This is a genomic window from Neisseria sp. 20925_1_37, from assembly GCF_041433255.1.
Taxonomy (GTDB): Bacteria; Pseudomonadota; Gammaproteobacteria; order Burkholderiales; family Neisseriaceae; genus Neisseria; species Neisseria flavescens_D.
This window is the reverse complement of record NZ_JAPWBC010000012.1, coordinates 1-54,821: the sequence shown is the minus strand read 5'-3', so window position 1 is coordinate 54,821 and position 54,821 is coordinate 1. Positions and strand designations below refer to the sequence as shown.

Annotated in this window: 46 protein-coding genes, 4 tRNA genes and 1 pseudogene; 26 read left to right on the top strand and 25 right to left on the bottom strand. The window is 49.0% G+C overall.

Features of this window, described 5'->3' with window-relative positions; genetic code table 11:
- Both serS and O3661_RS09255 read right to left on the bottom strand, forming a co-directional pair.
- A partial coding sequence (gene serS, locus O3661_RS09260) for a serine--tRNA ligase (protein WP_371493186.1) occupies positions 1–1,294 on the bottom strand: 1,294 nt, incomplete at its 3' end.
- Between the two features lie 125 nt (positions 1,295–1,419).
- A tRNA-Glu gene (locus O3661_RS09255) sits at positions 1,420–1,495 on the bottom strand.
- A gap of 133 nt (positions 1,496–1,628) precedes the next feature.
- Between O3661_RS09255 and O3661_RS09250 the strand changes: the two genes are divergently transcribed.
- From O3661_RS09250 to dcd, 4 genes are all read left to right on the top strand, one after another.
- A complete protein-coding gene (locus tag O3661_RS09250) occupies positions 1,629–2,528 on the top strand; it encodes a recombination-associated protein RdgC (RefSeq protein ID WP_003747432.1) in 900 nt (299 codons plus the stop codon).
- A gap of 78 nt (positions 2,529–2,606) precedes the next feature.
- Positions 2,607–3,389 (top strand): ADP-ribosylglycohydrolase family protein, encoded by a 783-nt coding sequence (locus O3661_RS09245; RefSeq protein WP_371493184.1) that lies wholly within the window; start codon positions 2,607–2,609, stop codon positions 3,387–3,389.
- 22 nt (positions 3,390–3,411) lie between these two features.
- Positions 3,412–3,843 (top strand): hypothetical protein, encoded by a 432-nt coding sequence (locus tag O3661_RS09240; RefSeq protein ID WP_371493182.1) that lies wholly within the window; start codon positions 3,412–3,414, stop codon positions 3,841–3,843.
- 125 nt (positions 3,844–3,968) lie between these two features.
- Entirely contained in the window at positions 3,969–4,535 is a 567-nt protein-coding gene (dcd, locus tag O3661_RS09235) for a dCTP deaminase (RefSeq protein ID WP_003680541.1), read from the top strand.
- 57 nt (positions 4,536–4,592) lie between these two features.
- On the opposite strand, the gene O3661_RS09230 is transcribed toward dcd, so the two are convergent.
- Positions 4,593–5,414, bottom strand: coding sequence for a pyruvate, water dikinase regulatory protein (locus O3661_RS09230; protein WP_070588146.1), 822 nt, complete (start codon positions 5,412–5,414; stop codon positions 4,593–4,595).
- 417 nt (positions 5,415–5,831) lie between these two features.
- On the opposite strand from O3661_RS09230, the gene ppsA reads away from it, so the two are divergent.
- Together ppsA and O3661_RS09220 are read left to right on the top strand one after the other, a co-directional pair.
- Complete coding sequence (gene ppsA, locus O3661_RS09225) at positions 5,832–8,216, top strand: phosphoenolpyruvate synthase (RefSeq protein WP_263337484.1); 2,385 nt, start codon at positions 5,832–5,834, stop codon at positions 8,214–8,216.
- 270 nt (positions 8,217–8,486) lie between these two features.
- Positions 8,487–9,191 (top strand): peptidoglycan DD-metalloendopeptidase family protein, encoded by a 705-nt coding sequence (locus O3661_RS09220; RefSeq protein WP_371493180.1) that lies wholly within the window; start codon positions 8,487–8,489, stop codon positions 9,189–9,191.
- 84 nt (positions 9,192–9,275) lie between these two features.
- On the opposite strand, the gene O3661_RS09215 is transcribed toward O3661_RS09220, so the two are convergent.
- A complete protein-coding gene (locus O3661_RS09215) occupies positions 9,276–9,440 on the bottom strand; it encodes a hypothetical protein (RefSeq protein WP_371493179.1) in 165 nt (54 codons plus the stop codon).
- Between the two features lie 564 nt (positions 9,441–10,004).
- Here O3661_RS09215 and O3661_RS09210 point away from each other — a divergent pair.
- The 3 genes from O3661_RS09210 to O3661_RS09200 all read left to right on the top strand — a co-directional run bounded on the left by O3661_RS09210 (position 10,005) and on the right by O3661_RS09200 (position 11,925).
- The gene (locus O3661_RS09210; protein ID WP_371493178.1) at positions 10,005–10,454 is read left to right on the top strand and encodes a hypothetical protein; all 450 of its coding nucleotides are present in this window, start codon (positions 10,005–10,007) and stop codon (positions 10,452–10,454) included.
- A gap of 205 nt (positions 10,455–10,659) precedes the next feature.
- Positions 10,660–11,619, top strand: coding sequence for a DnaJ C-terminal domain-containing protein (locus O3661_RS09205; protein ID WP_063068882.1), 960 nt, complete (start codon positions 10,660–10,662; stop codon positions 11,617–11,619).
- A gap of 15 nt (positions 11,620–11,634) precedes the next feature.
- Positions 11,635–11,925 carry a chaperone modulator CbpM gene (locus O3661_RS09200; RefSeq protein ID WP_222571480.1) on the top strand — a complete coding sequence of 97 codons (291 nt, stop codon included), beginning with the start codon at positions 11,635–11,637 and terminating at the stop codon, positions 11,923–11,925.
- Between the two features lie 119 nt (positions 11,926–12,044).
- On the opposite strand, the gene O3661_RS09195 is transcribed toward O3661_RS09200, so the two are convergent.
- Positions 12,045–12,239 (bottom strand): YbdD/YjiX family protein, encoded by a 195-nt coding sequence (locus O3661_RS09195; RefSeq protein ID WP_070584009.1) that lies wholly within the window; start codon positions 12,237–12,239, stop codon positions 12,045–12,047.
- Positions 12,229–14,310, bottom strand: coding sequence for a carbon starvation CstA family protein (locus O3661_RS09190; RefSeq protein WP_371493177.1), 2,082 nt, complete (start codon positions 14,308–14,310; stop codon positions 12,229–12,231). The genes O3661_RS09195 and O3661_RS09190 overlap by 11 nt, the downstream gene beginning before the upstream one ends.
- A 330-nt stretch (positions 14,311–14,640) precedes the next feature.
- Here O3661_RS09190 and O3661_RS09185 point away from each other — a divergent pair, with 330 nt between their 5' ends.
- Positions 14,641–15,384: a pseudouridine synthase gene (locus O3661_RS09185; RefSeq protein WP_371493175.1), complete on the top strand. Its 744-nt coding sequence runs from the start codon at positions 14,641–14,643 to the stop codon at positions 15,382–15,384.
- A gap of 59 nt (positions 15,385–15,443) precedes the next feature.
- Here the strand turns inward: O3661_RS09185 and alr are convergent, their stop codons facing one another.
- Positions 15,444–16,502, bottom strand: coding sequence for an alanine racemase (alr, locus tag O3661_RS09180; RefSeq protein ID WP_371493174.1), 1,059 nt, complete (start codon positions 16,500–16,502; stop codon positions 15,444–15,446).
- A gap of 216 nt (positions 16,503–16,718) precedes the next feature.
- On the opposite strand from alr, the gene O3661_RS09175 reads away from it, so the two are divergent.
- Both O3661_RS09175 and O3661_RS09170 read left to right on the top strand, forming a co-directional pair.
- Positions 16,719–17,180, top strand: a complete 462-nt coding sequence (locus O3661_RS09175) for a winged helix-turn-helix transcriptional regulator (RefSeq protein ID WP_003747450.1) — start codon at positions 16,719–16,721, stop codon at positions 17,178–17,180.
- Between the two features lie 572 nt (positions 17,181–17,752).
- A complete protein-coding gene (locus O3661_RS09170; protein ID WP_371493172.1) occupies positions 17,753–19,090 on the top strand; it encodes a GTPase/DUF3482 domain-containing protein in 1,338 nt (445 codons plus the stop codon).
- A gap of 70 nt (positions 19,091–19,160) precedes the next feature.
- Here the strand turns inward: O3661_RS09170 and O3661_RS09165 are convergent, their stop codons facing one another.
- The 3 genes from O3661_RS09165 to O3661_RS09155 are packed head-to-tail and all read right to left on the bottom strand — an operon-like array spanning position 19,161 to position 25,115.
- The gene (locus O3661_RS09165; RefSeq protein ID WP_371493170.1) at positions 19,161–20,567 is read right to left on the bottom strand and encodes an efflux transporter outer membrane subunit; all 1,407 of its coding nucleotides are present in this window, start codon (positions 20,565–20,567) and stop codon (positions 19,161–19,163) included.
- 55 nt (positions 20,568–20,622) lie between these two features.
- Positions 20,623–23,835, bottom strand: a complete 3,213-nt coding sequence (locus O3661_RS09160; protein WP_371493169.1) for an efflux RND transporter permease subunit — start codon at positions 23,833–23,835, stop codon at positions 20,623–20,625.
- An 11-nt stretch (positions 23,836–23,846) separates the two neighbouring features.
- Positions 23,847–25,115: an efflux RND transporter periplasmic adaptor subunit gene (locus O3661_RS09155; protein ID WP_107849054.1), complete on the bottom strand. Its 1,269-nt coding sequence runs from the start codon at positions 25,113–25,115 to the stop codon at positions 23,847–23,849.
- Between the two features lie 226 nt (positions 25,116–25,341).
- Between O3661_RS09155 and O3661_RS09150 the strand changes: the two genes are divergently transcribed.
- Positions 25,342–25,977 carry a TetR family transcriptional regulator gene (locus tag O3661_RS09150; protein ID WP_371493167.1) on the top strand — a complete coding sequence of 212 codons (636 nt, stop codon included), beginning with the start codon at positions 25,342–25,344 and terminating at the stop codon, positions 25,975–25,977.
- A gap of 65 nt (positions 25,978–26,042) precedes the next feature.
- Here O3661_RS09150 and ettA read toward each other — a convergent pair whose 3' ends face one another.
- The gene (gene ettA, locus O3661_RS09145; RefSeq protein WP_371493166.1) at positions 26,043–27,719 is read right to left on the bottom strand and encodes an energy-dependent translational throttle protein EttA; all 1,677 of its coding nucleotides are present in this window, start codon (positions 27,717–27,719) and stop codon (positions 26,043–26,045) included.
- Between the two features lie 341 nt (positions 27,720–28,060).
- Here ettA and O3661_RS09140 point away from each other — a divergent pair, with 341 nt between their 5' ends.
- From O3661_RS09140 to O3661_RS09115, 6 genes and pseudogenes are all read left to right on the top strand, one after another.
- Positions 28,061–29,413 carry an SLC45 family MFS transporter gene (locus tag O3661_RS09140; protein ID WP_371493165.1) on the top strand — a complete coding sequence of 451 codons (1,353 nt, stop codon included), beginning with the start codon at positions 28,061–28,063 and terminating at the stop codon, positions 29,411–29,413.
- 74 nt (positions 29,414–29,487) lie between these two features.
- Complete coding sequence (locus O3661_RS09135; RefSeq protein ID WP_371493163.1) at positions 29,488–31,746, top strand: glycoside hydrolase family 65 protein; 2,259 nt, start codon at positions 29,488–29,490, stop codon at positions 31,744–31,746.
- 12 nt (positions 31,747–31,758) lie between these two features.
- Positions 31,759–32,424, top strand: coding sequence for a beta-phosphoglucomutase (pgmB, locus tag O3661_RS09130; RefSeq protein ID WP_371493162.1), 666 nt, complete (start codon positions 31,759–31,761; stop codon positions 32,422–32,424).
- Between the two features lie 206 nt (positions 32,425–32,630).
- Positions 32,631–32,894, top strand: a complete 264-nt coding sequence (locus O3661_RS09125) for a hypothetical protein (protein WP_371493160.1) — start codon at positions 32,631–32,633, stop codon at positions 32,892–32,894.
- A gap of 86 nt (positions 32,895–32,980) precedes the next feature.
- Positions 32,981–34,021 carry an ACR3 family arsenite efflux transporter gene (arsB, locus tag O3661_RS09120; RefSeq protein ID WP_101130384.1) on the top strand — a complete coding sequence of 347 codons (1,041 nt, stop codon included), beginning with the start codon at positions 32,981–32,983 and terminating at the stop codon, positions 34,019–34,021.
- A gap of 63 nt (positions 34,022–34,084) precedes the next feature.
- Positions 34,085–34,192: pseudogene (locus O3661_RS09115) on the top strand (glycosyl hydrolase family 65 protein); the annotation flags it as partial.
- Positions 34,193–34,292: 100 nt separating this feature from the next.
- Here the strand turns inward: O3661_RS09115 and murI are convergent.
- Both murI and O3661_RS09105 read right to left on the bottom strand, forming a co-directional pair.
- On the bottom strand, positions 34,293–35,102 hold the full coding sequence (gene murI, locus O3661_RS09110) for a glutamate racemase (protein WP_003747483.1): 810 nt from the start codon (positions 35,100–35,102) through the stop codon (positions 34,293–34,295).
- 61 nt (positions 35,103–35,163) lie between these two features.
- Positions 35,164–36,393, bottom strand: coding sequence for a multidrug effflux MFS transporter (locus tag O3661_RS09105; RefSeq protein ID WP_371493159.1), 1,230 nt, complete (start codon positions 36,391–36,393; stop codon positions 35,164–35,166).
- A gap of 241 nt (positions 36,394–36,634) precedes the next feature.
- On the opposite strand from O3661_RS09105, the gene O3661_RS09100 reads away from it, so the two are divergent.
- Positions 36,635–38,164, top strand: coding sequence for a helicase HerA-like domain-containing protein (locus O3661_RS09100; protein ID WP_371493157.1), 1,530 nt, complete (start codon positions 36,635–36,637; stop codon positions 38,162–38,164).
- A 67-nt stretch (positions 38,165–38,231) separates the two neighbouring features.
- On the opposite strand, the gene O3661_RS09095 is transcribed toward O3661_RS09100, so the two are convergent.
- The 3 genes from O3661_RS09095 to O3661_RS09085 all read right to left on the bottom strand — a co-directional run bounded on the left by O3661_RS09095 (position 38,232) and on the right by O3661_RS09085 (position 41,127).
- Positions 38,232–39,587, bottom strand: a complete 1,356-nt coding sequence (locus tag O3661_RS09095) for a PFL family protein (protein WP_371493156.1) — start codon at positions 39,585–39,587, stop codon at positions 38,232–38,234.
- A 15-nt stretch (positions 39,588–39,602) separates the two neighbouring features.
- Positions 39,603–39,875 carry an ACT domain-containing protein gene (locus O3661_RS09090; RefSeq protein ID WP_003680574.1) on the bottom strand — a complete coding sequence of 91 codons (273 nt, stop codon included), beginning with the start codon at positions 39,873–39,875 and terminating at the stop codon, positions 39,603–39,605.
- 106 nt (positions 39,876–39,981) lie between these two features.
- Positions 39,982–41,127 carry a polyamine ABC transporter substrate-binding protein gene (locus O3661_RS09085; RefSeq protein ID WP_371493154.1) on the bottom strand — a complete coding sequence of 382 codons (1,146 nt, stop codon included), beginning with the start codon at positions 41,125–41,127 and terminating at the stop codon, positions 39,982–39,984.
- Positions 41,128–41,455: 328 nt separating this feature from the next.
- Here O3661_RS09085 and O3661_RS09080 point away from each other — a divergent pair, with 328 nt between their 5' ends.
- Both O3661_RS09080 and parE read left to right on the top strand, forming a co-directional pair.
- A complete protein-coding gene (locus tag O3661_RS09080) occupies positions 41,456–41,992 on the top strand; it encodes an RNA pyrophosphohydrolase (protein WP_049336237.1) in 537 nt (178 codons plus the stop codon).
- 68 nt (positions 41,993–42,060) lie between these two features.
- Positions 42,061–44,046, top strand: a complete 1,986-nt coding sequence (parE, locus tag O3661_RS09075) for a DNA topoisomerase IV subunit B (protein WP_371493152.1) — start codon at positions 42,061–42,063, stop codon at positions 44,044–44,046.
- 185 nt (positions 44,047–44,231) lie between these two features.
- Here the strand turns inward: parE and O3661_RS09070 are convergent.
- From O3661_RS09070 to O3661_RS09055, 4 genes are all read right to left on the bottom strand, one after another.
- Positions 44,232–44,308 (bottom strand) — tRNA-Asp (locus O3661_RS09070).
- A gap of 32 nt (positions 44,309–44,340) precedes the next feature.
- Positions 44,341–44,416: transfer RNA gene (locus O3661_RS09065), tRNA-Val, on the bottom strand.
- Between the two features lie 125 nt (positions 44,417–44,541).
- On the bottom strand, positions 44,542–45,135 hold the full coding sequence (gene ribA, locus O3661_RS09060; protein ID WP_070843162.1) for a GTP cyclohydrolase II: 594 nt from the start codon (positions 45,133–45,135) through the stop codon (positions 44,542–44,544).
- Positions 45,128–45,793, bottom strand: coding sequence for a hypothetical protein (locus tag O3661_RS09055; RefSeq protein ID WP_371493150.1), 666 nt, complete (start codon positions 45,791–45,793; stop codon positions 45,128–45,130). Before O3661_RS09055 ends, ribA begins: the two co-directional genes overlap by 8 nt.
- Before the next feature lie 161 nt (positions 45,794–45,954).
- On the opposite strand from O3661_RS09055, the gene O3661_RS09050 reads away from it, so the two are divergent.
- Positions 45,955–46,039: transfer RNA gene (locus tag O3661_RS09050), tRNA-Leu, on the top strand.
- A 163-nt stretch (positions 46,040–46,202) separates the two neighbouring features.
- Positions 46,203–47,543: a DUF2868 domain-containing protein gene (locus O3661_RS09045; RefSeq protein WP_371493148.1), complete on the top strand. Its 1,341-nt coding sequence runs from the start codon at positions 46,203–46,205 to the stop codon at positions 47,541–47,543.
- 73 nt (positions 47,544–47,616) lie between these two features.
- Here the strand turns inward: O3661_RS09045 and O3661_RS09040 are convergent, their stop codons facing one another.
- From O3661_RS09040 to grpE, 3 genes are all read right to left on the bottom strand, one after another.
- Positions 47,617–47,835, bottom strand: coding sequence for a hypothetical protein (locus tag O3661_RS09040; protein ID WP_371493147.1), 219 nt, complete (start codon positions 47,833–47,835; stop codon positions 47,617–47,619).
- Positions 47,836–48,102: 267 nt separating this feature from the next.
- Complete coding sequence (gene dnaK, locus O3661_RS09035; protein ID WP_254324618.1) at positions 48,103–50,031, bottom strand: molecular chaperone DnaK; 1,929 nt, start codon at positions 50,029–50,031, stop codon at positions 48,103–48,105.
- A 300-nt stretch (positions 50,032–50,331) separates the two neighbouring features.
- A complete protein-coding gene (grpE, locus tag O3661_RS09030; protein WP_371493146.1) occupies positions 50,332–50,892 on the bottom strand; it encodes a nucleotide exchange factor GrpE in 561 nt (186 codons plus the stop codon).
- A 150-nt stretch (positions 50,893–51,042) separates the two neighbouring features.
- On the opposite strand from grpE, the gene cysE reads away from it, so the two are divergent.
- Positions 51,043–51,861, top strand: a complete 819-nt coding sequence (cysE, locus tag O3661_RS09025; protein WP_371493144.1) for a serine O-acetyltransferase — start codon at positions 51,043–51,045, stop codon at positions 51,859–51,861.
- 73 nt (positions 51,862–51,934) lie between these two features.
- Here the strand turns inward: cysE and O3661_RS09020 are convergent, their stop codons facing one another.
- Positions 51,935–52,525 carry a tyrosine-protein phosphatase gene (locus tag O3661_RS09020; RefSeq protein WP_371493143.1) on the bottom strand — a complete coding sequence of 197 codons (591 nt, stop codon included), beginning with the start codon at positions 52,523–52,525 and terminating at the stop codon, positions 51,935–51,937.
- A 125-nt stretch (positions 52,526–52,650) separates the two neighbouring features.
- Between O3661_RS09020 and mnmC the strand changes: the two genes are divergently transcribed.
- Positions 52,651–54,261, top strand: coding sequence for an FAD-dependent 5-carboxymethylaminomethyl-2-thiouridine(34) oxidoreductase MnmC (mnmC, locus tag O3661_RS09015; RefSeq protein WP_371493142.1), 1,611 nt, complete (start codon positions 52,651–52,653; stop codon positions 54,259–54,261).
- 152 nt (positions 54,262–54,413) lie between these two features.
- Here mnmC and O3661_RS09010 read toward each other — a convergent pair.
- A partial coding sequence (locus tag O3661_RS09010) for a transposase (RefSeq protein ID WP_371493140.1) occupies positions 54,414–54,821 on the bottom strand: 408 nt, incomplete at its 5' end.

Below are 54,821 nucleotides of genomic sequence, written 5' to 3'. Positions count from 1 at the left end.
ATTTTACTTCCAATTTGGTCACGCCGCCCATATACGGTTGCAACGCAGCAGGGACATTAATGCTGCCGTCGGCATTTTGATGGTTTTCCAAAACCGCCACCAAAGTACGGCCGACTGCCAAGCCTGAGCCGTTCAAAGTATGTACCAAACGGTTTTTACCGTTTTCATCTTTGAAACGCGCCTTCATGCGGCGAGCTTGAAAATCTTCACAGTTGGAGCAGCTGGAAATTTCGCGGTAAGTGTTTTGCGCAGGAACCCAAACTTCCAAGTCGTAGGTTTTGGTCGCGCCGAAGCCCATGTCGCCGGTACACAAAGTGATCACGCGGTATGGCAGTTCCAACGCTTTCAAAATATTTTCAGCGTGTCCGACCATTTCTTCCAGCGCTTCGTATGATTTTTCCGGATGAACGATTTGCACCATTTCCACTTTGTCGAATTGGTGTTGGCGAATCAAACCGCGCACGTCTTTACCGTATGCGCCCGCTTCGGAACGGAAACATGGGGAATGCGCAGTCAATTTCAACGGCAAATCACTGCCGGCCACGATGCTGTCGGCAACAGTATTGGTCAGCGTCACTTCGGCGGTCGGAATCAGATATTGCGTTTTCTTACTCTCATCGCCGCCGCGGGTAACGTGGAACAAATCTTCTGCAAATTTAGGCAGTTGGCCCGTACCTTGCAGGGTCAGATCATCCACAATGTAAGGCGTGTAATGTTCGGTATAGCCATGTTTCAACGTGTGCGTGTCCAGCATGAACTGAGCCAAAGCGCGATGCAGACGGGCGATTTGGCCTTTCATCACGGTAAAGCGCGCGCCGGAAAGTTTCGCACCGCCTTCAAAATCCAAGCCCAAAGGCTCACCCAAATCAACATGGTCTTTGATTTCAAAATCAAATTCGCGCGGTGTGCCGACTTTGCGGACTTCAACGTTTTCCGTTTCATCTTTACCGACAGGCACGCTTTCGTGCGGCAGGTTCGGAATGCTCAGCAGCCAAGCATCCAATTCTTTCTGAACGGCATCCAAATCAGCGGCAGCCTGCTCCAAATCCGCTTTGATTTGGGCAACCTGATCCATTGCAGCTTGAGCCTCTTCGTGTTTGCCTTGACCTTTCAACGCGCCGATTTGTTTGGAAATACTGTTGCGCGAAGCCTGCAACTCTTCTGTTTTCACTTGAACGGCTTTGCGTTGCTCTTCCAAAGCGTTGAAACGCGCGATATCAAACTCGTAACCGCGGGCGGCCAAACGTTCGGCAACTGCGGCGGTATTGCTGCGGAGCAATTGGATGTCTAACATTGTTTTCTCTCGTTAAGATTCAGAATGGCATTATTGTAAACCAATTTAAAGATATTTTCACAGCGACAGGCCGTCTGAAAACAAAAAACGCCCCTGCAAAAAGCAGGAGCGTTTTCTAAAAATTTTGGCACGCCCACGGGGATTCGAACCCCGGTTGCCGCCGTGAAAGGGCAGTGTCCTAGGCCTCTAGACGATGGGCGCGTAACCGAAGCGCGAACTATACAGAAAGCCTTTTCTTCTGTCAACGCCTTTACTGCATTTTTAAAGATACTGCCGATTTCCGTATGTTATTTTCCCTGTATAATGCCGGTTTTAATAAAAAGGAAAACTCGCCATGTGGTTTAAGCAAATCAGTTTTTATCCGCTCAACAAAGACAAGTTGCCCGAATTGGAAGTCCTTGCCGACAAATTGGCGCAATCCGAATTTGCCCATTGTCAGGGTTTGGACTGGTTTAGCGAAGGCTTTGCCACGCCGGTTTCCTTTTCGCCCGAGCTGGTTTTCCCTGCTGATTACACTTGGCGCGTTGCCCTAAAAAAAGAAGAAAAAGTCCTGCCTGCCGGCGTGATCCGCGATATTTTGGATGAAAAGGTTTTGGAAATCCAAAACAACGAAGCACGCAATGTCGGCCGTAAGGAAAAACAAGAACTAAAAGAACAGATTACTGACGACCTGCTGCCCCGTGCCTTTACGCGCAGCAGCCGCACACAGGCGATTTTCGACACGCGCCACGGGTATCTTTTGGTCAACAATGCCGCATCTGCCAAAGCGGAAAATATCCTGACCAAACTGCGCGAAGCCTTGGGCGGTTTGGAAGCCGCCCTTCCCAACACCAAACAATCGCCCTCCTCCCTGATGACCAGCTGGCTGCTGCAAGGCCACTGCGAAGGCGGTTTTGAATTGGACAGCGATTGCGAACTCAAAGGCGTCGGCGATGTTGTTCCGGTCGTCAAAGTTTCCAAACAAGACCTGACCGCCGATGAAGTGGTACAACACGTCAAAAACGGCAAAACTGTTACCCAACTCGGCTTGGTATGGCGCGAACAAATCGCGTTTATCCTTACCCAAGACTTTACGCTCAAACGCATCCAGTATCTGGACGTTTTGCAAGAAGAAGCCGAAAGCAACGGCGACGATGCCGCCAGCCTCGCCTTTGCCTCGCAAATCCTGATGACCGAAGCCATCAGCACCATGTTGGAAGAGCTGGTTTCTTATTTGGGCGGCTGGCAAGAGTAATTTTTCAGACGGCCTTTTCATTGGGAAATATCAAAGGCCGTCTGAAATATAAATAGAAGTATCAGAAAGGATGTCATGATGTTGGGCGCAGTCATTGGCGATATTGCCGGATCACGATTCGAGTTTGACAACTACCGTCACACCGATTTTGACATTTTCAGCCCCGACAGCGACTTTACCGATGACACGATTTGCACTGTTGCCATCGCCGATTGGGTTTTACAAGGCTGCAACGATAATTTGGTCTCTATTTTACAAGGCTGGTGCAGGGCATATCCCTGTCCAAAAGGCGCATATGGCGGCCGCTTCTCACAATGGATAGAATGGAAAGATCCAGAATCTTATAATAGCTGGGGCAACGGCTCGGCCATGCGTGTTTCTGCCGTTGGTTGGGCATTTGCCACATTGGAAGAAACCCTGCATTTTGCTGAGCAATCCGCCATCGTAACGCACAACCACCTAGAAGGCATTAAAGGCGCGCAAGCCGTAGCCGCCGCCATCTTTTGGGCGCGTACCGGTATGGGCAAAGCGCAAATCAAAGAAAACATTACACGGCAATTCGGCTACGACTTGAGCCAAAGTTGCGACCAAATCCGCCCGCATTATCATTTCAACGAAAGCTGTCAGGAAACCGTACCTCAAGCGATTACCGCCTTTCTTGAAAGCGATGATTTTGAACACGCCATCCGACTGGCAGTATCCCTAGGCGGAGACAGCGATACCTTGGCGGCCATTACCGGCAGTATTGCCGAAGCCTACTACGGTATCCCTGCGGCCATACGCGAACACGCTTTAGCCATATTGCCACGCCGTATTGCTGAAACCCTGCTGACTTTTGAAGCCCAATATCAGGCCGTCTGAAACTGCCTGCAAAAAGGAATGAATGATGAAATACCTCGCCCTACTCCCTATCGCCTTCATGCTGGGTACGCCTGCCATTGCTGAAACCATCAATCCTTATCAGGAAAAAGGTTGCGCTTATGATGGCGATGTCGGCAAAGACGGCAAACCATCCGGTAAAGGTACATGGAAATGCCAAGACGGCCGCAGCTATGTCGGCTCATTTAAAAACGGCAAATTTGACGGCAAAGGCGTATATACCGTTTCCAACAACAGCGAAACCTTTATCGAACCTTTCTCCTCCAACAGCGCCAAATTACGCAATATGACGCTGGAAGGCATGTTCAAAAAAGGCAGGGCGCACGGAAACTTTACCGCCTCCCAAAACGGCACACCCGTCTTCATCATGAAATGCGAAGACGGTATGATTAAAGAAGTCAAACTGGCTAAGAAATCTGCGTCCAAAACCAAATAAACAGCCTTTCAGACGACCTTATCCGGCTTTTAGGCCGTCTGAAACATCAATTGACAAGCCTGTCTAAAGGCTGTTGTGTTGATTTCAAAAAATTTCCAAACAACCCTTACCCCAGGACAACCACCATGAGCATTAAATCCGACAAATGGATACGCCGCATGGCCGAAGAACACGGCATGATTGAGCCGTTCGAGCCCAACCAAATCAAAGAGGCCAACGGCCAACGCATCATCTCCTACGGCACGTCCAGCTACGGCTACGACATCCGTTGTGCCAATGAATTTAAAATCTTCACCAACATCAACAGCACCATCGTCGACCCGAAAAACTTCGACCCGAAAAACTTCGTAACCGTCGAAGACGACTGCTGCATCATTCCGCCCAACTCCTTTGCTTTGGCGCGCACAGTCGAATATTTCCGCATCCCGCGCAACGTCCTGACCGTCTGCTTAGGCAAGTCCACCTACGCACGCTGCGGCATTATCGTCAACGTTACCCCGTTTGAGCCTGAGTGGGAAGGCTACGTTACGCTTGAGTTTTCCAACACCACCCCCCTGCCTGCCAAAATCTATGCAGGCGAAGGCGTGGCCCAAGTCTTGTTCTTTGAAAGCGATGAAGTCTGCGAAACTTCATACAAAGACCGCAACGGCAAATACATGGGACAAACCGGTGTTACCCTGCCTAAGACTTAAATATACAAAATAAAAAAAAGGCCGTCTGAAATTTCAGACGGCCTTTTATCATTTCATTTAGAAACGGCGTTTCAGCTTGCAAGCCTGCAAGATATGAACGGCGAGTTCTTCCACAGATTTATCCGTTGTATTGGTAAACGGCACTCCGTGGCGTTTAAACATATTTTGCGCATCGGCAATCTCGCTGCGGCAAGTATCGATTTTGGCATAGGTCGAATTAGGACGGCGCTCATGACGGATAGCCTGCAAACGCTCAGGCTGAATGGTCAAGCCGAACAGCTTGTCTTTATAAGGCTTGACCATACGCGGCAAATCGGTCGATTCCAAATCATCGGGAATCAATGGATAGTTTGCGGCGCGGATACCGTATTGCAGGGCCAGATAGAGACAGGTCGGCGTTTTGCCCGAACGGGACACGCCCATCAAAATCACATCCGCTTCCTGCAGGTTTTTATCGCTGACACCGTCATCATGATTCAGTGAAAAATTGACCGCCTCCATACGCGCATCATAGCGTTGGGTATTGCCGATACTGTGGTGCCCCTGCCGGGCGGCAACTGCCTCCGTATTGAGTTCCTTTTCCAAAAGACCGAGAAAGGTTTCAAAGAAATTAATATGGAACGCATTGGCTTTCTTGATGATTTCACGGATTTCGTCATTGACCACACTGACAAAAGCAATCGGGCGTACACCGAATTTTTCAGCTGATTGGTTGACTTTGTCTACAACAGCACGCGCTTTTTCAGGCGTATCGATAAACGGATAGGTATGGCGTTTGAACTCAACATTGCCAAATTGGTTCAGCAAGGCTTCACCGATATTTTCAGCGGTCAGGCCGGTTCGGTCGGAAATATAGAAGACTTGGCGTGGATCAGTCATAATGAATCCTCTTGAGGGTAACGTTTCAGACGGCAATCATAGCAGTTACAGCCTTTGCAATAAAGCGATTCCCGAGAGATTACACAGGATTACAACAAATTTGAACAATTTTTAAATTAGCACAAAATTTTATTTTTTGCTATTTTGTAGAATTTTATTCTAAAATTGCAAAATAAATCTTGTTTATTAAATTTATTAACTTATTTTGTTTTCCATATTTAACAAGAAGATAACACGTAAAAACATGAATCTGATATTCACATTTCAGAAGGCTACACGCCTGAAAAGCACAATATCACAGACGAATTTGTGATTTTTAAAAAGATAAAACACATGACAGCCATCAAACGAATGGCTACAATAAGCAGGCGGATTTGTTTCTTTTTTAACATTTTTTGGATTGGATTGGACACACAAATGGCCGAAAACTACGTTATTTGGTTTGAAAACCTGCGTATGACTGACGTTGAGCGAGTGGGCGGTAAAAATGCCTCTTTGGGCGAAATGATCAGCCAACTGACTGAAAAAGGCGTGCGCGTTCCCGGCGGTTTTGCAACCACAGCCGAAGCTTATCGTGCTTTCCTGGCTCACAATGGTCTGAGCGAGCGTATTTCCGAAGCCCTGAAACAACTGGATGTTGAAGACGTTGCCGAATTGGCACGCGTGGGTAAAGAAATCCGTCAATGGATTTTGGATACTCCGTTCCCTGAGCAGCTGGATGCTGAAATCGAAACAGCTTGGAACAAAATGGTTGCCGATGCCGGCGGTGCGGACATTTCCGTTGCCGTACGTTCTTCCGCAACAGCAGAAGACCTGCCGGATGCTTCTTTTGCCGGTCAACAAGAAACCTTCTTGAACATCAACGGCTTGGAAAACGTTAAAGAAGCCATGCACCATGTATTCGCTTCCCTGTACAACGACCGTGCCATTTCTTACCGTGTCCACAAAGGCTTCGAACACGACATCGTTGCCCTTTCTGCCGGCGTACAACGCATGGTGCGCTCTGACAGCGGTGCCTCCGGTGTGATGTTCACCATCGATACCGAATCCGGTTACGACCAAGTCGTTTTCGTTACCTCTTCTTACGGTCTGGGCGAAAACGTCGTACAAGGTGCGGTAAACCCTGACGAATTCTATGTATTCAAACCTACTTTGAAAGCAGGCAAACCGGCTATCCTGCGCAAAACCATGGGTTCGAAACAAATCAAAATGATCTTTACCGACAAAGCCGAAGCCGGTAAATCTGTAACCAACGTTGATGTACCTGCAGAAGACCGTCAACGCTTCTCCATTACCGATGCCGAAGTAACCGAGTTGGCTCATTACGCGCTGACTATCGAAAAACACTACGGCCGCCCAATGGACATCGAATGGGGCCGCGACGGTTTGGACGGCAAACTCTACATCCTGCAAGCCCGTCCTGAGACCGTGAAATCCCAAGAAGACAGCAGCCGCAATCTGCGCCGCTTCTCCATCAACGGCGAAAAAGTTGTCTTGTGCGAAGGCCGTGCCATCGGTCAAAAAGTCGGCCAAGGCAAAGTACGCCTGGTGAAAGATGCTTCCGAGATGGATTCCGTTGAAGCAGGCGACGTACTCGTTACCGACATGACCGACCCGGATTGGGAACCGGTGATGAAACGTGCTTCCGCCATCGTGACCAACCGCGGCGGCCGTACCTGCCACGCAGCGATTATCGCGCGTGAATTGGGTATTCCGGCTGTTGTAGGTTGTGGCGACGCTACCGATCTGCTGTCCGAAGGCCAAGAAGTTACCGTATCTTGTGCCGAAGGCGATACCGGCTTCATCTACTCGGGCTTGCTGGACGTACAAATTACCGATGTTGCTTTGGACAACATGCCTAAAGCGCCTGTAAAAGTGATGATGAACGTTGGTAACCCTGAATTGGCATTCAGCTTCGCCAACCTGCCTAGCGAAGGTATCGGCTTGGCGCGTATGGAATTCATCATCAACCGTCAAATCGGTATCCACCCTAAAGCCTTGTTGGAATTTGACAAACAAGACGACGAGTTGAAAGCTGAAATTACCCGCCGTATCGCCGGCTACGCTTCTCCTGTCGACTTCTATGTCGATAAAATCGCGGAAGGTGTGGCAACTTTGGCTGCTTCGGTTTATCCACGCAAAACCATCGTTCGTATGTCAGACTTCAAATCCAACGAATACGCTAACTTGGTGGGTGGCAGCATCTACGAACCGCACGAAGAAAACCCAATGTTGGGCTTCCGTGGTGCAGCGCGTTATGTAGCCGATAACTTCAAAGACTGCTTCGCACTCGAGTGTAAAGCCTTGAAACGCGTTCGCGATGAAATGGGTTTGACCAACGTCGAAATCATGATTCCATTCGTTCGTACTTTGGGTGAAGCAGAAGCTGTGGTTAAAGCCCTGAAAGAAAACGGTTTGGAACGCGGCAAAAACGGCCTGCGCCTGATCATGATGTGCGAGTTGCCAAGCAACGCAGTATTGGCAGAACAATTCCTGCAATACTTCGACGGCTTCTCCATCGGCTCTAACGACATGACCCAGCTAACCCTCGGTCTCGACCGTGACAGCGGCTTGGTATCCGACTCCTTTGACGAACGCAATCCTGCCGTTAAAGTAATGTTGCACTTGGCAATCTCTGCTTGCCGCAAACAAAACAAATACGTCGGCATTTGCGGTCAAGGTCCATCAGACCATCCGGACTTTGCCAAATGGCTGGTTGAAGAAGGTATCGAGAGCGTATCGCTCAACCCTGATACCGTGATTGAAACTTGGCTGTATCTGGCTAACGAATTGAACAAATAAGTTCGATAAGACAAAAATCCCCTGCCCGTTTATCCCGGCAGGGGATTTTTATTGCCTTATTCAATGCCGTCTGAAAAAACTTTCACTTTCTTTTACCTTATCGAAAAAATCCTTTATCATCAAAATGATAAAAAAATATGCCGCCATATCCACAAATTCTCAATGGTACTATATTGCCTTTCCGCATTTTATCCCATGCTTTTTGAGTGAACCTTTTTTCACTCTTCTTATCTATCATACACAGCATAACAATACATTTAGAAACAACCCATGAATACAAATTTTATTTCCACCTTTCAGACGGCCTTGAAACGTCTGGCCCTCATCAGCACCATTGCCGTCTTAGCAGCCTGCGCCGGCAACAATACCTCTTCCAACCGAGCCGTACCTGACGGCTACTACAAAATCCGCCCTGGCGATACCCTGACCCAAATCGCCAAACGCTACGGACAAAACGTCAATACACTGGTTGCATGGAACAACCTTCCCAATGCCTCACAAATCGAAGTCGGCCAAGTATTGCGCGTCCGCCGTCATGTCGCCCCACGCAGCACTGCAACGCAGCAACGCCAAACCACTACCGTTACCCCAATCAACCGATTGAACCTGCAATGGCCGACCGATAACGCTTCATCCTCCATTATCCAACGCTACAACGGCACAACCAGCAAAGGCATAGATATTGCAGGCACACAAGGCCAACAAATCCGCTCCGCAGCAGCCGGTACAGTTATCTACGTTGGCGAAGAAGTCCGCGGCTACGGCAAGCTGATTTTGATCAGCCACAATGACTACACCATTACCGCCTACGCCCACAACGACACACTTTTGGTACAAAAAGATCAAAAAGTCCAAGCAGGCCAAGTTATCGCCACCATGGGCAGCAGCGATTCAGACAGTGTCAAGCTGCATTTTGAAGTCCGTCTAAACGGCAAAGCAGTCGATCCCCTGCCTTATTTAACCAGAACAAATTAATACCTCAACCCAAAGGCCGTCTGAAACAAAATTATTTCAGACGGCCTTGATATACTTAAGAACACTGTCCGTATTCATTCTCTCCTATTTAAAACGAATAATTAAAATTAATCCAAATACGATTGTTGCATTAATAAAACTTAATATATAAAAAATATATGCTAATTTAGCTTTTTTATCTCCCTCTTGATATGCCCAATACATTTCATTCCACACCGCCATGCTATTTCTTCGGCGATACTTATCCATATTCCTCCTAATATCCAATGTAAAATAATGATAAAAACATAGCGTTACACCATACAACACCATAAAAAAAACAGCAATCTTTAACATAAACACCTAATATTAGTTAAAAGAATGGACTTAGGAAAATTTAATGTAACCCTTAAGTCCTAACTACCTAAAACATCATCTCATCAACAATATTCCATGACAAACTATAACGATGTTAGAGAGACTAAACCCCGCACATATCTACTAAAATTCTCCCAAAAGTATCATGCTCACATAAATTTATAACCCATTTTAGATAAACGGAATATAACTTAAATAAACGTATTTATTCAACTACAAATACCACCCAAAGCCAAATAAACAATTTTAAAAAATTTTTAGTTATATATAATCTAATTGACCTATTCATTACAAGAATTACTGCCTGAAAAGCAGCTCAATTATTGGTTAACTCCAACAAAAATATTGCAGCCTCTTACTTTCAACAAGTATATCTACTGATATTTCATAGAACCCCATATTTAAAAATGCTTAGCGATGAAATAGAAGCATATTAAAACTACTGCAACCGCATTCTTGTTTGCTTCTGCATTTGCCAGCGCAGATGTCCATATTGATGAAAGCATTCCTTACCGCGATAAAGAAGAAATCGATACCCGTATTGTTTCCGAGTGTTTAGAAGTGGGCAGCATCATGTCCAAATCTTTGCAAGAAACTGCAACCAAAAGCGATGTAACGGTTGTCCGTGACGGTAAAAAACAAGGCACATACGCAGATATCGCTATCACTTCCGCCATGAGTGCAGGCAATGCCTTTATCGGTCACGCCAAAGGGATGGCGGTTTCAGCCACTTTGTATGTTGACGGCAAACAAGTTAATAAAAAAACCTTTACCCGCAACTCTTCCGGTGGCATGTTTGGCGCTTATAAAAGCTCTTGCGCCGTCTTGAACCGCACTTCTAAAGTATTGGGTTCAGATATTGCCCAATGGGTGGTTCGCGAACAAAAAAATGCTCAAGACAAATAAAACCCCAATTTGATAAAGGCCGTCTGAAAAACCGTATTTCAGACGGCCTTTATATTTTCTATTTCTCTAAAAACAAAGAAATAAATTACCCATTAATCATTGTCAGAAATAGAGAATTTTATTTCCAATGCCCTTGATTTTAGAATATCTACCCTCAATTATTAAAACTATAAGAATTTTGTATATTAGCAGTCAAAGGAATAACATGGCAGAAAAAAACTATTATGAAATACTAGGCGTTGCCAAAGATGCGGATGAGGCCGAAATCAAAAAAGCCTACCGAAAACTGGTGCGTAAATACCACCCCGATGTCAGCAAAGAACCTGACGCAGCCGAACGTACAGTAGAAATCAACCGTGCCTACGAAACGCTTTCCGATAAAGAAAAGCGGGCCGAATACGATGAAATGTTGGCTAATCCTTACGGACGCAGCGCCGGAGGCAATCCGTTCGGTCAAGGCGGCAATCCGTTTGGCAATGGATTTAACGGTGGCGGCTTCCACTATGAACGTCATGAAGGCGAACCGTTCGGAGCGGGAGACTTCAATTTTGAAGATCTTTTTTCATCATTCCGCCAATCCCACACTCGTTCCGAGCAACCCCGCGGTCCAATAAAAGGCGAGGATCAACATGCTGAATTGAGTATTGATATTTACGCAGCGTATGTTGGCGCAGAACGTAGCATGACTTTGAATGTGCCGACTCTAGACGAATACGGACGTGCGGTTTATCAAAATAAAACCCTCAACGTCAAAATCCCCAAAGGCATTGCAGAAGGCCAACAAATCCGTTTGGCCGGTCAAGGTTTGCCGGGATATAACGGTGGAGAAAACGGTGACTTATACTTAAAAATCAAGTTCCACGACCAACCTGATTTATACGTCAAAAACAGGAAAGACGTATATCAAACAATAGATGTCAAACCTTGGGAAGCCGTATTGGGCGGCAAAATCATCGTCCCTACCGCTTCAGGCCGCTTACAGGTCAATCTGCCTGCCAACAGCCAAAGCGGTAAAAGCATCCGCCTCAAAGGCAAAGGTATTCCTGCAAAAGAAGCCGGAGACCTTTATCTCAATATCCGCATTAATGTTCCGCCAGTAGAGAGCGAAGCCGACCGTGCCGCATGGGAAAAATTGGCCGAACACTTTGCCGCGAAACAAGCATAAAAGAAAGGATAAATTATGATTCAGTCCTCCGATGTTACCCTTACTTTTGAAGAAATCGTTGCCGCCAGCCGCTGCCGTCGTGATTGGCTGTTGGAACTTATATCAGAAGACATCATCAGCATAGATGGTGCGCCCGAAAAAAGCACCTTCAGTGGTTTTCATCTTGCCCGCATCCGTCGCGCACAACGCTTAAGCCGTGATTTTGAGGCCGGCATTCCTGCATTGGGGCTGATTATGCGGCTGTTGGACGAGGTGGAAGAGCTCAGAAAAATACAGCGTCCGCTGGTACTGCTCGAAGAAGAGTAAATATTGGCAAGTTGTTCGATTAAATATTGATGACAAGACAAAGTTTTTGATTTTTATTGATATTCCATAATGAAAGGCCGTCTGAAAGTATTTTCAGACGGCCTTTTTTCATGCCTTAATTAACAACAGCGTCCGCCGTTGCTGCCGCAACGACGTTTGCGGCAGTAATCTTGGAATTGCAGCTTGGTCATAACCGGCGCATTGGGATTATGTTTGCGCTGGCGGGCAACGTAGTTTTCATAATCTGGGACACCGGCCATCAAGTTTGCTGTCAGCTTGATGGTTTTCCACCAAGATGCGAGCTTATGCTTCATGCTGAGCCTCCGGCTGTTTACCGTCGCGGTACACTGCTGGAATTTCTTTAGCAGTTGGCCAGCCGACTTTGCGGGCTTTCATGGCGGTACGGAAACCGTACACGGCGACAATCACGACAACTGCCAAGAACAAAGCGGTCAGACCGGCATTGATTTGGTCGTTGAAGATGATTTGTGACATTTCGCCAATGTCTTTAGCTGGAGCAAGGACTTCGCCTGAAGCCAAGGCATCTCGGTATTTGCCTGCATGCGCCAAGAAGCTGACGCGTGGGTCGCTGTGGAACAGTTTTTGCAAACCGGCATAGCAGGTCACAAACAAGACGCCGACAGCAGGAACCAAAGTTACCCAAACATAGCGGTCGCGTTTCATTTTCACCAATACAACGGTACACATAATCAATGCTACGCCTGCAAGCATTTGGTTGGCGATACCGAACAACGGCCAGAGCGAGTTGATACCACCCAGAGGGTCGGTTACACCGGTATAGAGGAAGTAACCCCACAACGCCACAGCCAAGAATGTGGCAACCAAGTTGGCAGGGATAGAGTCGGTGTTACCGAATGGTTTGTAGAAGATACTGCCCAAGTCTTGAATCATGAAACGGGCAACGCGTGTACCGGCGTCAACCGCGGTCAAGATGAACAAGGCTTCAAACAGCAAAGCAAAGTGATACCAGAACGCCATCATGGCTTCACCCGGAATCAGACGGCTCATGATGTGTGCCATACCGACTGCAAGGGTTGGCGCACCGCCTGCACGGGACAGAATGGTGTTTTCGCCCACTTCTTTAGCAGTATGCAACAGAGTTGCGGCATCAACAGAGAAATTCAGTTTAGTGGTGATGACTTCGGCAGCTGTGTTGGCATCTGTACCAATCAGCGCAGCCGGACTGTTCATCGCGAAGTACACGCCTGGCTCAAGCGAAGCGGCGGCAGCCAGCGCCATAATGGCCACAAAGCTTTCCATAATCATGCCGCCGTAACCGATCATGCGGACGTGGGTTTCGTTTTCCACCATTTTTGGCGTAGTACCTGAAGAAATCAGCGCATGGAAGCCTGAAACCGCACCACAAGCGATGGTAATGAACAAGAATGGGAACAATGCACCAGAGAATACCGGGCCTGAACCGTCAATAAAGTGGGTAACTGCAGGCATTTGCAGGGTTGGGTTAACAATAACGATACCCAAAGCCAAAGCTGCAATCGTACCGATTTTCAGGAAGGTAGACAGATAGTCGCGCGGAGTAAGCAAGAGCCAAACCGGCAATACGGAAGCCACGAAACCGTAAATCATAATCGCCCAAGTCAGCTGAATGCCGTCAAGGTCGAACCAATGACCGAAGGAGCTGTGGGCAACATCTTCACCGTAAATCACGGCCAACATCAGCAAAATAAAGCCGACGATGGAAATTTCGCCAATTTTGCCCGGACGGATATAACGGGTGTAGATACCCATAAACAGGGCAATCGGCATGGTTGCTGCGATGGTGAACGTACCCCAAGGGCTGTGAACCAATGCTTTCACCACAATCAGCGCCAACACCGCCATAATGATGACCATAATCATCAAAATACCGATAGACGCAATCACGCCGGGAACGGTACCGAGTTCTTGTTTCACGATATCGCCCAAAGACTTACCATCACGGCGCATGGAGACGAACAAGACCATCATATCCTGTACGGCACCGGCAAACACCACGCCGAAGATAATCCACAAGGTACCAGGCAGATAACCCATTTGCGCTGCCAATACAGGACCGACCAAAGGACCTGCACCGGCAATCGCGGCAAAGTGGTGGCCGAACAGTACGCCTTTATGTGTGGGCACATAGTCCAAGCCGTCATTGTGGCGTTCTGCCGGAGTCAGACGGTTAGGATCAAGCTGCATCACACGGTTGGCAATGTAAAGACTGTAGAAACGGTAGGCAATGCAGTATACCGAAATGGCGGCCGTAACCATCCAAATCGCACTGACACGCTCGCCGCGACTGAGGGCCAAAGTGGTAAAGGAGGCCAAGCCTACCAAAACCACAATGCCCCAAATCAAAAATGATTTGAGCGATTTCATTGATTTATCCTTAAAACGTGATACACGAAAGCTTGTTTTAGCGACAAACTGCTTTCATGCGCTTTAGAAAGACCAGTCATTATAGTCTTCATGATTTCATGAGTGAAATGTCATTTCAACCCCAATTCGACTGAAAACAAAATGATTAGTTCGTCCGTAAGGTTAACACAAACAGACAATATACCCTTCATTTTTTACTTCAAAACTAAATATTCCTTAACATATAGCAAACGAAAGGCCGTCTGAAAACCCAAATCTTCAGTTTTCAGACGGCCTAACAAACGGTCAATGCTATAATCCGACATTCCCATTTCTCTATATTGCCATACCATGCAAAACAACGATTCTGAAACCATGCGCCTCTCCAAACGTATGGCGCAATTGGGCTTATGCTCGCGCCGCGAGGCAGATAGCTACATCGAGCAAGGCTGGGTCAAAGTCAACGGCCAAACCGCCGTACTCGGTCAAAAAGTCACCGAGCGCGACCGCATCGACCTCAACAAACAAGCCCATGAAAAACAAGCAGCGCGCGTAACCATCCTTCTGAACAAACCCGTCGGCTACGTCAGCGCGCAGGCAGAAAAAGGCTATAAATCCGCCGCCGAACTCATTACCGCCGACAACCACTGGGAAGGCGACGACAGCCGTATCCCTTTCAGCGAAAAGCACAAATTCGGCTTGGCCCCTGCCGGCCGCCTGGATATTGATTCTATCGGATTGTTGGTACTCACTCAGGACGGCCGCATTGCCAAACAGCTGATTGGCGAAAACAGCAGTAGCGAAAAAGAATACCTCGTCCGCGTCCGCGGCAAACTGGATGACAAAGGCCTCGCCCTGCTCAACCACGGCTTGAGTTTGGACGGAGAAAAATTGCGCCCCGCCAAAGTCGAATGGCAAAATGAAGACCAGTTGCGCTTTATTTTGCGACAAGGCAAAAAACGCCAAATCCGCCGTATGTGCGAACTGGTCGGACTGCGCGTCGTCGGTTTGAAACGCATCCGCATGGGCAAAGTCAAACTCGGCAGACTGCCGCCGGGCAAATGGCGTTATTTACGCGCTGACGAATCGTTTTAATTGCAGATAACAAAAAGGCCGTCTGAAAACACATTTCAGACGGCCTTATCTTTTACTGCTTACTCGATATAAGTAAACTTCGCACGTTTGATATTGCAAAGGATTTCGTACGGAATCATACCGGCAACTTCGGAAACTTCATTAATATTAATCACATCGCCCCAAAGCTCGACTTCCGAACCCAAGCCCTCTTTCGAGGCTTCCAGCTCAACCGTAATCATATCCATAGATACCCTGCCGATAATACGGCTGCGTTTGCCATCCACCGCCACAGGGGAATTAGTGGAAGCGCGACGCGGATAACCGTCGGCATAGCCGCAGGCAATCAAACCGACACGGGTAGATTTGCTGGTGTAGAACGTTGCGCCATAGCCGATCGGAGAATGCGGCTGCAACACACGCTCGCCGAAAACGCTGGAAGTCAGGCGCATAACCGGTTTCAAACGCTCATCCACGCCGCCGAAAGGCGAAATACCGTATAAAGCCAGACCGGCACGTCCCCAATCGCGGCGTGCTTCAGGCACGTTCAAAATCGCGGCGGAATTGGCCAAGCTCTCTTCGCCTTCCAAACCCTCACACGCCAAATCAAACGCTTCAATCTGCATTTCGGTCATGCCGTTTTCCGGTTCGTCCGCGCAGGCAAAATGGCTGAATTTCACAATGTTTTCAACCGATTCGGATTGTTTCAATGCAGTATAGGCCGCGGCATAGTTATGCGGAAAGAAACCGGCACGGTGCATACCTGAGTCCATTTTCAGCCATACGGTTGTCGGACGTTGCCACTCATGATGCACAAACGCCTCCAGCTGCCATTGGCTGCCGATTGCCGGCCACAAATCATAACGGTCAACATCCGCATACTCCGCAGCCTCAAACACGCCTTCCAACAAAACAATCGGATTTTTAATGCCGTTTTGACGCAACTCCACGCCTTCATCTACCGTTGCCACCGCAAAGCCGTCGGCAATATCTGCCAACGCGTGTGCACATCTGACCGCGCCATGCCCATAAGCATCGGCCTTAATCACAGCCAACAATTTATTGCCATGCAACTCTTTGAGAAAACGATAATTTTGACGTAAATTATCCAAACGGATTTGCGCATTGAGCGGACGCATAATGTATTCCTCTTATCGGCATTCCGTTTCAGACGGCCTGCCCTATTACTTTGAAGTAAATATTATAGGTCAAAAACTACACAGGATTCCATGAAATACACAAGAATAATCTATTCATAATTTAGACCTCATGCGCACCTTTAGGCATTTATGCTTCTTCTCAGCCTGTTTTAAGGTTATGATTCAATCCAAATGAAAACGACAGACATCAAGACCATGAAAGAACTCGACAAAACCGACTTAAAAATTCTCAAGCTCCTACAACAAAACGCACGTATCCCCATGACCGAATTGGCTGAAAAAGTCGGCCTCTCTACCACGCCGGTAACCGAACGCGTCCGCCGCTTGGAACGCGACAACCTTATTACCGGCTATCACGCCCATCTGAATCCCCATGCTTTAGGTCAAAGCCTCTTAGTCTTTGTCGAGCTAAAACTGCGCTCCAAATCCGGCAATATTTTTGAAGACTTCAAACGCGAAGTGCTGAAGATTCCGCAAATTCTAGAATGCCACTTGGTCTCTGGCGAATACGACTACCTTATCAAAGTCCGCCTGCCCAATATGTCCGCCTATCGCGATATGCTCGGCAATATCCTGCTGCAACTGCCGGCTGCAGCTGAAAGCCGCAGCTATGTTGTCATGGAAGAAGTCAAAGAAGAAGTAGTATTAGACATCTAATTCTATTCGATAAACAAAGGCCGTCTGAAAGATTACAACATTCAAACGGCCTTTATTTTAAATAGGCAAAAAAAATGCACACATCCGACAGAATGTGTGCCAAGTCTACAAAGGAGAAATAGAGGAGAAACTATTAACTGACTACTCGAACCAGCTAACGAAACGAATTATGCAACAAGAGCTTCAACCGCGCAAGTATTTTTCTTGTAAAGTTTCTTAATTATTCGATTTACAGATCTTAAATGTAATCATGTTTCAATGCAGATAAAAAAATGCGCATACCGTTTTGATATGCGCCAAGTCTACAAAGGAGAAATAGAGGAGAAAAATCAAGCTGCATCAAGCAACTCAACGGCGCGAATTATCCTATCCTTCTACCCTCCTGTCAACTGTTTTCCTATCTATTTTCAAGTATTTTGCTAAAAAACAACAAAGTCGCTATTCCCCTCTTTTTCTTGCTATTTTCGCCCATATATAAAAAATTAAGGGCCGTCTGAAACATATATTGCCACTAAAGATAAACGGCTCCATACTCACACATTCATAGTCCATATCAACCCGACCCAAAGACCATGACCACCCCACTTTCCCTTGCCGTCGTCGGCCATACCAACACAGGCAAAACCTCGCTCTTACGTACGCTTTTGCGCGACAGCACCTTCGGTGAAGTGAAAAACGCGCCCTCTACCACGCGCCATGTCGAAGAAGCCCTTATCAACGACGGCGACGACAGCTTGGTTTACCTCTACGATACACCCGGCCTTGAAGATGCCGGCGGCGTGTCGGATTGGCTGGAAACCCACACATCTGCACGCGATGACGGTATCGAACGCATCCAGCAATTCCTCAGCAATCATGAAGCGCATCACGAATTCAACCAAGAGGCCAAAGTGCTGCGCCAAGTCATGCAAAGCGATATGGCCATGTACGTCATCGATGCGCGGGAACCCGTCCTCGACAAATACAAAGACGAGCTGACCATTTTGTCTTGGTGCGCCAAGCCCATCATGCCCGTGTTCAACTTCACCCAAAATCAAGACCTGAGCGCTTGGACCAATATGCTCGCCCGCAGAAACCTGCATGTTTACGCCGGTTTCGATACCGTTGCCTTCGACTTTGAAGGCGAAATCCGATTGTGGGACAACCTTGCCACCATGTTACCTAAGCGCGACATCCTAGACCGCCTCATCAATATGCGCCGTCGCGAGTGGCAACGGTTGGATACGGAAGCGCGTCGTGAAATTGCCGATTTTCTGCTGGATGCCGCTGCATTTACCCAAGAAATTGCCGAAAACGACGACCCTGCCCCGACTTTGGAAGTCATGCAATCGGAAATCCGCCAACTTGAGCGGCAAATGCAACAACGCCTGTTCACACTTTACCGCTTCTATCATGACGAAGTCGGCAGTGACAGCACATGGATGCCCAAAGCCTTCAAACAAGATCCGTTTGACAGCGAATTGCTTAAACATTACGGCATCCGTACCGGTACCGGCGCAACCGCAGGCGCGCTCATCGGCTTAGGCTTGGATATTGCCACGCTTGGCGGCTCGCTTGGTTTGGGCACAGCCATCGGCGGACTATTGGGCGGTATTTTGCCCAATGCCCAAGACATCACCGACAAAATCAACGGCCGACAAACCCTGCATACCGATCCGGAAACCCTTACCCTGCTCGCCGCACGCGCACTGGATTTGTTGCACGTCTTACAAACGCGCGGCCATGCAGCTCAATCACACATCGAGCTAAAAGAACGCAAAGCGCCCTGGAATGCGGCCAAATTGCCAAGCGAGCTCAACAAAGCGCGCAGCAACCGCAAATGGTCTTCGCTCAACACACACCAGCCAGAAGCCAGCCGTAACGAACGCGCAGCCTATGTCGCCACTTTAAGCGAAAAATTAAAAACTTAGAATTGTCGCATAACAAAAAGGCCGTCTGAAACCTAAATGTTTCAGACGGCCTTTTAATCTTAGCAAATACTTATTCAGCAGCTTTGGTCTCTCGTTTCAAACCGCCGCCAAGTGCTTTATACAAGTCGGCAAGGTTTTCCAAACGGGTCAGTTGATTGGCCAAAAGAGCAGTATCCGCGCTGTAACTGCTGCGCTCGGCATCCAGCAAATCCAATGCGCTGGATACGCCATGTTTGTAGCGCAGGCTGATGAGGCGCAGGCTGTCATTGTAGGCACGGCTTTGTTTGCTCAAAGCGGCGTAGCTTTTATCCAGCTGCTCGCGTGCAACCAACGCATTGGAAACGTCTTTGAATGCAGATTGAACAGCGGCCTCATAAGCAACGATTTGTGCCTGTTGGCGCAGTTTGGCTACGTCAAGATTGGCTTTGTTTGTGCCCCAGTCAAAGATAGGCAGAGTGATTGACGGTGCAAAAGCCCAAATACCTGTGCCGCTCTTAAACAGGCCGCTCAACTCGCCGGAAGCTGTACCGACAGAACCGGTCAGACTGATGCGTGGGAAAAACGCCGCACGAGCCGCACCGATATTGGCATTGGCTTGTTTGAGCGCGTGTTCGGCCGCGCGGATATCCGGACGGTTGAGCAACACGTCCGAACTCAAACCGGCAGGCAGTTTGGTCAATTTGAACTGTTTGCTCAAAGGCAAACCGGCAGGCAGGTCTTCAGGCAAAGGTTGATTAATCAGCATGGCCAAAGAATTGCGCGCTTGCTCGCGGTTTTTTACCGCGGATGCGTAATCGGCTTTGGCCGATTCAATCAGTGCTTCCTGTTGGCGCAAATCAACGGCGGAAATCACACCGGCCTTATGGCGTAATTGCGAGAGCTTGTAAGTCGCTTCACGGGTTTGCAATACGCGTTGTGCCAATGCCATGGTTTCTTCGGCGTAGCGTTCGTTAAAGTAGGCTTTGGCAACGGTAGAAATCAAGGTCAGATGCGCGGCATCGCGGTTGGCGGCCACATTGAAATAACCTTGCAACGCGGCTTCGCTGGTGCTGCGGACACGACCGAAAAGATCAAGTTCATAAGAGGCTGCGCCCAAACCCACGCTGTATTGGCTGCTGACGCTGCCGCCGCTCAAACTGCCTTGACGCGAACCTGTACCGCTGGCATTGACGGTTGGCAACAAGTTATTACGCTCAATCATATATTGCTTGCGGTAGATTTCCGCATTCAGTGCGGCTGTACGCAAATCGGTATTGCGTTCCAATGCGATGTCGATCAGGCGGTGAAGGCGCGGATCGGCAAAGTAATCTTGCCAACCCAATTCAGCGGCACGGATACCGTCGTCAACAGTGTCGTATTTAAACGTATCGGCAACGGCAACTTGAGGCTGCTCATATTTCGGCATCATGGTACAGGCCGACAAAGCCACAGCTGCGGCAACGGCGGTCAGTACAGGTTTGAATGTAATCTTCTTCATTTTAGAATCCTTTAGCATTTTGAGGCCGTCTGAAAATTTTCAGACGGCCTTTGCTTTAGTGCTTGTCTGAATCGTGTTTACCATCTTCAATCATGCCGGCTTCAGCGGCGTGTTTGGCGGCCATCTCATGCTCGTGTGCGGTTTCTTTAAAGAATTTGCGCACAACCACATAGAACAAAGGCACAAGGAACACAGACAGAATCGTACCGATCAACATACCCCAGAACACGGTCGTACCAATCGCACGTTGGCTGGCGGAGCTGGCACCACTGGCAACATAGAGCGGTACCACGCCCAAGATGAAGGCGAACGAAGTCATGATAATCGGACGGAAACGCAGGTGTGCGGCGGCAAGCGCAGCTTCAAGCGCGCTCTTGCCTTGCGCTTGCAGGTCTTTGGCAAACTCGATAATCAAAATCGCGTTTTTCGCACTCAAACCCATCACTGTAACGAAACCGACTTGGAAGTAGATATCGTTGGCGTATGCCGGAATACTGCCCAGCAATGCTTCAAACATGTTACGGCCGGTTACACCCAATGCCGCGCCAATCAAGCCCAACGGAATCACAAGGATAACCGCCAACGGGATAGACCAGCTTTCGTACAAAGCAGCCAATACTAAGAATACAGCGGCAGCAGCCAATGCGTACAACACGACAGTTTGCGAGCTGCCTTTAGCCTCTTCACGAGACTGACCGCCCCATTCCAGACTGTAACCGCCGCCCATTTCATCAACCATTTGCTGCACCGCAGCCATGGCTTGACCGGAAGATACGCCATTAACAGGAGAGCCGGAAAGCTCCATTGCCGGATAACCATTGAAGCGGACGCTTTGTTCCATACCGGTTTCCCAAGAAACAGTAGCAATGGTAGAAAGCGGTACGGCAACGCCGGATTTGTTCGGTACAGTCAGGTTCAGAATATCGGCAGGCTGCATACGGGCACTCGCATCAGCTTGTACCATCACGCGTTGCAGACGGCCTTGATTCGGGAAGTCGTTTACATAAGACGAACCCAAAGAAGAAGCCAAAGCAGTACGGATATCAGAGAACGAAATACCTTGTGCGGCTGCTGCGGCACGGTTAATGTCGATTTTCAACTGCGGCGCATCTTCCAAACCGCTCGCACGGACGGTACTTGGGTTAAACAAACCGCTTTTACGCATTTTGTCAATCAACTCATTGCGTTTGGCCAACAATGCAGCATGGCCGCTGTTGTTACGGTCTTGCAGGTAAATCGTCAAGCCGGAGCCTGTACCCAATTCCATAATGGCAGGAGGCACAATCGCCAAACCGAAACCGTCTTTCAGCGTAGCCATCATCATACCAGTCAACTTACCGGAAATAGAAGTCGCATCGCTGCCCGGAGCAGTACGTTCGCTCCAGTCTTTCAGAATGACAAAGCCCAAAGCCATGTTTTGGCCGGAACCGCTAAAACTAAAGCCGGAAACGGTAATAATGTTCTCGATCTCAGGTACAGATTTCGCCAGTTGGGTGATTTGAGCCAAAGTTGCATCGGTACGCTCTTTGGTTGCGCCGGCAGGCAGCTGCACGCTCAACATCAAGTTACCTTGGTCTTCAGACGGCAAGAAGGAAGTCGGCAGACGCATAAACAAGAATACGCCCACAACAGTCAAGCCAATATAGACAACCATCATGCGTAAAGTTTTGCGCAAGACTTTGGCAACCCAGCCTTCGTAGCCGTGTGTCCAGTTGTCGAATTTCTTGTTAAACCAACCGAAGAAACCTTTTTTCTCTTCGTGATGCCCCTTCTGAATCGGTTTGAGCATGGTGGCACACAATGCCGGAGTCAGCGTCAAGGCAAGGAATGCGGAGAATGCAATCGATGCCGCCATGGTCAAGGCAAACTGTTTGTAAATGTTACCGGTTGCACCGCTAAACATTGCCAGCGGAACAAATACGGACATCAACACGGCAGTAATACCGATAACCGCACCGGAAATCTGACCCATCGCTTTTTTGGTGGCAGCCTTAGGCGACAAACCTTCGCTCGCCATAATACGCTCAACGTTTTCAACGACCACAATTGCGTCATCGACCACAATACCGATCACCAACACCATCGCAAACATGGTCAATACGTTAATCGACATACCCATGTATGAGATAAAGGCAAAACCGCCCAACAGGGAAATCGGTACAACAATAGTCGGAATCAGCGTATAGCGGATGTTTTGCAGGAAGAGATACATCACCAAGAATACCAAAACAATGGCTTCCAAAAGCGTATGGATCACTTTCTCAATCGAAATTTCCACAAATTTGGAAGTATCGTAAGGAACTTTCCAGCTCATGCCGTCTGGAAAATACTTCTGCAAAACCGCCATTTTTTCTTTTACGGCAGTCGCCGTTGCCAAAGCGTTACCGCTGTTAGACAGCATCACTGCCATACCGGTGGTATTCACGCCGTTCAAACGAGTGGAAGTAGAATAGTCCTGCATACCCAAGCTGACTTTGGCAACGTCTTTCAGATAGACATTAGAACCATCGGTATTGGATACCAAAATGATGTTGCCAAACTCTTCAGCAGTGCTCAGCTGACCTTGCGCCGTCACAGTTGCTGAAATAGTCTGACCTGCAGCCGCCGGCAAAGAGCCGATAGAGCCTGCAGAAATTTGGATATTTTGAGTAGCCAGTGCGTTGGTTACCGTTGCAAAAGACAAGTTGTAGTTTTGCAGTTTTTTCGGGTCAACCCAAATACGCATGGCGCGTTGCGCACCAAACAATTGTACCTGCCCTACCCCGTCGATACGCTGCAGTTCAGGAATGATATTGCGCTGGGCGTAATCGTTCATTTCCTCAATGGATTGCTTTTCAGAAGAAAGCATGACCACTTGCAAGAAGTTGGAACGCGCTTTAGATACGGTTACACCATATTGCTGTACGGTAGAGGGCAATGTGGACAACACTTCCGACAATTTGTTCTGCACGTCTACCTGCGCCAAATCTTCATTGGTTTCCGGTGTAAACGTCAGACTGACGCTGCCGCTGCCGCTGGAATTAGCAGAAGTCGTCATATAGTCCAAACCTTCCACACCGTACATATTACGTTCGATAACGGCCAGTACGCTGTCTTCCATTACCTGAGCAGAAGCGCCCGGATAAGTAGCGCGCAAAGTAATGGTCGGTGCAGCAACGGACGGATATTGGGAAATCGGCAGTTTTTGAATGCCGAAAATACCCGCTGCGATGATAAAAATCGCAATAACCCATGCAAAAATGGGGCGGTCAATAAAAAACTTAGACATTCATGCGTTCCTTATTTGGCTTCAGATGCAGCTTTAGCTTCAGGCTTGGCCTCGGATGCCGCCTGGCCGTCTGAAACTGCCGGTGTTGCTGCCGCAGCGTTTGCGGGCGGCGTCCATTCTTTCGGCGTTACCTGTTTAGCACCCGACATAGCGGCAATACTGATGCCTTCAACAATCACTTTGTCGCCGTCTTTAAGGCCGTCTGTAATCACCCAATTGCTACCTTGCTGTTGGGCTACGGTCACGACACGCGCTTCCATTTCGCTCTTGTCATTCACCACCATCACCGTATCTTGCGAACCGCGGGTAACTGCTTGTTGCGGCACTACAAATGCATTATCCACTGCCACTTGTTCCATCAATACGCGCACATACAAGCCCGGCATCAAGATATTTCTGTCATTAGGAATGGCAGCGCGCAAGGTAATTTGACCGGTCGTTTCGTTAACAGTCGGATCTGCAAACAGCAGACGGCCTTTTTCAGGGTAAACCGTACCGTCGTCAAATTTGATATCTACCGCAATCGCGCCGTTTGCCGCCAACAATTTGCCTTCGGCAACCTGTTGACGCAGTTTCATGACCTCACTCGCAGACTGAGTAACGTTGACATACATCGGATTGGTTTGTTGGATAGTGGCCAAAACAGTAGTATCACCGGAATTCAGCAGCGTACCTTCAGAAACTTTAGATTGACCGATAAAGCCGGAAATCGGCGCAGTAATGCGGGAACGGTTCAGGCTGATACCGGCAGATTTGATGGCTGCTTGAGCGGATTTGACGCCTGCCTCTGCTGAACGCTTGGCCGTTACGGCCGCATCATATTCTTGTTGGCTGATGGCATCGGCGGCAACCAGCGGTTTATAGCGGGCCAGGTCGGCATTCGCTTTAGCCAAAGTAGCTTGCGCGCTTGCCAACTGGGCGCGTGCGCTTTCTAAGTTTGCTTCATAAGATGAGCTGTCGATTTGATATAAAGGCTGACCGGCTTGCACATAGCTGCCCTCTTGGAACAGGCGTTTTTGCAAAATACCGCCGACTTGGGCGCGAACTTCGGCAGTACGCAATGATTCCAGACGGCCCGGCAACTCAGTTGTCAATGCAACGGTTTCCGGATGCACGGTAACCACACGGACTTCAGGCGCAGGTTGTTTTTGCTGTTGCTGACTGCCTTGCGCCTGTTGGCCGGCTGCTTTTTCATCGCCTTTGCCGCAAGCGGAAAGCGCCAACGCAGTAGCTGCTGCAATTGCCGCGACACGCATCATTTTAGAAGCATAAAGAGCCATAATTTTCCTATCTCTATGATAAATAAGGGTTTGACTAATTAAAAATTGATTACTTTAATCTCATATTTCACAAACAGAAATTGCCTGCTTTTATGAAAAACAGGCTGATTATATAGTGTTGAGAAACACTATCAAGTATTGAATTGAATTATACATACATTCTTGCATGTTCAGAAGTAATTTTTTATAATCCGAACCATAAATTTACATTTCCCACAAAACAACTATGAGAAGAACCAAAACCGAAGCCTTAAAAACCAAAGAATATCTCATGCTTGCCGCATTGGATACGTTTTATCAGAAAGGCATTGCCCGCACCTCGCTTAACGAAATCGCCCAAGCCGCAGGCGTAACGCGCGGCGCGCTGTATTGGCATTTCAAAAACAAAGAAGATTTGTTTGACGCCTTGTTCCAACGGATTTGCGACGACATCGAAAGCTGCATAAAAGAAGACTCGAACAACAATAACGAACAGGCTTGGTCAAGCTTCCGACTGACCCTGACCCGTTTTTTCGAGCGCCTGCAACACAACGAGCTTCACTATAAATTCCACAGCATTTTGTTTTTAAAATGCGAACACACCGAGCAAAACGAGACGGTCATTGCCATCGCTAAAAAACACCAATCATTATGGCGTGAAAAAATCGTTGCCGTCCTGACTGATGCAGTACAACAAAAAGCGTTGGCGGATAATTTGGATATCGATATGGCAGTCATCTTCATCAAGTCTTCATTAGACGGCTTGATTTGGCGCTGGCTTTTTTCAGGTCAAGGCTTCGATTTGGCGCAAACCGCCCCCCGCATGATTGAAATCATCATTGATACATTGGAAAACCATCCGCAATTAAGAAAACAATCATAAACATCAAAAATAAAAGGCCGTCTGAAACATTAAAAGTTTCAGACGGCCTTTTGGTTCAAACCTGCTTAACGTGTTACCGGTTTATAACGGATACGTTTCGGTTTCGCGCCTTCTTCACCCAAACGGCGTTTCTTGTCGGCTTCGTATTCTTGATAGTTGCCGTCAAAGAACACCCATTTAGAGTCGCCTTCACAAGCCAAAATATGCGTAGCGATACGGTCGAGGAACCAGCGGTCGTGCGAAATCACCATCACGCTGCCGGCAAATTCCAGCAATGCATCTTCCAGCGCGCGCAGGGTTTCCACGTCGAGGTCGTTAGACGGTTCGTCCAGCAGCAACACATTACCGCCGCTCAACAAGGTTTTTGCCAAGTGCAGACGGCCGCGTTCGCCGCCCGACAATTGACCTGCAATTTTGCTTTGGTCGCTGCCTTTGAAGTTGAAGCGTCCCAAATATTGGCGGGCTGGAATTTCAAACTGGCCAACCTGCAAAATGTCGCGGCCTTCGGCAATATTGTCGAACACGGTTTTGTCGTTTTGTAAACCTGCGCGGCTTTGGTCAATCAGGCTCATTTTCACGGTTTGGCCGATTTTCACTTCGCCGGAATCGGGCTGCTCTTTGCCCGCAATCATTTTGAACAGCGTCGATTTACCCGCGCCGTTCGGGCCGATGATGCCGACAATCGCGCCCGCAGGCACTTTGAAGCTCAAATCGTCAATCAGCACTTTGTCGCCAAACGATTTGGAAACATTCACAAATTCAATCACTTCGTTACCCAAACGCTCGGCAACGGGAATGAAGATTTCCTGCGTTTCATTGCGTTTTTGGTATTCGTAGTTGCTCATTTCCTCGAAACGCGCCAAACGCGCCTTGGACTTGGCTTGGCGGCCTTTGGCATTCTGGCGCACCCATTCCAATTCCTGCTTCATCGCCTTCACGCGCGCGGCTTCGGATTTCGCCTCGTTTTCCAAGCGTTTTTCTTTCTGCTCCAGCCAAGACGAGTAATTGCCTTTCCACGGAATACCGTGGCCACGGTCGAGTTCCAAAATCCATTCGGCGGCGTTGTCGAGGAAGTAGCGGTCATGCGTTACCGCAACGACTGTGCCGGGGAAACGCACCAAGAATTGCTCCAGCCATTCCACCGATTCCGCATCCAAGTGGTTGGTCGGCTCGTCCAGCAGCAGCATATCGGGCTTGCTCAACAAGAGTTTGCACAAAGCGACGCGGCGTTTTTCACCGCCGGACAGATTGCCGATTTTTGCATCCCAATCAGGCAGGCGCAACGCGTCGGCAGCGATTTCCAATTCGTGTTCCGCACCGCCGCCGGTAGATGAACCAGCCGCAATAATCGCTTCCAAGCGACCTTGTTCTTCCGCCAATGCGTCAAAATCCGCATCAGGATTGGCATACTCGGCATACACTTCTTCCAAACGTTTTTGTGCAGCAGCTACTTCGCCCAAACCGCTTTCCACTTCCTCGCGCACGGTTTTCTCAGGATCAAGCTCAGGCTCTTGCGGCAGGTAGCCGATTTTAATGCCGCCCATCGGCACGGCTTCGCCCTCAAATTCTTTATCCACGCCAGCCATAATCCGCAGTACAGTAGATTTACCCGCACCGTTCAAACCGAGCAGACCGATTTTCGCGCCGGGGAAAAATGAAAGGGAAATGTCTTTAATAATGGTTTTTTGCGGCGGCACAACCTTGCTCACGCGCAGCATAGAATAGACGTATTGTTGGGACATAGTTTTCTCGTTTCCGTCAAACAAATTTCAGACGGCCCATTTTAACCTATTGCCCCAATACTTGCTTGTTCAAATGCCGTCTGAAAATAGAAATAAGCATCAAAATATACACCGAGCCGAACCGATACCCTCATTGCCCGACGGTATCAATGCCAAACCGCAAAAAATTTGATTTAAGCCAGTTTATCCTTGAACTGGCATTGCCAATATCCGGCGCGCTTCATAAAATGCACCTATATCCTTGAAAGTACGTACACAAAATAATAACAACAGAGAACACCACACCAAGGAACCTTTCAGATTTCTCAATAAAAATACTTTTCAAAAAAAGGATTTACCTCATGTCGGAAAATACGCAAAAAACAGCAAAACAAGGTTTGCCATCACTGGCAAAAAGTACGATTTGGATGCTGAGCTTCGGCTATCTCGGCGTTCAGACGGCCTTTACCCTGCAAAGCTCGCAAATGAGCCGAATTTTTCAAACTTTAGGCGCTGACCCGCACAATTTGGGTTGGTTTTTCATTCTACCCCCATTAGCCGGTATGCTGGTTCAGCCGATTGTGGGCTACTACTCAGACCGTACCTGGATGCCGCGCTTGGGCGGCCGTCGTCTACCCTATCTGCTTTACGGTACGCTGATTGCGGTTATCGTCATGATTCTGATGCCGAACTCGGGCAGCTTCGGTTTTGGCTACGCTTCTTTGGCGGCTTTGTCGTTTGGCGCGCTGATGATTGCGCTGTTGGACGTATCCTCCAATATGGCAATGCAGCCGTTTAAAATGATGGTCGGCGACATGGTCAACGAGGAGCAGAAAAGCTACGCCTACGGCATTCAAAGTTTCTTGGCGAATACGGGCGCGGTTGTGGCGGCGATTCTGCCGTTTGTGTTTGCGTATATCGGTTTGGCGAACACGGCCGAAAAAGGCGTCGTGCCGCAGACCGTGGTCGTAGCATTCTATGTGGGCGCAGCCTTACTGATTATTACCAGTGCGTTCACCATCTTCAAAGTCAAAGAATATGATCCGGAAACCTACGCCCGCTACCACGGCATCGATGTCGCCGCGAATCAGGAAAAAGCCAACTGGTTCGAACTTTTGAAAACTGCGCCGAAAGCGTTTTGGACGGTTACTTTGGTACAATTCTTCTGCTGGTTTGCCTTCCAATATATGTGGACTTACTCGGCAGGCGCGATTGCAGAAAACGTTTGGCAGACAACCGATGCCTCCTCCGTAGGCTACCAAGAAGCAGGCAACTGGTACGGCGTTTTGGCGGCGGTACAATCCATTGCTGCCGTTATCTGCTCGTTTATTCTGGCAAAAGTACCGAATAAATACCATAAAGTCGGTTATTTCGGTTGCTTGGCTTTGGGTGCGCTCGGTTTCTTCTCCGTTTTCTTCATCAGCAATCAATACGCGTTGGTGTTGTCTTATACCTTAATCGGCATCGCGTGGGCAGGCATCATTACCTATCCTTTGACGATTGTAACCAATGCCCTCTCCGGCAAGCACATGGGTACTTATTTGGGTCTGTTTAACGGCTCTATCTGTATGCCTCAAATCGTCGCCTCCCTGCTGAGCTTTATCCTCTTCCCTATGCTGGGCAGCCATCAGGCAACCATGTTCTTGGTTGCAGGCGCGGTCTTGCTGCTGGGAGCCTTCTCAGTATGTCTGATTAAAGAGACCCACGGCGAATAATCCATCAATACCATCGGCAAAGGCCATCTGAAACCTTTGCCGAACTTACAATTTTAATAACAGGAGCTTCATAAATGTACACAAGAATCATGGAAATCAGCCCTTGGACGCTGCGTTCGGCAAAACTGGAAAAAGAACACAAACGGCTGCAAGAGAGCCTGACCAGCTTGGGCAACGGCTATATGGGTATGCGCGGCAGCTTTGAGGAAACCTACTCCGCCGACAGCCACTTGGGCACCTACATCGCCGGCGTGTGGTTCCCCGACAAAACCCGCGTCGGCTGGTGGAAAAACGGCTACCCCAAATATTTTGGCAAAGCCATCAACGCGCTCAATTTCAGTAAAGTCAAAATCTTTGTCGACGGTCAGGAAGTGGACTTGGCGAAAAACGATGTTGCCAGCTTCTCCGTCGAACTCGATATGCAGCACGGCGTATTGCGCCGCTCGTTCACCGTATTCGGCGTGCGTTTCGATGTGTGCAAATTCCTGTCCGTCGCGCAAAAAGAGCTGGCTCTCATCCGCTGGGAAGCCATATCCGTTGACGGCAAAACCCACCAAGTCCGCATCGATTCCATTATCGACGCCGACGTGAAAAACGAAGACTCCAACTACGAAGAAAAATTCTGGCAGGTATTGGATAAAAGCGTTTCAGACGGCCTCTCCTATATTGCCACCCAAACCGTCGCCAACCCTTTCGACGTGGAACAATTCATCGTCAACGCCGAGCAAACCTTCGCCGGCAGCTTCAAAGCCCTAGGCGGCAGCCAAACCGATTGGCAGGTCTCTAATTCTTTTGAGGCCGAAGTCGGCGGTACGCCCGAAACCTTTGAAAAACGTGTGATTGTTACCACCAGCCGCGATTATCAGGGCTTGGAAGCAGTGAAAGCCGCAGGTCGCGCCTTGTCGGAAAAAGTCGCAGGCGTTGCGTTTGAAACCTTGTTAGATGCACACAAAGCAGGCTGGCTGCACCGTTGGGAAATCGCCGACGTGGTCATCGAAGGCAGCGACGAAGCGCAGCAGGGCATCCGCTTCAACCTGTTCCAACTGTTCTCCACCTACTACGGCGAAGACGCGCGTCTGAACATCGGCCCGAAAGGCTTTACCGGCGAAAAATACGGCGGCGCGACCTATTGGGATACCGAAGCCTACGCCGTACCGCTCTACCTCGCACTGGCTGAACCCGAAGTTACCCGCAACCTGCTGCAATACCGCCACAACCAACTGCCGCAGGCGCAACACAACGCGCGCGAACAGGGCTTGGCGGGTGCACTCTATCCGATGGTGACGTTTACCGGCATCGAGTGCCACAACGAATGGGAAATCACCTTCGAGGAAATCCACCGCAACGGCGCGATTCCTTACGCCATCTACAACTACACCAACTACACCGGCGACGAAAGCTATCTTGCCAAAGAAGGCTTGGAAGTCTTGGTCGAAGTGTCCCGCTTCTGGGCAGACCGTGTCCACTTCTCCAAACGCAACGGCAAATACATGATTCACGGCGTAACCGGCCCGAACGAATACGAAAACAACATCAACAACAACTGGTACACCAATACCCTCGCCGCATGGGTATTGGACTACACCCGCGAAGCCTTGGCGAAATACCCGCGTCCGGATTTGAACGTGAGTGCCGCCGAGTTGGAAAAATGGGCAGACATCAGCGTGAATATGTACCGTCCTCATGATGAAGAACTCGGCGTATTCGTGCAACACGACGGCTTCCTCGACAAAGACATCCGCCCCGTGTCCGCGCTTTCGTCTGACGATTTGCCGCTCAACCAGAAATGGTCGTGGGACAAAATCCTGCGTTCGCCCTTCATCAAACAGGCGGACGTATTGCAAGGCATCTACTTCTTCGGCGACCGTTTCAATATCGACGAAAAACGCCGCAACTTCGACTTCTACGAACCGATGACCGTGCATGAAAGCTCGTTGTCACCTTGTATCCACTCCATCCTCGCTGCCGAACTGGGCAAAGAAGAAAAAGCCGTGGAAATGTACCAGCGCACCGCCCGCCTGGACTTGGACAACTACAACAACGACACCGAAGACGGCCTGCACATCACCTCCATGACTGGCTCGTGGCTCGCCATCGTCCAAGGTTTCGCCCAAATGAAAACTTGGGGCGGCAAACTCAGCTTTGCACCGTTCCTGCCGAGTGCGTGGACAGGCTACGCCTTCCACATCAACTACCGCGGCCGTCTGATTAAAGTCGCCGTCGGCAAAGAAAACGTCGTCTTTACCCTGCTCAAAGGCGAGCCGCTCGATTTGCAGGTGTACGGCAAAGACATCACGCTCAACGGCAGCCACACTGTCGCGTTGGAAAAATAAGGAAGGTGCAAAATGACTTTCACCGCAGTGCTCTTTGATCTCGACGGCGTCATTACCGACACCGCCGAATACCACTACCGCGCATGGAAAAAGCTCGCCGCAGAACTGGGCATCAGCATCGACCGCAAGTTTAACGAGCAGCTCAAAGGCGTATCGCGCGACGATTCGCTCAAACGCATCCTCGCGCACGGCGGCAAAACCGTCAGCGAAGTCGAGTTCGCCGAACTGACCCGCCGTAAAAACGACAACTACGTCGAGATGATTCAGGCAGTCAAACCCGAAGACGTATACCCCGGCATTTTGCCCCTGCTGGAAACATTGAAAGCAAACGGCAAAAAAATCGCCCTCGCGTCCGCCAGTAAAAACGGCCCGTTCCTGCTCGAACGCATGGGGCTGACCCACTTCTTCGACGCCATTGCCGACCCTGCCGCCGTCGCACATTCCAAACCCGCCCCCGACATCTTCCTTGCAGCAGCCGAGGGTGTAGACGCGGATATCCGCCACTGCATCGGCATCGAAGACGCCGCCGCCGGCGTCGCCGCCATCAAAGCCGCCGGCGCCTTGCCCATCGGCGTGGGCAAAGCCGAAGATTTGGGCAGCGACATCGCGCTGGTGTCCGGCACCGCCGAGCTGACCTACGCCTACTTGCAAAACGTGTGGGAACAGTCGGGCAGATAAAATCCTAAGGAAGTAAAAAGGTCGTCTGAAAACCAGAATTTTGGTTTTCTGACGACCTTTCTCATTGGAAAAATATTTCTAGCGTTTCAAAGCCAGCGTCAATACGCCCGCCGTAACCAGCTCCAGCCCTATTCATTCCTGCGTACTGGGGCGTTCGTCCAGAAAGACCACTGCCATCAGCACCGAAGACGGTCTGCACATTGCTCGTGGAAAAAGCAGACGATGAAATAGTGGTGATTTATACTGCTTCTACGGGTTATACCTTGTTGTTAGACTCAACTTTAAGTTATCATCAAGAAGTTAAAAGAACACAAGGGCAGATACCTGAATCTGTAAAAAACTTGTTACTTAGATTAAAGGAAGAGGAAACAGAAGTATTAATCGTTAGCTTGGTGGAGGCTACCCCATTTTATGAGGCATATCGATTAGAAGAAGATCTAACAAGGGCATCAATTCATACAAATTGGTAGATTGTTAATTCATCCTTGTATAAAGCAAATCCTAGTAACAAGATATTATCTGCTAAAGCAAATGAAGAATTTAAGTAGATTTAGAAATGAAGAAAATAAATGGAATTGGTTTTTTTGAGAAAAACCTGACTTTTTGGGTGTTAATTTGTATGGCAATAGGCATATTTATTGGGAAATATTTTCCTTCTATTCCAGATAGGTTAGGAAAATTTGAGTTCTACAACGTGTCTATACCAACAACAATTTTACTTTGGATAATGATTTATCCAATGATGTTGAAAATTGATTTTAAGAGTATAAAAGACATAGGAAAAAATCCTAAAGGTCTATTTATTACATGGTTTGTAAATTGGATCATTAAGCCACTCACCATGTATTTAATCGCATTCTTATTTTTCTTTGTTATTTATAAAGGATTTATTAATAAGGAATTGGCATCAGAATATTTAGCCGGGGCGGTTTTACTCGGAGCTGCACCATGTACCGCAATGGTATTTGTATGGAGCAAGTTAACAAGAGGTGATAGTGCTTATACCTTAGTACAGGTAGCTAGTAACGACTTAATTATTTTGATTGCATATATACCAATTGTGAGCTTCTTATTAAAGATTGGAAATATAAATATTCCATGGGGAACACTTTTATTATCCATTGTATTATTTATTGTTGTTCCTCTTATTTTAAGCATGGCAACTAGAAGTATAATCATTAAACACAAAGGGGAGGACTACCTAAATAAAACTTTTATCCCTGCATTTGATAAATACACTATGATGGGATTATTGTTGACGCTGATTATAATATTTTCATTTCAAGGACAGAAGATATTGGATCAGCCACTAAATATTATCCTCATTGCAATTCCTTTGATAATTCAAACTTTGTTTATATTTGCAATAACATTTTTCATGGCATATTTAGCAAAGCTACCATATTCAATTGCAGCTCCATGTGGCATGATTGGTGCATCTAATTTTTTCGAGCTGTCCGTTGCAGTTTCTATATCTCTATTTGGGCTATTATCAGGAGCTACGCTAACAACTGTCGTAGGTGTTCTGGTTGAGGTTCCTGTTATGCTAGCCTTAGTGAGGTTTGCCAATTTTATGGAAAATAAATTTAATCATTGAATATGTACTGAATCCGTGAAGTTAAAAATCTAACTTTCACGAAAATGCCTACAATACCGTGGCTTAACTTCTATGACCGGCTCGTGGCTCGCTATCATCCAAGGTTTCGCCCAAATGAAAACTTGGGGCGGCAAACTCAGCTTTGCACCGTTCCTGCCGAGTGCGTGGACAGACAACGTGTGAGAACAGTCAGGCAGATAAAATACTCAGGAAGTAGAAAGGCCGTCTGAAAACCTGAATCAGGTTTTCAGACGGCCTTTAATATTTCCAATTAACCCAACGTTACCATCTCAATCTGTTCCATACTTCTACCCAAGAAGCGTTCGCCGATGGTGCGGAAGCGCAGTGGGATGTCGCTGACGTAGAAGCGGTAATCCGGGTTGTCGTTTTCTGTATTCAGCAAACCTGCTTGCGCCAAGGCTTTGGCGGTGGCTTCGGCGGTGGTGATGGCGGAATCGACCAAGGTGACGTTTTGCGCTTCGCGGCCGATAAGTGGTTTGAGCAGTGGGAAGTGGGTACAACCCAACACCAGCGTGTCGATGTCGTCTGCCAAAAGCGGCTTCAAGTATTCGCGTACGGTCAGACGTGTAACTTCGTGATCGAGCCAGCCCTCTTCCACCAATGGCACAAGCAGGGGCGCGGCTTGCGTGCGCACCAGTGTGTCGTTGTTTTGCGAATGGATAGCGCGCGCGTAGGCATTACTGTTGACGGTGGTATTGGTCGCGATAATGCCGATTCGGTTGTTTTTAGTGGTTTGCAAAGCAGCTTCCGCACCGGCGGAAATGACGTCCAATACAGGCATATTGCCTGCTTTTTGGCGGATTTTTTGTCCGGCAACGGCAGCGATGGTGTTGCACGCGATAACGAGTGCTTTGACATCGTTTTCCAGCAGGAAATCGACAATCTGCATGGCGAAAGTTTCGATGGTGGCGCGGGATTTGGTGCCGTAGGGAACGCGTGCGGTATCGCCGAAATAGATGATGTTTTCCATCGGCAGGCGTTCCATCAGGGCGCGGACATTGGTCAAGCCGCCGACGCCGGAATCGAATACGCCGATGGGGCGTTGTTTGCTGGTACTCATGGTTAATTTCTTCAATATAAAGTTGAGGCCGTCTGAAACCGTTTTTCAGACGGCCTGAAGGTTAAACATATTCTTTTTTATCGTTTTCTACCCAAGCCTGATGCGAGCAAATCCACAACAGCACGATACCGCATATAGTCGAACTCAACATCATACCGGCCATTACCAAGGCAGAACCATTATGCAGCCAAGTCGTTGCCATGCCAACCGATGCGCCGATGAGGGATTGGAACACGCCTAAAACCGCATTTGCGCTGCCGCCCTCTGCACTGAAATAGCTCATAAAGCAGGCTTGAGTGTTCGCTCCGACCAAGCCTTGCGTACCGACTGAAAACATCACGCACAGCACCAAAGCCCACAAAGGCGGCAAAGACAGCGACAACACCAAAACCACCATCAGCAGATTGGCGGCAAATTGGACGATAATGCCCCATTTGAGGATGTTTTGCGGATGCGTACCGGTTTTCAAACGCCATGCGGTAACGCGGTTAAACGACATCATGGTAATGATATTGAGCGCAAATATCCAAGCGTATTGGTTTGGTGAAACATGATACAGGTGTTGGTACACGAACGACGATTCGGTCAAAAAAGCAAACATCGAACCGAAACTGAAAGCTTGGAAAAACAAATAGCCCATCGCGGCGCGCGTTCTCAAAACACGTTTAAACCTGCCGGCCACCACGCCGAACACGTCCATGCTGATTTTGCCTTTTTGGTGCGGCTTGGGCAGGAAATACCACATCAAACCCCAAAGCAGCAGCGAATAGCAGGCCAGAAAACCGAAAATCATGCGCCAGCCGCCTAAATTCTGCAAACCTGCACCAATCATTGGCGCCATCAGCGGCACAATCATCAGAATGATGCCGATTAAGGCAAACATCTGCGCGGCTTTGCGTCCGGAATAATAATCGCGCACCATCGCGCCGGAAATCACCACGGTCATCCCCGCGCCAAACGCCTGCAAGGCACGCAAGTTCAGCAGCTGCTCGACATTATTCACCATCGTCAAACCGATAACGGCGGCAAAGTAAATGCTCAAGCCCACCAAGGCGACAGGTTTGCGGCCTTTAATATCCGAAATCGAACCGCCGACCACCTGACCAAACGCCACGCCAAACATAAAAAAGCTCAGGCTTTGCTCAATACGGTGGATGTCCGAACCCAGCGACTTCGCCATTTCGGGAATCGCAGGCAGATAAGCATCGACAGAAAACGGCATCAGCGCGACCAACATCGCCATCAGCACGGCCATGGTTTTTTCGCCCAAAGGGGCTTGTTGTGCAGTCATTCCGACTTTCGCTTTCGTAAAAAATATTCAAAAAACAAAGAAAACAACCGCCTTGTCAGACGGTTGCGTATTAGATGGAATTATAGCAGATTTCAACCTTGTCCAATCACTGCAAAAAAACCTTTGCAAAACTTAAGGCCGTCTGAAACTTCGCTTGGTTGAATCCCCTCGCCGCAAACGTTAAAATGCTTGTTTTTTAAGACAACAAATTGTTTCACATCACGGATTCTAAGGAATAATCATGACTACATTTCAAATTGCGCGTGCCGATGGGAAAACGCTCGAAATCCAAGGCAAAATGGCCAACCGCCACGGCTTGATTGCCGGTGCGACCGGTACGGGTAAAACCGTTACCCTGCGCCGCATGGCGGAAGCCTTCAGCAGCGAAGGCATCCCTGTATTCTTGGTCGATGTCAAAGGAGATTTGTCGGGCATCGCGCAAGCCGGTGCCAACAGCGGCAAAGTGGGCGAACGCATCGCCGAGTTTGATTTGGGCGAGCAATGGCTTCAAAATTTTCCCGTGCGCTTTTGGGATGTTTACGGCGAAACCGGTATTCCCGTACGCGTAACCGTTTCAGAAATGGGCCCTATGCTTTTGGCCCGCCTGATGAATCTGAACGACACGCAAGAAGGTTTGCTCAACCTCGTATTCAAAGTTGCCGATGACAGAGGCTGGCACATTCTGGACTTGAAAGACCTGCGCAGCATGTTGAAACACGTTTCCGACCATGCTTCGGAATACCGCACGCAATACGGCAACGTTTCTGCCGCCAGTATCGGCGCGATTCAACGCCAACTGCTGACTTTGGAAAACGAAGGCGCAGAAAAATTCTTCGGCGAACCTTCCCTCAACCTGCAAGACTGGATGCAAACCGACAACGGCAAAGGCATCATCAACATCCTCAACTCCGAAAAACTGATGCGCTCGCCGCGTATGTACAGCGCGTTTTTGCTGTGGATGCTGGCGGAGTTGTTTGAAACCCTGCCCGAAGTCGGCGATTTGGACAAACCAAAATTTGTGATGTTCTTCGACGAAGCACATTTGATGTTCGACAATGCCGCCAATGCGTTGGTCGAACAAATCGAACAAGTTGTGCGCCTGATTCGTTCCAAAGGCGTGGGCGTATATTTTGTTACCCAAAACCCACTCGACTTGCCCGATACCATTCTCGGCCAACTGGGTAACCGTGTACAACACGCCCTACGCGCCTTCACACCGCGCGACCAAAAAGCAGTCAAAGCCGCTGCCGAAACCTTCCGCAGCAACCCAAATATCAAAGTTGCTGAAGCGATTGCCGAACTCGGCGTCGGCGAAGCCCTCGTTTCCTTCCTTGATGAAAAAGGTATGCCCGAGCAGGTAGAACGCGCCCTCATACTGCCGCCGCAATCTTCCTTAACCCCGCTTACCGCAGAGGAACGCAACCGCCTGTTCCAAAACGACGATTTATATCCAACCTATAAAGACATGGTGGACAACTACTCCGCTTTTGAAGCATTGGCCGAAGCAGACAGCCAGGCTGCCGCTGAAAAAGAAGCCGCAAATGCCGCCAAAGAGCAGGAAAAAGCGCAAAAAACCGCAGAAAAAGAGGCTGCCAATGCCGATCCCGGCATCCTCGGCGGACTGATCGGCGGTTTGAGCGGCGGACGCAAAAAATCCGGCCAAGGTCTGGGCTACAACGTTGCCGACGCCATCGGCAGCCAAATCAACCGCCAAGTAACCAACGCCATTTCCCGCAGCGTAATGGGCATTATTAAAAATATGTTCAAATAATCAGCCTGCAAATATAAAAGGCCGTCTGAAAATCAATTTCAGACGGCCTTTTTATTCATCAATCCAATCAGTTTTTCATCGATTGAACCGGCGCCGGGATTCTGCCACCGCGATTAACGAACACTTCGCATGAGCCTTCTTTGACCGGCATTACAGGCGCGTAGCCCAACAGGCCGCCGAACTCGACGCTGTCGCCGACGGTCTTGCCGGTTACCGGAATAATGCGCACGGCAGTGGTTTTGCTGTTGATCATGCCGATGGCGGCTTCGTCGGCGATGATGCCAGAAATGGTATGAGCAGGCGTATCGCCGGGAACGGCAATCATGTCCAAACCAACGGAGCAGACAGCGGTCATGGCTTCGAGTTTGTCCAATGTCAGCACACCGGCTTCGGCAGCGGCAATCATGCCCTCGTCTTCCGAAACAGGGATAAATGCGCCGCTCAAACCGCCGACCGCGCTGGAAGCCATCATGCCGCCTTTTTTCACGGCATCATTCAGCAAGGCCAAAGCCGCTGTCGTGCCGTGCGTACCGCAGACGCTCAAGCCCATTTCTTCAAGAATGCGCGCCACCGAATCGCCAACAGCAGGAGTTGGTGCCAATGACAAGTCGAGAATACCGAATGGGATATTCAGCATTTTTGAGGCTTCGCGGCCGATGAGTTCGCCCACGCGGGTAATTTTGAAAGCAGTTTTCTTCACTACTTCCGCAACTTTGGTCAATGTCGTTGCATCTGAATTTTCCAACGCGGCTTTTACGACACCCGGGCCGGATACGCCGACATTGATAACGGCATCCGCTTCGCCCGAACCGTGAAACGCGCCCGCCATAAACGGGTTGTCTTCCACCGCGTTACAGAACACGACAATTTTGGCGCAGCCGAAACCTTCGGGCGTGATTTCAGCCGTGCGTTTGATGGTTTCGCCTGCCAGCTTGACCGCATCCATATTGATACCGGCACGCGTACTACCGATATTGATGGAGCTACATACGATATCGGTGGTTTTCATCGCTTCGGGAATGGAACGGATCAACACCTCATCCGAAGGCGACATGCCTTTTTGCACCAGCGCAGAAAAGCCGCCGATAAAGGACACGCCGATGGCTTTGGCAGCCTTATCCAAAGTTTGCGCCACGCTGACATAGGAATCGGCATGGGTGGCCGCGGCGATTTGGGCAATCGGCGTAACGGAAATGCGCTGATTCACAATCGGCACGCCGTATTTGGCAGACAGATATTTTGCCGTTGCCACCAAGTCCTTGCCGACAGTGGTGATTTTGTTGTAAATATTTTGGTTCAACACATTAATATCGCTGCTGATGCAGTCGTGCAAATCAATGCCGATGGTAATGGTGCGCACGTCAAAATTCTGGTCGGCCACCATTTTGACGGTTTCTAAAATCTCGCCGGATTGAATACTCATGACTCTCCCTCCGACTTAAATACGGTGCATGGCTTGGAAAATTTCTTCGTTTTGCATACGGATATCAAGCGCGAGTTTTTTGCTCTCTTCCGCAAACAAATCCAAAACCTCTTGACGCGATTTGGTACATTTTGAAGTGTCCACCAAAATAATCATGGTAAAAAAATCGTCCATCAGCTGTTGGCTGATGTTGAGAATATTGATTTGGTTTTCCGCTAAAATTTTGGAAACGTCGTACACAATGCCCACACGGTCTTTGCCGATGACGGTGATGACTGAATTGTTCATAACGCTGTTTCTCCTCATAGGATATTTGAAAAGTGTTGACAATTATAACACTCAGGCCGTCTGAAAACTGTTTCAGACGGCCTGAGTATTCAAATTTCAATGTTCATTATCGCCCTGCTTTCAAAGCCTGCCATAGGCGAACGCTGAGTTTGCTCGCATCGGTTGACTTAGGGGAGACGATGAAGCTTTTTTCCATCAATTCTTTACTTGGGAAAATCGATTCGTCAGAGGTGTATTTTTCATCCATCAAATCACGCGCCGGACGGCTGGCCGGAGCATAAGTCACATAGTTGCCGTTTTTGGCCGCTGTTTCTGGATTGAGCGTGTGATTGATGTATTTGTGTGCATTGGCCACATTTTGCGCATCACGCGGAATCATCAGCGAATCCACCCAAATACCGACGCCGCTTTTCGGCACCAATACTTCGACTTCGACGCCGTTTCCGGCTTCTTTGGCACGGGTTTTGGCAATATTGAGGTCGCCGCCGTAGCCTACCGATACGCAAAGATTACCAGCCGCCATATCGTCGATATAGCCCGACGAAGTAAAGCGTTTGATGTCGGGACGCACTTTTTTCATCATTTCAACAGCAGCTTTGATGTCGTCAGGGTTTTCGCTGTTCGGATCTTTGCCCAAATAATGCAAAGCCAAAGGAATCTGCTCAATGGCGCTGTCGAAATAACTGATGCCGCAGGATTTCAGTTTTTGGGTGTATTCAGGATTGAACACCAAATCCCATTCGTTTTCAGGCAACTTGTCCGTACCCAAAGCCTTTTGAACCTGCTGTTTGTTAATCGCCAGTGTATTGATGCCCCAGAAATAAGGGACGGCATATTCGTTGCCCGGATCGACGGCTTCCATCATTTTCAACAAATCGGGATCGATATTGGCGTAATCGGGAATTTGCGATTTATCGATTTTTTGATACGCTCCGGCTTTAATCTGACGGCCGACATTGGCAATAGACGGCGCAACCAGGTCATAACCCGACTTGCCGGTCAGCAGCTTGGCTTCCAGTGCTTCGTTGCTATCGTAGTAATCGTAGCGGACATTGATATTCGTATTTTTTTCAAACGCAGACAGCGTGGCCGGATCGACATAATCCGACCAGTTGTAGATATTGAGTTTATCCGTTTGAGAGGAAGAAGTTTGAGTTTGAGATGCGGAAGATTCTGCGGCGGTTTCTTTTCCACCGCTACACGCAGTCAAGACGAGGCTCACGATTGCCGCCGCCATCAAAGATTTTTTCATGGTTTCAGACCTTTTGTTCGGGGGGTAAAAATATTGCAGCGGTGGCAGATGCCACTTACAAAAGGGAAACTGTGGGGGCGGCCGGCATGTGTCCTTTGCCCTTGATTCAGCAAGGTTTGCATTAAACGGCAAAAAGCTTTTGAATGCAAGACCTTAAAGCAGAAAAAAATTTCATTTTTCAGACGGCCTGAAGCTATGGTTTTATTCATAAACAACATTTTTTCAGAAACAGTTTCATGCCGTCTGGAAAAAACTGTGGGCTTATTCAGACGGCCTCAAGATTTGTCAAAACCGCCCAATTTGTGGGAAAATTGCACGATTGAATTTAATGAAGGGCGACCCCGTGTTAGACAGAGAAGGCTATCGCCCCAATGTCGGTATTATCCTGATTAACGAACGTAACGAAGTCTTTTGGGGCAAACGCGTACGCGAACATTCATGGCAGTTTCCGCAAGGCGGCATCAAGCCGGGCGAAAGTCCTGAGACCGCCATGTACCGCGAATTGTACGAAGAAGTCGGCCTGTTGCCGCAACACATCAAAATCGTTGGCCGTACGCGCGACTGGTTGCGTTATGACGTGCCCAGCCACTGGGTGCGGCGCGAATGGCGCGGTTCGTATCGCGGACAAAAACAGATTTGGTATCTTTTGCGTTTGGTCGGCCGCGACAGCGACGTCAACCTCCGCGCCTGCCACCATCCTGAGTTTGACGGCTGGCGCTGGCACCAATACTGGGCGCCGGTTGACGAAGTCATCGATTTCAAGCGCGGCGTGTATTTGGACGCGTTGACCGAACTCTCCCGTTTCTTGCGCGGTATAGAAAGCTATGAAGACTTTATCCGTCGCAATCCAATAGAAAACCTATAACCCAAACGCTTTCAGGCCGTCTGAAAGCGTTGTTTTTCATCCTTTCAGACGGCCTTTACATTATTCCTATGGCTAAAAACAATCAATACAGCGAATCCAGCATTACCGTCCTCAAAGGCTTGGAGCCGGTCAAAGAACGTCCCGGCATGTACACCCGTACCGACAGCCCGACCCATATCTGTCAGGAAGTGATTGATAACGCGGCGGACGAGGCGTTGGGTGGTTTCGCGACTGAAATTGACGTGCAAATTCATGAAGACGGTTCGCTTTCCGTGCGTGATAACGGCCGCGGCATTCCCGTCGGCCTACACCCTGAAGAAGGCGTACCCGTAGTCGAACTCGTATTCACCCGTCTGCACGCAGGCGGCAAGTTCAACAAAAAAGACGGCGGCAGCGCCTATGCCTTTTCAGGCGGTCTGCACGGTGTCGGCGTATCTGTTACTAACGCCCTTTCCACCCGCCTTGAAGTAACGGTCAAACGCGAAGGCAAAGTCCACCGCATCGTCTTTTCCGGTGGCGACGTCATTGAGCCATTGACTGAAGTGGGCAAATGCGCCATCAAAGACAGCGGCACCGAAGTGCGCGTGTGGCCGGACGGCAAATATTTTGAAAGCCCGAATTACAGCATTCCCGAACTTGAACGCCTGCTGCGCGCCAAAGCCGTATTACTGCCCGGCGTGCGCGTTTCCCTGACCCGTCCAGTTAAAGGCGAAAACGAAGCATACACCCAAACTTGGCACTATCCAGACGGCTTGAAAAGCTATCTGACCGACCTTATTGCCGACGCGCAAGAAGCCGTGCCTATCTTCTCTTGTGAAAACTACATTTCAGACGGCCACAACGGCGATTTCAGCATTGGAGAAGGCGCCGCCTTTGCCCTGACTTGGCTGGAAGAAGGCTCATGCGCCAACGAAAGCTATGTCAACCTGATTCCCACCCCTTTGGGCGGCACGCACGAAGCAGGCTTGAAACAAGCCGTGTTCAACGCCGTCAACAACTTCATCAATCTGCATAACCTCTTGCCGCGCGGCGTGAAAGTGCAAAGCGACGACGTGTTCGGCAAAACCGCCTTCGTCCTCTCCGCCCGTGTCCTCGACCCACAGTTCCAAGGTCAGACCAAAGACAAACTGACCAACCGCGACGCGTTGAAACTCGTTGCCGCCGTATCGGGTGACCCTTTGGAATTGTGGCTAAACCAAAACGTGGACTACGGCAAAAAAATCGCCGAACTCGCTATCCGTCAGGCACAGGCACGGATGCGTTCGGTTAAAAAGATTGAAAAGAAAAAAGGCAGCGGCGTCGCTGTCCTGCCCGGTAAGCTGACCGACTGCGAAAGTGAAGACATCCGCGAAAACGAACTCTTCCTCGTCGAAGGCGATTCCGCCGGCGGCTCAGCCAAACTTGCCCGCGACAAAGCCACACAGGCCATCCTGCCCCTGCGCGGCAAAGTGCTTAATAGCTTTGAAGTCCACCCCGACCAACTCTTCGGCAACGCCGAAATCCACGACATTTCCGTCGCCATCGGCGTCGATCCACATGGAATCAACGATAATCCCGACTTAAGCGGCCTGCGCTACGGCAAAATCGCTATCCTGTCCGATGCCGACGTGGACGGCTCGCATATTCAGGTTTTGCTGTTGACCCTGTTCTACCGCCACTTCCCGAAACTGGTCGCCGACGGACACATCTACGTCGCTCAGCCACCACTGTTCCGCGTCGATGTCAACGCACAAGGCAAAAGCAAACCCGCCCGCAAATTCTACGCCCTCGACCAAAACGAACTCGACAGCATCTTGGAGCGGCTGCAAAAAGAAGGCGTCAAAGAAATCGCCTATTCCATCAGCCGCTTCAAAGGCTTGGGCGAGATGAACCCCGACCAGCTCAAAGATACCACCATGCACCCCGACACCCGCCGTCTGTTGCAGGTACAAATTCCAGAAGGTGCAGATGACGAAACACGCGACATCTTCGTCAAACTGATGGGCAAAGGCGAAGCCGCCGCCCGCCGCGCATGGATGGAAAAAGAAGGCGATACGGCAGAATTGGATATTTAATCCATTGTTTCAATAGACTAAAGGCCGTCTGAAATTTTAAAAGTTTCAGACGGCCTTTTTAAATCATAAGAAATTAAGGTTAAACAGTATTTCAATACCCTGTACTTACCTGTTCCTATTTTCGCAGCTGATGTGTCTTTAAGACAAATAAAAAAGCACTGATATAATCAGTGCTTTTTAAATAATGGCGCGGCGGACGGGGCTCGAACCCGCGACCCCCGGCGTGACAGGCCGGTACTCTAACCAACTGAGCTACCACCGCGCATCCACTGTCAAAGACAATGAAAGGAAACTTGGTGGGTGATGACGGAGTCGAACCGCCGACATTCTGCTTGTAAGGCAGACGCTCTACCAACTGAGCTAATCACCCGATAAGCCGACATTAAATCAAAAAATCAGGCCATGCGCAAGGTTTTTATTTAAATAAAAATATATCCCATTGAAAGAATATAGAATATTTTATTTAACCGCAAAAATTACCGATATACCGTTCTATCAATCGAAAATCAAATGCCCCAATTTATCCGCTTTAGTATGCAGATAACGTTCATTTTCCACATTTTCGCCGACATGCAATGCAATCCGTTCGACCACATTGATGCCGGAATCTTTCAACGTTTGGATTTTTTCAGGATTATTGGTCAACAATTTGACTTCACGAATATGAAGATAATCATAAATCTGCTTAGCCAAAGTGAAATCGCGCGCATCAACAGGAAGGCCGAGTGCAACATTGGCCTCAACCGTATCCAAGCCCTGATCTTGCAGACGATACGCACGGATTTTGTTTATCAAACCAATGCCCCTGCCTTCTTGGCGCAAATATACGATAACGCCACGCCCTTCTTTCTGAACGGCCTGCATCGCCGCTTGAAGCTGAGGGCCGCAATCACATTTCACCGAAAATAAAGCATCGCCGGTCAAGCACTCGGAATGAATACGCGACAACACAGGCAGGCCGTCTGAAACATCGCCCATCGTCAATGCGACATGTTCCTGACCGCTCTCTTCTTCAAAGCCGTGCATGGTAAATTCGCCCCATTCCGTAGGCAAACGGCATGACGCGACAAACTTCAACGCGTTACTCATTTTCCGCTTCCTCGCTTTCAGCCACACCCAACAGATTTTTCAAAGAATCCGACAGAGCCAAAGCAAGGGCAATCCAAGCCACCAATACTTCGTCAGGCGCGCCGTCTTTGATATCAAACTCAGCATGCACTACACCCAAAACTGCACCGCTGGGCATACAGACAGGAACAGAAATCTGGCTCAAACCGGGATGATTGCGTTCGGCCGACAATTCACCAATTTCCTGCCAATACGCCACATTCTGACAAACATTCATCCAACCGCTTTGCGCCGTACGCACAGCCAAAAAAGCCTGTCCGGCCTGCTCGTCGATTGGAATCACATTTTCCAACGGCACGCCCCAACGGCTCAGACGGACCAGCGACAACGCACCATCTTTCGGAAACGCAGTATAAACGGCTGCGCTTTTCAAATGCTCGGTGCGCTCGGCAACCGAATCCAAAGCCATAAAAATCTGTTTCAGCAACCATTCATGTTCGGCATCGACATAATCCGCCAACTGCCAACCATTTTCAGACGGCCACAAAATCGAACGCTCAACCGAAGCATTGCCCATTTTAATCACAGCCTGGGCAGTCAAATAAGCAACATGTATCTCATCCGCAGGCAGCTTCAAACCTTGCGTCTGCAAAAAATCTTTAATTAATAAAGCAGGCATCTGCCCTTCCTCACCAATAGTAAAGTTGAGGCCGTCTGAAAACAAACCCTGCTTTCAGACGGCCGGAATAAATCATTATATAAGGGATAAACCGAAAAATTCAAGCAAACAAGACTTTGCGCCCCCATTAATCTTGTGTATAATCCACGATTCAAATTAGTGCGGACGTGGCGAAATTGGTAGACGCACCAGATTTAGGTTCTGGCGCCGAGAGGTGTGAGAGTTCGAGTCTCTCCGTCCGCACCACACTCAAAATAAGCAGCTTTCGGGCTGCTTATTTTACATCTATTCCACTATATACCCTATTCAAAATCAAAACCGCTTTTAATTTTTTGACCTTTGCAAAAAAGGGGTTTATTTGAGGGTATAACAGACGTTTCCACTTTATTTTTCAGACGGCCTATCATTTATGTTGAATCCATCGCAAAAACTTGTCGAATTAGTCCGTATCCTTGAAGAACGTGCCTATATTTTTCCGGGAGATCCAGTGCAGGCGACGGAAGCGTTGCGACATATTAATGGTGGCAACGAGGAAAAACTGATACGCCGTGCCCAAATTATCGACCGCGACCAGCATTTGAAATATGTGTTGCAACAGGTGGAGACAGGCTCGTTTTGGCTTTGGATTGTTGCAGCGACATTGTTGTTTACGGTCGGTTTTTCCAGCACTTATCTTTTGATGGACAATCAGGGGCTGAACTTTTTTCTGGTATTGGCCGGGATTTTGGGCATGAATACGGTCATGCTGCTGGTGTGGCTGGCGACTTTATTCCTGCATTTGAAAAATGTGCACTTTATCAGCAGTCCGGCAACTTGGTTCCGAGGCAAAGACCCGGTCAATCAGGCAATTTTGCGGCTTTATGTAGATGAATGGCGCAAACCGCAAACACGTTGGCTGATTGGGGCAACTTCACACGGCCTGTGGCTTTGCACGCTGTCGGGAATGTTGGTTTCTGTTTTGCTGCTGCTTTTGGTGCGTCAATATACGTTCAACTGGGAAAGTACGCTTTTAAGCAATACGGCATTGGTGAAAACGGTTGAGGCTTTGTCATGGCTGCCGGAACGTTTGGGCTTTCCTGTTCCCGACAGTCAGGCTGTGATTGCAGGCCGTCTGAACAATCATATCGAAGATGCTCGCGCTTGGGCGGGCTTACTCATCGGCAGCATTATCTGCTATGGCATTCTGCCGCGCTTGCTTGCTTGGCTGGCTTGTAAGATTACTTTAAAAACCCTTCGCGAACGTTTGGATTTGAATCAGCCCTACTATCAAAACATCCTCCGCACATGGCAAACGAAGATTGTCGATGCCGATGATTTTCAGGAAAACATCGTTCCCGTTTCATCTAAAATTACGCTGAATAATGCGCCCAAATGGGCTGTTACACTGGAAACGGAATGGCCTGAGCCGCTTTGGTTTTCCGGCGTTTTGGCGCAAGAGTGGATAGACAAAGGCGTGGCCGCCGGCAGAAAAGATTTGGAACAATTAGAAGCCGAATTGAAACAAACTCCGGCGCAACTTCTCATCGGCGTACGCACGCAAACTGTTCCCGATCGCGGCATTTTGCGTCAAATCAGCCGTTTGGCCGAAGCTACGGACGGCGGCGTTATCATTCAGCTTTTGAATCAAGACAGTTTCTCTGAAGATTTGGATACCAAACTGGATTATTGGCGCGATGCGCTGGCAGAAAGAAACATTGCCTGGCTGGAGCCGACCCGTTTGGCACAAGAAAAACGGCAAAGCGCTATTTGACAGATAAACCGAAGGCCGTCTGAAACCTAATGTTTGGGTTTCAGACGGCCTTATTTATTGTTGAGGATTCATCTTAATGATGGTCGTGGCGATGCTCTTGATGATGTTTGGGCTTATCTGCGTGGTGTTTGGCTTTAGGTGCAGGTTTTTTCATTGTTTGCGGTTTGGCTTTTTTATACATACGTTCTTGTTTCGGATGCTTTTCGTGTTTACCGTGTGCAGAAGCGACTGGAGCCAATACCAAGCCGACAGCTGCAACCATCAAAGAGGTCATTTGAATCAGTTTTTTCATATTTATCTTCTTTCAAGGGATTGATTTGAGGTAAAAATAAAAATTCATTCGCACTCAAGCGATGGACAAATATTAATGGCTTTGACTGTCAGCTGCTGTCAGCATTCGGCGAAATCTGTTCAAAATTCGGCAATAGAAGTATGGCGACACGATGATGTAGCATGGTTTTGAAAGTTTACCATCAATTTTAACAAAGCGTCTTTACACATTTCCCAAACGACAAAAAGCGCGAACCTTTCGATTCGCGCTTTTTTCAGACGGCATCAATTATTTTTTGTCGTCTTTTACTTCTTCAAAGTCGGCATCTACAACGTCGTCGTCTTTCTTAGCAGAAGACTCGGCTTGTGCGCCCTCGCCTGCTTGTGCTTCGGCTTGCGCTTGAGCGTAAACCATTTCGCCCAATTTTTGGCTGGCTGCGCCCAAAGCCTCGGCTTTGGCATCGATAGCGGCTTTGTCGTCGCCTTTAACTGCTTCTTCAGCTTCTTTCAACGCAGCTTCGATTTTTTCTTTCTCAGCAGCGTCAAGTTTATCGCCGTAGTCAGTCAGAGATTTTTTCACAGAGTGAATCAGGGCTTCAGCTTGGTTGCGGGAAGCGACCAATTCAGTCAGTTTTTTATCCTCTTCAGCATTGGCTTCGGCATCTTTTACCATGCGTTCGATTTCTTCTTCGCTCAAACCTGAAGAACCTTGGATGGTAATATTGGCTGCTTTACCAGTACCTTTGTCTTTGGCAGAAACGTGCAAGATACCGTTGGCGTCGATGTCGAAAGTAACTTCAATTTGCGGCATACCGCGTGGTGCAGGTGCGATGTCGGTCAAGTTGAACTGACCCAAAGATTTGTTGGCAGAAGCGCGTTCGCGTTCGCCTTGCAGTACATGGATGGTTACTGCGCTTTGGTTGTCTTCGGCAGTAGAGAACACTTGAGACGCTTTAGTCGGAATAGTAGTGTTCTTTTGAATCAGCTTGGTCATCACGCCGCCCATGGTTTCGATACCCAAAGACAGAGGCGTTACGTCCAACAGCAATACGTCGCTACGGCCGCCGCTCAATACTTCGCCTTGAATCGCTGCACCTACGGCAACAGCTTCATCAGGGTTCACGTCTTTACGAGGCTCTTTACCAAAGAAGGCTTTAACGGCTTCTTGTACTTTCGGCATACGGCTTTGACCACCAACCAAAATCACGTCGTCGATGTCGCTGGTGCTCAAGCCGGCATCTTTCAATGCGATTTTGCAAGGCTCGATAGAACGTTGGATCAAGTCTTCAACCAGGCTTTCAAATTTGGCACGGGTAATTTTCATGGCCAAGTGTTTAGGACCGGTTGCGTCCATAGTGATGTATGGCAAGTTGATTTCAGTTTGCTGACCGCTGGACAATTCGATTTTGGCTTTTTCAGCAGCTTCTTTCAGACGTTGCAGAGCCATTACGTCTTGTTTCAAATCAATGCCTTGTTCTTTTTTGAACTCGTCAATGATGTAGTCGATCAAGCGTTGGTCGAAGTCTTCACCACCCAAGAAGGTATCGCCGTTGGTAGCCAATACTTCGAATTGTTTGTCGCCGTCGAGGTTGGCAATTTCGATGATGGAAATATCGAAAGTACCGCCACCCAAGTCATATACGGCTACTTTGCGGTCTTTGTTGTCGCCTTTGTCCATACCGAATGCCAAAGCGGCTGCGGTTGGTTCGTTGATGATACGTTTTACTTCCAAACCTGCGATACGGCCTGCGTCTTTAGTCGCTTGACGTTGGCTGTCGTTGAAGTATGCAGGCACGGTAATCACAGCTTCAGTGACTTTCTCGCCCAAGTAAGCTTCAGCGGCTTCTTTCATTTTACGCAAAACTTCTGCGGAAATTTGAGGAGGAGACAGCTCTTTACCTTGCGCTTTCACCCATGCGTCGCCGTTGCTGGCTTTGATAATTTCGAAAGGCATAGATTCGATGTCGCGTTGAACTTCTTTGTCTTCAAATTTGTGGCCGATCAAACGTTTGGCGGCGTAAATAGTGTTTTTAGCGTTGGTTACCGCTTGGCGTTTGGCAGGCGCACCGACGAGGATTTCGCCGCCGTCCAAATAAGCGATAACTGAAGGAGTGGTGCGTGCACCTTCTGCATTTTCGATCACTTTGGTTTGACCATTTTCAGAAATGGCCAAACAAGAGTTGGTTGTACCTAAGTCAATACCGATTACTTTTGCCATATTATGTTGCTCCTAATAAACTTTTCTAAATTAATATTCCTGTGGAACATTTCGTTCCGATGGCTTGTAAATAAGGTTGCTTCATTTTTTTTCAAGGCTTAATTTGAATTTTTTTTTAAATTAAATTCAAATACTTGATTTATTTATCCACAAGCCGTTTATTCTTTTTCCAGACGGCCGGTTTTAATTTTCCGATTCCGGTTTATCGGAATGATTCTCCAATAGCGGAACATCGGGCTTTGAAACCGGATAAGGCCGTCTGAAGATTTTATGCTTGATAAACTTTATCAAGCGGTGCCTTCAATCTTCTTTTTTCGCCACGACAACCATCGCAGGACGCAGTACGCGGTCGGCCAATGTATAGCCTTTTTTCATCACGCTGACGATGGTATTCGGCTCTTGCTCGCTGACGACTGCCTGCATCGCTTGATGTTGGTGCGGATCGAGTTTATCGCCCGGCTGCGGGTTGATTTCTTTAATGTGTGTGGCATCAAATGCTTTTTGCAGCTCGTTCAAAGTCATTTGCACGCCCATTTTCAGGGCATCGAAATTACCGCTTTGGTCGAGCAGCGCCATTTCAAGATAGTCTTTAACCGGCAACATTTCGGCCGCAAATTTTTGTCCAGCGAATTTATGTGTATCGGCAATCTCTTGCTGATGGCGGCGGCGCAGGTTTTGCTCGTTTGCCAAACCGCGCAGCTCGCTGTCTTTGAGCTGGCTTTCCAACTCGGCAATACGCGCCTGCAGATCTTCGTAAGTCGGTTCTGCTTGTTCAGTTTCAACGGTTTCGGCAGTTTCTACGGCTGCCGCTTCTTCTGCTTCGTGTTGATGTTGTTCGTTATGCTCCGTCATTTCTGACATCCTTTTAGCGTGTTGATATTCGATGTTTCATATATAAGGCCGTCTGAAAAAACTTCAAGCATTTGAATACCGATTATCAAATGCCTTGTTAAAAGACGTTGGAAAACGGTAAGATAGCCATCTGATTTTATTCTTCAGACGGCCTCGAATATGAAAAAAGACCATTTGAATTCAACCGATTTTAATCTGTGGCACACAATCCGCGAAGAAACCGAAGCTGCCGCCGCGACCGAACCGATGCTGGCAAGCTTCCTGCACCAAACCGTGTTACGCCACGATTCGCTCGATTCGGTACTTGCCTACCATCTTTCCAGCAAACTCGGCAGCCCGATTATGGATGTGCGCGCGCTGTTTGAAATTTATCAGCAGGCTTTGAGCGTGGACACCCGTATCAGCAAATGTGTCGAGGCCGACTTAAAAGCCATTTACGAGCGCGACCCGGCTTGTGATGAATATTCGCTGCCGCTGTTGTATTTCAAAGGTTTCCACGCCGTACAGGCACACCGCATCAACCACTGGCTCTATCAAAACGGCCGTAAAACGCTGGCGTATTTCCTGCAAAACCGCATGTCGGAAGTCTTCGGCGTCGATATCCACCCAGCTGCCCGTTTCGGTCATGGTTTGATGCTCGACCATGCCACCGGTTTTGTTGCTGGTGAAACCGCTGTCTTGGGCAACAATATTTCCATCCTCCACGGCGTAACGCTGGGCGGCTCGGGCAAAGAAAGCGGCGACCGCCACCCGAAAATCGGCGACGGCGTGATGATTGGTGCGAACGCTTCGATATTGGGCAACATCCGCATCGGCAAAAATGCCAAAATCGGCGCAGGCAGCGTGGTGGTTGCCGACGTACCGTCTTCGATTACCGTCGTCGGCGTACCGGCCAAACCTGTCGGCCGCTCTTCCAAAACTCCGTCTGCCGATATGGATCAAAGCATTCAATTATCATCTACGGATTTTGTGATTTAAGCAATCTGCCATTGAAAAGGCCGTCTGAAAGATTTGTTCTTTCAGACGGCCTTTTATCATTTAAATCTTGGTGTTAACCGCGTTTACGCAAGGCTTCTAAATGCGTTTTAACCTGCTTGACTTTCTCTTCGGTAAATAGGTTGGCAATGTTTTTCCAAATGCTGTGATAACCGTAAGGCCCGTGTTGCATTTCGGCTTTTGCTTCTTCCACCGGCCAGCCTTGATAAATGATACGGTACATTCCGGCAATCAAACCGGTACGGTCTGCGCCGTGATAACAATGGATAAGTACTGCGCCATTTTGCTGTTGTTTTTCAATCAGGTATAGGATTTCCGCAATCTCTTTCGGCTTAATGCTCCATGACAGTAACGGACGGTTTAGCAAGGTCAAACCATACTCTTTCAAATGGTCGTCATCGTTGCGGTCGAAAAAGCGCAAGTTGATCACGCTTTGAATGCCCAGTTTGACGATGGCTTCGCCATCTTCGGCAACAGGCTGCTCGCTGCGGTAAAGCTTGTCGTCGATGCGATAAAGGTTGGCATCGTGTTTGACGGGCGTTGCCCAGCGTTCGGACTGAACGGCTTTGCTGCCGTTATCCGGCGACGCGGACGAGCAAGCGATGGGCAAGCCGGAAGCGAGAAGGCACAATAAAAGACGGCGCATAAAATTCCTGTATGAAAATCAATTGAAAATCAAAATATCATACGATTCTATCAAAACCCGTTCGGATATTCTATCCGCGCAAACCGCGTTACAATAAAGCCTCTTTTTTCAGACGGCCTTTCATCATGACCTGCCTTGCTTGGAACACCACGCCTTCCCTTGCCAACCTTTGCCACGCGATCGAACAACATACCGCGCCGCTTTATTTGGTTGTCTGCCTGCCTGAAAACCATATTCCCGATTTTCCATTATCGAATCATCCCTCCGAGCTTGAAGGCCGTCTGAACAACCGTCTCGTTCAAGCCATGAAATGCCTTCAGTTCAACAGCGTCAATGTTTTGGAAAACCTATTGCCTGACGTGCACCTTTGGCTGGTTCCGCCACACCGCGCCGACCGCTTACACGAACATTTCCATCATATCGAATGGCAAACCGAAGCCATACCCCAATCCGCCCCCATTCCTCTAAAACCTTGGTTCAGACGGCCTGAACATCAAGCTGCGCCCGAACACGTCCTGATTATCGGCGCAGGCATTGCCGGCGCAGCAACCGCACGCAAACTGGCGGAACACGGCGTACGCGTTACCGTTTTAGAGGCCGGAAAAGCAGCGCAGGCAGGCAGCGGCAACCGCCAAGGCTTGCTCTACGCCAAAATCTCGCCACACGATACCGAACAAACCGAGCTGCTGCTGACAGGCTACGGCTACACGCGCCGATTACTGGAGGACTTGCTACCCGATTCCGACGTATGGGGCGGCGACGGCGTATTACATTTAAACTTTGACGACAGCGAACGCAAACGCAATCAGGCCTTGGGTTTGCAACACCAGCATAAGCACCTTTACCGCAGCGTATCCGCCGAAGAGGCTGCGTCCATCGCAGGCATAGACGTATTTTCAGACGGCCTTTACTGGCAGCAAGGCGTATGGCTGAATCCGCCCGCCGTCGTGCATGCCTTATTGAACCATCCGCTGATCGAGTTACACGAACACTCGCCGCTGACCGCCGTATCGCATGACGGCGCACAATGGATAGCACACACGCCAAACGCGCATTTCAACGCCAGCCATATCGTTTACTGCATGGGCGCGCACAGCCCTACTGCCGCCGACACCAACGTCTCCGCCCTGCCTTTCCGCCAAATCCGCGGCCAAACCGGCGTTGTGTCCGCCAGCCCGTTTTCACAAAAACTGCGTTGCGCCATTTCCGGCGAAAGCTACATCAGTCCAAGCTGGCAAGGCCGCCACTGCTACGGCGCGACATTTGTGCTCAACAGCAACGATGAAACTTGGTATCCGCACGAAGAAACCGAAAACCGCGCCGCCTTGCAACAGCTCAATCCGCCATTGGCACAATCCCTATTTGAGCAAGATTCGTTTTCAGACGGCCTTCAAGACACACAAGGCCATGCCGCCCTACGTTGCGACAGCCTCGACCACTTGCCCGTTGTCGGCGCACTCGGCGACATCGCCGCCATGCAGTCCGCCTACGCCAAGCTGGCATTGGACAAAAACTACCGCCTCGACAGTATCCCCTGCCCTTACCTGCCCAATGCCTACATCAATACGGCACACGGCACACGCGGCCTGGCGACAGCCCCCATCTGTGCCGCCGCCATTGCGGCCGAAATACTCGGTTTGCCGCATCCGCTATCGCAAAGGCTGAGAACCGCACTACACCCCAATCGCGCCATTATCCGCGCGATTGTTCGGCAGCAGCCGTTGTTATCCGTTTAAAGATTGAGACCTTTGCAAAAAAGCCTTCCCTCAACAACCGAAACCCCACACACAGGTTTTCAGCTGTTTTCGCCACAAATCACTCCTAATTTTACCCAAATACCCCCTTAATCCTCCCCGTATACCTGATAATCAGGCATCCGGGCCGCCTTTTAGGCGGCAACAGACACACTTAGCCTGTTAGCCGCTTTCAACAGGTTCAAACACATCACCTTCAGATGGCTTTGTGCACTCACTTTGAGCAGACCAAAATAGGCTGCCCGGGCATAGCGGAATTTACGGTGCAGCGTACCGAAGCTTTGTTCGACCACATAACGGGTTTTCGACAAATATCGGTTGCGTTTGGTTTGCGCTTCCGACAGCGGACGGTTGCGGTGGGCTTTGCGCATAATGCCGTCCAGCAACTGATGCTCTTCCAGATGTTGCCGGTTTTCCTTGCTGTCATAGCCTTTATCGGCATAGACGGTCGTGCCTTTGGGTAGTCCTTCCAACAAAGGCGACAGGTGTTTGCATTCATGGGCATTGGCGGGGGTAATGTGCAGTTTCTCGATATAGCCTTC

What these genes read in the sequence shown, in the direction of transcription:
- O3661_RS09250 (WP_003747432.1), top strand. Translation starts at nt 1,629, where the DNA reads ATGTGGTTTAAGCAAATCAGTTTTTATCCGCTCAACAAAGACAAGTTG.
- O3661_RS09245 (WP_371493184.1), top strand. Translation starts at nt 2,607, where the DNA reads ATGTTGGGCGCAGTCATTGGCGATATTGCCGGATCACGATTCGAGTTT.
- O3661_RS09240 (WP_371493182.1), top strand. Translation starts at nt 3,412, where the DNA reads ATGATGAAATACCTCGCCCTACTCCCTATCGCCTTCATGCTGGGTACG.
- dcd (WP_003680541.1), top strand. Translation starts at nt 3,969, where the DNA reads ATGAGCATTAAATCCGACAAATGGATACGCCGCATGGCCGAAGAACAC.
- O3661_RS09230 (WP_070588146.1), bottom strand. Translation starts at nt 5,414, where the DNA reads ATGACTGATCCACGCCAAGTCTTCTATATTTCCGACCGAACCGGCCTG.
- ppsA (WP_263337484.1), top strand. Translation starts at nt 5,832, where the DNA reads ATGGCCGAAAACTACGTTATTTGGTTTGAAAACCTGCGTATGACTGAC.
- O3661_RS09220 (WP_371493180.1), top strand. Translation starts at nt 8,487, where the DNA reads ATGAATACAAATTTTATTTCCACCTTTCAGACGGCCTTGAAACGTCTG.
- O3661_RS09215 (WP_371493179.1), bottom strand. Translation starts at nt 9,440, where the DNA reads ATGGATAAGTATCGCCGAAGAAATAGCATGGCGGTGTGGAATGAAATG.
- O3661_RS09205 (WP_063068882.1), top strand. Translation starts at nt 10,660, where the DNA reads ATGGCAGAAAAAAACTATTATGAAATACTAGGCGTTGCCAAAGATGCG.
- O3661_RS09200 (WP_222571480.1), top strand. Translation starts at nt 11,635, where the DNA reads ATGATTCAGTCCTCCGATGTTACCCTTACTTTTGAAGAAATCGTTGCC.
- O3661_RS09195 (WP_070584009.1), bottom strand. Translation starts at nt 12,239, where the DNA reads ATGAAGCATAAGCTCGCATCTTGGTGGAAAACCATCAAGCTGACAGCA.
- O3661_RS09190 (WP_371493177.1), bottom strand. Translation starts at nt 14,310, where the DNA reads ATGAAATCGCTCAAATCATTTTTGATTTGGGGCATTGTGGTTTTGGTA.
- O3661_RS09185 (WP_371493175.1), top strand. Translation starts at nt 14,641, where the DNA reads ATGCAAAACAACGATTCTGAAACCATGCGCCTCTCCAAACGTATGGCG.
- alr (WP_371493174.1), bottom strand. Translation starts at nt 16,502, where the DNA reads ATGCGTCCGCTCAATGCGCAAATCCGTTTGGATAATTTACGTCAAAAT.
- O3661_RS09175 (WP_003747450.1), top strand. Translation starts at nt 16,719, where the DNA reads ATGAAAGAACTCGACAAAACCGACTTAAAAATTCTCAAGCTCCTACAA.
- O3661_RS09170 (WP_371493172.1), top strand. Translation starts at nt 17,753, where the DNA reads ATGACCACCCCACTTTCCCTTGCCGTCGTCGGCCATACCAACACAGGC.
- O3661_RS09165 (WP_371493170.1), bottom strand. Translation starts at nt 20,567, where the DNA reads ATGAAGAAGATTACATTCAAACCTGTACTGACCGCCGTTGCCGCAGCT.
- O3661_RS09160 (WP_371493169.1), bottom strand. Translation starts at nt 23,835, where the DNA reads ATGTCTAAGTTTTTTATTGACCGCCCCATTTTTGCATGGGTTATTGCG.
- O3661_RS09155 (WP_107849054.1), bottom strand. Translation starts at nt 25,115, where the DNA reads ATGGCTCTTTATGCTTCTAAAATGATGCGTGTCGCGGCAATTGCAGCA.
- O3661_RS09150 (WP_371493167.1), top strand. Translation starts at nt 25,342, where the DNA reads ATGAGAAGAACCAAAACCGAAGCCTTAAAAACCAAAGAATATCTCATG.
- ettA (WP_371493166.1), bottom strand. Translation starts at nt 27,719, where the DNA reads ATGTCCCAACAATACGTCTATTCTATGCTGCGCGTGAGCAAGGTTGTG.
- O3661_RS09140 (WP_371493165.1), top strand. Translation starts at nt 28,061, where the DNA reads ATGTCGGAAAATACGCAAAAAACAGCAAAACAAGGTTTGCCATCACTG.
- O3661_RS09135 (WP_371493163.1), top strand. Translation starts at nt 29,488, where the DNA reads ATGTACACAAGAATCATGGAAATCAGCCCTTGGACGCTGCGTTCGGCA.
- pgmB (WP_371493162.1), top strand. Translation starts at nt 31,759, where the DNA reads ATGACTTTCACCGCAGTGCTCTTTGATCTCGACGGCGTCATTACCGAC.
- arsB (WP_101130384.1), top strand. Translation starts at nt 32,981, where the DNA reads ATGAAGAAAATAAATGGAATTGGTTTTTTTGAGAAAAACCTGACTTTT.
- murI (WP_003747483.1), bottom strand. Translation starts at nt 35,102, where the DNA reads ATGAGTACCAGCAAACAACGCCCCATCGGCGTATTCGATTCCGGCGTC.
- O3661_RS09105 (WP_371493159.1), bottom strand. Translation starts at nt 36,393, where the DNA reads ATGACTGCACAACAAGCCCCTTTGGGCGAAAAAACCATGGCCGTGCTG.
- O3661_RS09100 (WP_371493157.1), top strand. Translation starts at nt 36,635, where the DNA reads ATGACTACATTTCAAATTGCGCGTGCCGATGGGAAAACGCTCGAAATC.
- O3661_RS09095 (WP_371493156.1), bottom strand. Translation starts at nt 39,587, where the DNA reads ATGAGTATTCAATCCGGCGAGATTTTAGAAACCGTCAAAATGGTGGCC.
- O3661_RS09090 (WP_003680574.1), bottom strand. Translation starts at nt 39,875, where the DNA reads ATGAACAATTCAGTCATCACCGTCATCGGCAAAGACCGTGTGGGCATT.
- O3661_RS09085 (WP_371493154.1), bottom strand. Translation starts at nt 41,127, where the DNA reads ATGAAAAAATCTTTGATGGCGGCGGCAATCGTGAGCCTCGTCTTGACT.
- O3661_RS09080 (WP_049336237.1), top strand. Translation starts at nt 41,456, where the DNA reads ATGAAGGGCGACCCCGTGTTAGACAGAGAAGGCTATCGCCCCAATGTC.
- parE (WP_371493152.1), top strand. Translation starts at nt 42,061, where the DNA reads ATGGCTAAAAACAATCAATACAGCGAATCCAGCATTACCGTCCTCAAA.
- ribA (WP_070843162.1), bottom strand. Translation starts at nt 45,135, where the DNA reads ATGAGTAACGCGTTGAAGTTTGTCGCGTCATGCCGTTTGCCTACGGAA.
- O3661_RS09055 (WP_371493150.1), bottom strand. Translation starts at nt 45,793, where the DNA reads ATGCCTGCTTTATTAATTAAAGATTTTTTGCAGACGCAAGGTTTGAAG.
- O3661_RS09045 (WP_371493148.1), top strand. Translation starts at nt 46,203, where the DNA reads ATGTTGAATCCATCGCAAAAACTTGTCGAATTAGTCCGTATCCTTGAA.
- O3661_RS09040 (WP_371493147.1), bottom strand. Translation starts at nt 47,835, where the DNA reads ATGAAAAAACTGATTCAAATGACCTCTTTGATGGTTGCAGCTGTCGGC.
- dnaK (WP_254324618.1), bottom strand. Translation starts at nt 50,031, where the DNA reads ATGGCAAAAGTAATCGGTATTGACTTAGGTACAACCAACTCTTGTTTG.
- grpE (WP_371493146.1), bottom strand. Translation starts at nt 50,892, where the DNA reads ATGTCAGAAATGACGGAGCATAACGAACAACATCAACACGAAGCAGAA.
- cysE (WP_371493144.1), top strand. Translation starts at nt 51,043, where the DNA reads ATGAAAAAAGACCATTTGAATTCAACCGATTTTAATCTGTGGCACACA.
- O3661_RS09020 (WP_371493143.1), bottom strand. Translation starts at nt 52,525, where the DNA reads ATGCGCCGTCTTTTATTGTGCCTTCTCGCTTCCGGCTTGCCCATCGCT.
- mnmC (WP_371493142.1), top strand. Translation starts at nt 52,651, where the DNA reads ATGACCTGCCTTGCTTGGAACACCACGCCTTCCCTTGCCAACCTTTGC.